Annotated in this window: 52 protein-coding genes and 3 tRNA genes (2 of these 55 running past the window's edge); 33 read left to right on the plus strand and 22 right to left on the minus strand. The window is 62.2% G+C overall.

What is annotated here, in order from left to right; genetic code table 11:
- Window positions 1–104: the 3' portion of a DMT family transporter gene (locus Cth01_RS01750; RefSeq protein WP_045838399.1), read on the plus strand. 796 nt of this gene lie to the left of the window's left edge; 104 of the gene's 900 nt are visible here — the last part of the coding sequence; its start codon lies beyond the left edge, outside the window; the stop codon is at window positions 102–104.
- A gap of 67 nt (window positions 105–171) precedes the next feature.
- On the opposite strand, the gene Cth01_RS01755 is transcribed toward Cth01_RS01750, so the two are convergent.
- The 9 genes from Cth01_RS01755 to Cth01_RS01795 all read right to left on the minus strand — a co-directional run bounded on the left by Cth01_RS01755 (window position 172) and on the right by Cth01_RS01795 (window position 9,393).
- Window positions 172–969, minus strand: coding sequence for an SDR family oxidoreductase (locus Cth01_RS01755; RefSeq protein WP_034378582.1), 798 nt, complete (start codon window positions 967–969; stop codon window positions 172–174).
- Window positions 970–1,075: 106 nt separating this feature from the next.
- Window positions 1,076–2,383 (minus strand): DUF3422 family protein, encoded by a 1,308-nt coding sequence (locus tag Cth01_RS01760; protein WP_034378581.1) that lies wholly within the window; start codon window positions 2,381–2,383, stop codon window positions 1,076–1,078.
- 126 nt (window positions 2,384–2,509) lie between these two features.
- Window positions 2,510–4,021 carry a tripartite tricarboxylate transporter permease gene (locus tag Cth01_RS01765; RefSeq protein WP_003066124.1) on the minus strand — a complete coding sequence of 504 codons (1,512 nt, stop codon included), beginning with the start codon at window positions 4,019–4,021 and terminating at the stop codon, window positions 2,510–2,512.
- A 15-nt stretch (window positions 4,022–4,036) separates the two neighbouring features.
- A complete protein-coding gene (locus Cth01_RS01770) occupies window positions 4,037–4,525 on the minus strand; it encodes a tripartite tricarboxylate transporter TctB family protein (RefSeq protein ID WP_003066123.1) in 489 nt (162 codons plus the stop codon).
- Between the two features lie 191 nt (window positions 4,526–4,716).
- A complete protein-coding gene (gene tfpB / locus Cth01_RS01775) occupies window positions 4,717–6,519 on the minus strand; it encodes a type IV pilus assembly ATPase TfpB (protein ID WP_034356460.1) in 1,803 nt (600 codons plus the stop codon).
- Between the two features lie 106 nt (window positions 6,520–6,625).
- The gene (locus tag Cth01_RS01780; RefSeq protein WP_045838400.1) at window positions 6,626–6,988 is read right to left on the minus strand and encodes a FlxA-like family protein; all 363 of its coding nucleotides are present in this window, start codon (window positions 6,986–6,988) and stop codon (window positions 6,626–6,628) included.
- A gap of 67 nt (window positions 6,989–7,055) precedes the next feature.
- Window positions 7,056–7,919 carry a spermine/spermidine synthase domain-containing protein gene (locus Cth01_RS01785; RefSeq protein ID WP_045838401.1) on the minus strand — a complete coding sequence of 288 codons (864 nt, stop codon included), beginning with the start codon at window positions 7,917–7,919 and terminating at the stop codon, window positions 7,056–7,058.
- A 15-nt stretch (window positions 7,920–7,934) separates the two neighbouring features.
- On the minus strand, window positions 7,935–8,471 hold the full coding sequence (locus tag Cth01_RS01790; protein ID WP_045838402.1) for a DNA-deoxyinosine glycosylase: 537 nt from the start codon (window positions 8,469–8,471) through the stop codon (window positions 7,935–7,937).
- A gap of 100 nt (window positions 8,472–8,571) precedes the next feature.
- Window positions 8,572–9,393 (minus strand): TatD family hydrolase, encoded by an 822-nt coding sequence (locus tag Cth01_RS01795; protein WP_034362191.1) that lies wholly within the window; start codon window positions 9,391–9,393, stop codon window positions 8,572–8,574.
- A 169-nt stretch (window positions 9,394–9,562) separates the two neighbouring features.
- Between Cth01_RS01795 and Cth01_RS01800 the strand changes: the two genes are divergently transcribed.
- Window positions 9,563–10,987 carry a methyl-accepting chemotaxis protein gene (locus tag Cth01_RS01800; protein WP_034378577.1) on the plus strand — a complete coding sequence of 475 codons (1,425 nt, stop codon included), beginning with the start codon at window positions 9,563–9,565 and terminating at the stop codon, window positions 10,985–10,987.
- Between the two features lie 88 nt (window positions 10,988–11,075).
- Here the strand turns inward: Cth01_RS01800 and lolD are convergent, their stop codons facing one another.
- The 3 genes from lolD to Cth01_RS01815 all read right to left on the minus strand — a co-directional run bounded on the left by lolD (window position 11,076) and on the right by Cth01_RS01815 (window position 13,560).
- Entirely contained in the window at window positions 11,076–11,765 is a 690-nt protein-coding gene (gene lolD / locus Cth01_RS01805) for a lipoprotein-releasing ABC transporter ATP-binding protein LolD (RefSeq protein WP_045838403.1), read from the minus strand.
- A complete protein-coding gene (locus tag Cth01_RS01810; protein WP_003066109.1) occupies window positions 11,758–13,011 on the minus strand; it encodes a lipoprotein-releasing ABC transporter permease subunit in 1,254 nt (417 codons plus the stop codon). Before Cth01_RS01810 ends, lolD begins: the two co-directional genes overlap by 8 nt.
- 78 nt (window positions 13,012–13,089) lie before the next feature.
- Window positions 13,090–13,560: a MarR family winged helix-turn-helix transcriptional regulator gene (locus tag Cth01_RS01815; RefSeq protein ID WP_045838404.1), complete on the minus strand. Its 471-nt coding sequence runs from the start codon at window positions 13,558–13,560 to the stop codon at window positions 13,090–13,092.
- A gap of 160 nt (window positions 13,561–13,720) precedes the next feature.
- On the opposite strand from Cth01_RS01815, the gene Cth01_RS01820 reads away from it, so the two are divergent.
- Genes Cth01_RS01820 through recJ form a run of 4 tightly spaced genes read left to right on the plus strand, consistent with a single transcriptional unit; the run spans window position 13,721 to window position 18,855 of the window.
- Window positions 13,721–14,722 carry a Bug family tripartite tricarboxylate transporter substrate binding protein gene (locus Cth01_RS01820; RefSeq protein WP_045838405.1) on the plus strand — a complete coding sequence of 334 codons (1,002 nt, stop codon included), beginning with the start codon at window positions 13,721–13,723 and terminating at the stop codon, window positions 14,720–14,722.
- A gap of 47 nt (window positions 14,723–14,769) precedes the next feature.
- The gene (locus Cth01_RS01825) at window positions 14,770–16,095 is read left to right on the plus strand and encodes a sulfatase family protein (protein ID WP_045838406.1); all 1,326 of its coding nucleotides are present in this window, start codon (window positions 14,770–14,772) and stop codon (window positions 16,093–16,095) included.
- 52 nt (window positions 16,096–16,147) lie between these two features.
- Entirely contained in the window at window positions 16,148–17,119 is a 972-nt protein-coding gene (locus Cth01_RS01830) for a phosphoglycerate mutase (RefSeq protein WP_045838407.1), read from the plus strand.
- Complete coding sequence (gene recJ / locus Cth01_RS01835; protein ID WP_034389293.1) at window positions 17,116–18,855, plus strand: single-stranded-DNA-specific exonuclease RecJ; 1,740 nt, start codon at window positions 17,116–17,118, stop codon at window positions 18,853–18,855. Before Cth01_RS01830 ends, recJ begins: the two co-directional genes overlap by 4 nt.
- Before the next feature lie 69 nt (window positions 18,856–18,924).
- On the opposite strand, the gene Cth01_RS01840 is transcribed toward recJ, so the two are convergent.
- Together Cth01_RS01840 and Cth01_RS01845 are read right to left on the minus strand one after the other, a co-directional pair.
- A complete protein-coding gene (locus Cth01_RS01840; RefSeq protein ID WP_045838408.1) occupies window positions 18,925–20,643 on the minus strand; it encodes a methyl-accepting chemotaxis protein in 1,719 nt (572 codons plus the stop codon).
- A 311-nt stretch (window positions 20,644–20,954) separates the two neighbouring features.
- Entirely contained in the window at window positions 20,955–22,700 is a 1,746-nt protein-coding gene (locus Cth01_RS01845; RefSeq protein WP_045838409.1) for a methyl-accepting chemotaxis protein, read from the minus strand.
- Window positions 22,701–22,889: 189 nt separating this feature from the next.
- Between Cth01_RS01845 and Cth01_RS01850 the strand changes: the two genes are divergently transcribed.
- From Cth01_RS01850 to Cth01_RS01860, 3 genes are read left to right on the plus strand one after another with little or no spacing between them, the layout of a single operon-like run.
- Window positions 22,890–23,753 carry a 3',5'-nucleoside bisphosphate phosphatase gene (locus Cth01_RS01850; protein ID WP_034357719.1) on the plus strand — a complete coding sequence of 288 codons (864 nt, stop codon included), beginning with the start codon at window positions 22,890–22,892 and terminating at the stop codon, window positions 23,751–23,753.
- Between the two features lie 18 nt (window positions 23,754–23,771).
- Window positions 23,772–24,416 (plus strand): L-threonylcarbamoyladenylate synthase, encoded by a 645-nt coding sequence (locus Cth01_RS01855; protein ID WP_003066094.1) that lies wholly within the window; start codon window positions 23,772–23,774, stop codon window positions 24,414–24,416.
- Window positions 24,417–24,426: 10 nt separating this feature from the next.
- A complete protein-coding gene (locus Cth01_RS01860; protein WP_034357656.1) occupies window positions 24,427–24,750 on the plus strand; it encodes a hypothetical protein in 324 nt (107 codons plus the stop codon).
- 1 nt (window position 24,751) lies between these two features.
- Here Cth01_RS01860 and Cth01_RS01865 read toward each other — a convergent pair whose 3' ends face one another.
- Window positions 24,752–26,008, minus strand: coding sequence for a methyl-accepting chemotaxis protein (locus tag Cth01_RS01865; RefSeq protein WP_045838410.1), 1,257 nt, complete (start codon window positions 26,006–26,008; stop codon window positions 24,752–24,754).
- Window positions 26,009–26,234: 226 nt separating this feature from the next.
- On the opposite strand from Cth01_RS01865, the gene Cth01_RS01870 reads away from it, so the two are divergent.
- From Cth01_RS01870 to Cth01_RS01890, 5 genes are all read left to right on the plus strand, one after another.
- Window positions 26,235–26,903 (plus strand): site-2 protease family protein, encoded by a 669-nt coding sequence (locus Cth01_RS01870; protein ID WP_003066089.1) that lies wholly within the window; start codon window positions 26,235–26,237, stop codon window positions 26,901–26,903.
- 42 nt (window positions 26,904–26,945) lie between these two features.
- Window positions 26,946–28,247 carry a tryptophan--tRNA ligase gene (locus Cth01_RS01875; protein ID WP_034357651.1) on the plus strand — a complete coding sequence of 434 codons (1,302 nt, stop codon included), beginning with the start codon at window positions 26,946–26,948 and terminating at the stop codon, window positions 28,245–28,247.
- 79 nt (window positions 28,248–28,326) lie between these two features.
- On the plus strand, window positions 28,327–29,037 hold the full coding sequence (locus Cth01_RS01880; RefSeq protein ID WP_034357649.1) for a response regulator transcription factor: 711 nt from the start codon (window positions 28,327–28,329) through the stop codon (window positions 29,035–29,037).
- Between the two features lie 74 nt (window positions 29,038–29,111).
- Window positions 29,112–30,818: a FecR family protein gene (locus Cth01_RS01885; RefSeq protein ID WP_045838411.1), complete on the plus strand. Its 1,707-nt coding sequence runs from the start codon at window positions 29,112–29,114 to the stop codon at window positions 30,816–30,818.
- Window positions 30,819–30,934: 116 nt separating this feature from the next.
- Window positions 30,935–33,280 carry a CHASE2 domain-containing protein gene (locus Cth01_RS01890; protein WP_045838412.1) on the plus strand — a complete coding sequence of 782 codons (2,346 nt, stop codon included), beginning with the start codon at window positions 30,935–30,937 and terminating at the stop codon, window positions 33,278–33,280.
- Window positions 33,281–33,333: 53 nt separating this feature from the next.
- Here the strand turns inward: Cth01_RS01890 and Cth01_RS01895 are convergent.
- From Cth01_RS01895 to hrcA, 3 genes are all read right to left on the minus strand, one after another.
- Window positions 33,334–33,410 (minus strand) — tRNA-Arg (locus tag Cth01_RS01895).
- Between the two features lie 116 nt (window positions 33,411–33,526).
- Window positions 33,527–33,603 (minus strand) — tRNA-Ile (locus Cth01_RS01900).
- A gap of 52 nt (window positions 33,604–33,655) precedes the next feature.
- Complete coding sequence (gene hrcA, locus Cth01_RS01905; RefSeq protein ID WP_003066063.1) at window positions 33,656–34,663, minus strand: heat-inducible transcriptional repressor HrcA; 1,008 nt, start codon at window positions 34,661–34,663, stop codon at window positions 33,656–33,658.
- 29 nt (window positions 34,664–34,692) lie between these two features.
- Here hrcA and Cth01_RS01910 point away from each other — a divergent pair, with 29 nt between their 5' ends.
- From Cth01_RS01910 to Cth01_RS01940, 7 genes are all read left to right on the plus strand, one after another.
- Entirely contained in the window at window positions 34,693–35,592 is a 900-nt protein-coding gene (locus Cth01_RS01910; RefSeq protein ID WP_034381721.1) for an NAD kinase, read from the plus strand.
- 2 nt (window positions 35,593–35,594) lie between these two features.
- Entirely contained in the window at window positions 35,595–37,352 is a 1,758-nt protein-coding gene (recN, locus tag Cth01_RS01915) for a DNA repair protein RecN (protein ID WP_034409230.1), read from the plus strand.
- A gap of 4 nt (window positions 37,353–37,356) precedes the next feature.
- Window positions 37,357–38,280, plus strand: a complete 924-nt coding sequence (rapZ, locus tag Cth01_RS01920; RefSeq protein WP_034357618.1) for an RNase adapter RapZ — start codon at window positions 37,357–37,359, stop codon at window positions 38,278–38,280.
- A gap of 29 nt (window positions 38,281–38,309) precedes the next feature.
- Entirely contained in the window at window positions 38,310–38,993 is a 684-nt protein-coding gene (gene creB / locus Cth01_RS01925; protein WP_045838413.1) for a two-component system response regulator CreB, read from the plus strand.
- Between the two features lie 5 nt (window positions 38,994–38,998).
- Entirely contained in the window at window positions 38,999–40,453 is a 1,455-nt protein-coding gene (creC, locus tag Cth01_RS01930) for a two-component system sensor histidine kinase CreC (protein ID WP_045838414.1), read from the plus strand.
- A gap of 107 nt (window positions 40,454–40,560) precedes the next feature.
- Complete coding sequence (creD, locus tag Cth01_RS01935; RefSeq protein ID WP_045838415.1) at window positions 40,561–41,985, plus strand: cell envelope integrity protein CreD; 1,425 nt, start codon at window positions 40,561–40,563, stop codon at window positions 41,983–41,985.
- On the plus strand, window positions 41,982–42,263 hold the full coding sequence (locus Cth01_RS01940) for a hypothetical protein (RefSeq protein ID WP_034381709.1): 282 nt from the start codon (window positions 41,982–41,984) through the stop codon (window positions 42,261–42,263). Before creD ends, Cth01_RS01940 begins: the two co-directional genes overlap by 4 nt.
- Before the next feature lie 63 nt (window positions 42,264–42,326).
- On the opposite strand, the gene mutY is transcribed toward Cth01_RS01940, so the two are convergent.
- The 3 genes from mutY to mutM all read right to left on the minus strand — a co-directional run bounded on the left by mutY (window position 42,327) and on the right by mutM (window position 46,503).
- Window positions 42,327–43,394, minus strand: coding sequence for an A/G-specific adenine glycosylase (gene mutY, locus Cth01_RS01945; protein ID WP_045838416.1), 1,068 nt, complete (start codon window positions 43,392–43,394; stop codon window positions 42,327–42,329).
- Between the two features lie 4 nt (window positions 43,395–43,398).
- Complete coding sequence (locus Cth01_RS01950) at window positions 43,399–45,396, minus strand: dynamin family protein (RefSeq protein ID WP_034381703.1); 1,998 nt, start codon at window positions 45,394–45,396, stop codon at window positions 43,399–43,401.
- 267 nt (window positions 45,397–45,663) lie between these two features.
- Complete coding sequence (mutM, locus tag Cth01_RS01955) at window positions 45,664–46,503, minus strand: bifunctional DNA-formamidopyrimidine glycosylase/DNA-(apurinic or apyrimidinic site) lyase (RefSeq protein ID WP_034357606.1); 840 nt, start codon at window positions 46,501–46,503, stop codon at window positions 45,664–45,666.
- Between the two features lie 50 nt (window positions 46,504–46,553).
- Between mutM and Cth01_RS01960 the strand changes: the two genes are divergently transcribed.
- From Cth01_RS01960 to pth, 7 genes are all read left to right on the plus strand, one after another.
- Window positions 46,554–48,341: a tetratricopeptide repeat protein gene (locus tag Cth01_RS01960; RefSeq protein ID WP_045838417.1), complete on the plus strand. Its 1,788-nt coding sequence runs from the start codon at window positions 46,554–46,556 to the stop codon at window positions 48,339–48,341.
- Window positions 48,338–48,859 carry a lipoprotein insertase outer membrane protein LolB gene (locus Cth01_RS01965; RefSeq protein WP_045838418.1) on the plus strand — a complete coding sequence of 174 codons (522 nt, stop codon included), beginning with the start codon at window positions 48,338–48,340 and terminating at the stop codon, window positions 48,857–48,859. The genes Cth01_RS01960 and Cth01_RS01965 overlap by 4 nt, the downstream gene beginning before the upstream one ends.
- 59 nt (window positions 48,860–48,918) lie before the next feature.
- Window positions 48,919–49,782: a 4-(cytidine 5'-diphospho)-2-C-methyl-D-erythritol kinase gene (gene ispE, locus Cth01_RS01970; protein ID WP_045838419.1), complete on the plus strand. Its 864-nt coding sequence runs from the start codon at window positions 48,919–48,921 to the stop codon at window positions 49,780–49,782.
- 30 nt (window positions 49,783–49,812) lie between these two features.
- Window positions 49,813–49,889: transfer RNA gene (locus Cth01_RS01975), tRNA-Gln, on the plus strand.
- Between the two features lie 44 nt (window positions 49,890–49,933).
- Window positions 49,934–50,893 (plus strand): ribose-phosphate pyrophosphokinase, encoded by a 960-nt coding sequence (locus Cth01_RS01980; RefSeq protein WP_003066035.1) that lies wholly within the window; start codon window positions 49,934–49,936, stop codon window positions 50,891–50,893.
- Window positions 50,894–51,049: 156 nt separating this feature from the next.
- Window positions 51,050–51,673, plus strand: a complete 624-nt coding sequence (locus Cth01_RS01985; protein ID WP_003066033.1) for a 50S ribosomal protein L25/general stress protein Ctc — start codon at window positions 51,050–51,052, stop codon at window positions 51,671–51,673.
- 128 nt (window positions 51,674–51,801) lie between these two features.
- Window positions 51,802–52,440, plus strand: coding sequence for an aminoacyl-tRNA hydrolase (gene pth / locus Cth01_RS01990; protein WP_045838420.1), 639 nt, complete (start codon window positions 51,802–51,804; stop codon window positions 52,438–52,440).
- An 80-nt stretch (window positions 52,441–52,520) separates the two neighbouring features.
- Here pth and Cth01_RS01995 read toward each other — a convergent pair whose 3' ends face one another.
- Window positions 52,521–52,781: a YfhL family 4Fe-4S dicluster ferredoxin gene (locus tag Cth01_RS01995; RefSeq protein ID WP_043003465.1), complete on the minus strand. Its 261-nt coding sequence runs from the start codon at window positions 52,779–52,781 to the stop codon at window positions 52,521–52,523.
- 175 nt (window positions 52,782–52,956) lie between these two features.
- On the opposite strand from Cth01_RS01995, the gene Cth01_RS02000 reads away from it, so the two are divergent.
- From Cth01_RS02000 to Cth01_RS02020, 5 genes are all read left to right on the plus strand, one after another.
- Complete coding sequence (locus tag Cth01_RS02000; RefSeq protein ID WP_045838421.1) at window positions 52,957–53,919, plus strand: ABC transporter permease; 963 nt, start codon at window positions 52,957–52,959, stop codon at window positions 53,917–53,919.
- A complete protein-coding gene (locus tag Cth01_RS02005) occupies window positions 53,916–54,821 on the plus strand; it encodes an ABC transporter permease (RefSeq protein WP_045838422.1) in 906 nt (301 codons plus the stop codon). Before Cth01_RS02000 ends, Cth01_RS02005 begins: the two co-directional genes overlap by 4 nt.
- 6 nt (window positions 54,822–54,827) lie before the next feature.
- On the plus strand, window positions 54,828–55,856 hold the full coding sequence (locus tag Cth01_RS02010) for an ABC transporter ATP-binding protein (RefSeq protein WP_045838423.1): 1,029 nt from the start codon (window positions 54,828–54,830) through the stop codon (window positions 55,854–55,856).
- Entirely contained in the window at window positions 55,853–56,683 is an 831-nt protein-coding gene (locus tag Cth01_RS02015; protein WP_045838424.1) for an ATP-binding cassette domain-containing protein, read from the plus strand. The genes Cth01_RS02010 and Cth01_RS02015 overlap by 4 nt, the downstream gene beginning before the upstream one ends.
- Before the next feature lie 171 nt (window positions 56,684–56,854).
- Window positions 56,855–57,302, plus strand: the 5' end (the start) of a protein-coding gene (locus Cth01_RS02020) for an ABC transporter substrate-binding protein (RefSeq protein ID WP_034389237.1). It continues 1,040 nt past the right edge of the window; 448 of the gene's 1,488 nt are visible here — the first part of the coding sequence; its start codon is at window positions 56,855–56,857; the stop codon falls past the right edge of the window.

Below are 57,302 nucleotides of genomic sequence, written 5' to 3' on the forward strand. Positions count from 1 at the left end.
CGGCCCTGCTGTCGATTCCCGTGCTCGGCGAAACCCCGCACCTCTACCACGCGCTTGCGTTTGCGCTGATCGTGACCGGCATCGTCGTGTCATCCCGCAAATAAACGGCTGCCCACCCAGACAAAAGCCCCGCATTGCGGGGCTTTTGTCGTTTCAGCACTCGATCACGGATCAGTAAGTGCCGGGATACAGGCCGCCGTCGGGCAGGATGTTCTGGCCCGTCATATAGCCGGCCTGGCGGCTGCACAGGAAGGCACAGATGGCGCCGAACTCTTCGGCCGTGCCAAAGCGCTTGGCGGGGATCTGGGCAGCCTGGGCCTGGCGCACGGCATCCAGGTCCTGACCGGTCTTGTTGGCCGCCGCCTGATGGGTTGCCACCAGACGGTCGGTGTCGAACTTGCCGGGCAGTATGCTGTTGATGGTCACGCCCTTGGCGGCAATGCCCGAACGCGCCAGACCAGCCACAAAGCCCGTCAGACCGCTGCGCGCGCCGTTGGACAGGCCCAGGATGTCGATGGGCGCCTTCACCGCGCTCGAGGTGATGTTGACGATGCGACCGAAGCCGCGCTCGGCCATGCCGTCCACCGTAGCCTTGATCAGCTCGATGGGGGTCAGCATATTGGCGTCCACCGCCTTGATCCAGGCCTCACGATCCCAGGTACGGAAATCGCCAGGAGGCGGGCCACCGGCGTTGGTCACGACGATGTCGTAGTCCTTGCCCGGGCCGCCGGCGGCTTCGAACACTGCCGCGCGGCCTTCTGGCGTGGTGATGTCTGCAGCGACACCGATGACCTTGATCTGAGGAGCAATGGCTTGCAGCTTCTGCACGGCCAGCTGCAATGCCTCGGCGTTTCTGGCGTTGATGACCAGATTCACTCCCTCTTCGGCCAGAGCCTTGGCGCAGCCAAAACCCAGCCCCTTGCTGGCGCCGCAGACCAGAGCCCAGCGCCCGGCGATACCAAAGTCCATGTCAGTGTCCTTTCACACAGTTTCCAAGCCGGACAAACTGCCCGACGCTATCAAAATCAATAACTGCTAGAGCTTTATCAGAAAGCGCTGGCATCCAATTTCATGCTCAATGACTGCGACCATGAAACAGCTTGTGGTGCAGCCTGCGCAGCGACCACCAGACGCCCAGTGCCACAACCGGAATGGCCACGGCCGCCGTCGACTCGGGCGACCAGGGCCAGCCCAGCTTCTGCCCGCCCTTGGCCAGATAGCTGATCAGGCCGGTGATGTAGTAGGTGATGGCCGCGACCGACAGGCCTTCCACCGTGGACTGCAACTTGAGTTGGGTGCCCTGGCGGTCGTTCATCGTGCCCAGCAGTTGCTGGCTGCTTTGCTGCTGCTCGATCTCGACGCGCGTGCGCAACAGACTGCTGACACGGGAGACTCGCTCGGACAGCGCATTCTGGCGGCGTGTCGCCCATTCGCAGGTGGCACGCGCAGGTGTAAGTCGCCGGTCCATGAATTCACGGATGGTCTGAATGCCATCCACCCGCGTCTCCTGAATTTCCTGAATACGCCTGTCCACCAGCTCGAAATAGGCGGAACTGGCCGAGAAGCGCGAATGCGTGGCCGCATATTCGCTCTCCACCTGCCCGGCCAAGCGGGTCAGTCGGTCCAGCAGCGCCGGTTCGGTGTCGCGGTCGGCAGCGCGGATGGCATTGGCCAGCTCGGCCAGTTCACGCTCGGCCGTGGCCAGCACGGCTGCTGCCTTGCGTGCGGCTGGCAAACCCAGCAACGCCGCCATGCGATAGGTTTCAATCTCCAGCACACGCTGCACCAGACGGCCCAGGCGGCGCGGAGACAGATCGGCGCCCGCAAGCAGCAACATTCGCGAGAAACCATCGGGGTGAATCGCAAAGTCGGTATAGATGGCCCCCGCACCGCCGGAGACGCGCGAGCCGACCAGAGTATCGGCCTGCAACATGTGACGCATCAGATACTGCGGGTCCACATCCTGCTCGTTCAGCGCCCACAAGTGCAGGCTGCTCAGGCACTGCCCTGGCAGGGTTGCCAGCCAGTCGCGCGGAACGGCGTCGATGGCTGTCTCGGGCTCGCGCACATCGGCCACGCCGGCTTGGGCCATGGGCGTGGTGAAGGTCCAGGCCACGAACTCGGTGTGCTGTTCCCAACGCAGGCGAAACGCGCCCAGGTCGATCAGCACATGGGTGGTTGCCGCATCGGGCAGAGGACGATGGTGGTTGCGCAGCAGGGCCGCCACATGCTCGCGGCTGGCTTCACGCTGTGCCGCATCGGTGAGCATCACGATATGCGTGATGGCCAGAGGGGCCTGCATGATTTCCGCAGGACGGGCATGAATTTCGTTGTGCAGCAAGACCCGCTGAGGGTGCTGCGCGGGCAATAAAGACAAGGCCATGCAATCTTTCGAATAACTGCAGCTATTTTGCCGCCCTAATCCATAGTCCCCGAAACAAAGGTCCTCATATAAAAAAAGCGGCCCCAGAAGGGCCGCTTTAACGATGATCAGCGATCAGGTTGACGATCAGTCTTCCACGAAAGCTTCTTCACGCTTGTTCTTCACTGCAGGCATCAGCACGATCACCAGCAGCACCACGGCGGCAGCCAGCAGGCAGGCGGAGATGGGACGCGTCACGAACACGGACCAGTCACCACGCGACAGCAGCAGGGCTCGACGCAGGTTTTCTTCCATCATCGGGCCCAGGATGAAGCCCAGCAGCAGAGGAGCAGGTTCGGTACCCAGCTTGTGGAACACATAGCCGATGAAGCCGAAGATACCGACCATCCACACGTCCCAGACGTTGTTGTTGGTACCGTACACGCCGATCGCGCAGAACAGCACGATGGACGGGAACAGCCAGCGATAAGGCACGGTCAGCAGCTTGATCCAGACGCCGATCAGCGGCAGGTTCAAGATGATCAGCATCAGGTTGCCAATCCACATGGAGGCGATCAGACCCCAGAACAGTTCGGGGTTGCTGGTCATCACCTGAGGACCGGGCTGGATGTTGTGGATAGTCATGGCACCCACCATCAGCGCCATCACGGCGTTGGGAGGAATACCCAGGGTCAGCAGAGGAATGAACGATGTCTGAGAGCCGGCGTTGTTGGCGGATTCAGGAGCGCACACACCACGGATATTGCCTTGACCGAAAGGAACTTCGCCGGGCTTCAGCTTGGTCTTCTTTTCGATGGTGTAGGCAGCGAAGGCCGACAGCATGGCACCGCCACCGGGCAAGATACCCAGGGCCGAACCCAGAGCCGTACCGCGCAGCATGGCTGGCAGCATGCGCTTGAAGTCTTCGCTTGTGGGCAGCAGACCCGTCACCTTGGCAGCGAACACTTCGCGCTCGTCGTCGGGCTTGGACAGGTTGGCAATGATTTCGCCGTAGCCGAACACACCCATGGCGATCACGACGAAGTCGATGCCGTCGGTCAGTTCAGGAATGTCGAAGCTGTAACGAGCCACACCGGAGTTCACGTCGGTACCGACCATGCCCAGCAGCAGACCCAGCACGATCATGGCGATCGCCTTGAGCAGCGAACCGGAGGCCAGCACCACGGCACCGATCAGACCCAGGGTCATCAGCGAGAAGTATTCGGCGGGGCCGAACTTGAAAGCCACTTCGGTCAGGGGTGGAGCGAAGGCAGCCAGGATGACGGTGCCCACGCAGCCTGCGAAGAAGGAGCCGATACCGGCCGCTGCCAGCGCAGGGCCTGCTCGACCTTTTCGCGCCATCTGGTAGCCGTCGATCACGGTCACCACCGACGAGGATTCACCTGGCAGGTTCACCAAAATGGCAGTGGTGGAGCCACCGTACTGGGCGCCGTAGTAGATACCGGCCAGCATGATCAGCGCCGCCACGGGAGGCAGAGCGTAAGTGGCGGGCAGCAGCATGGCGATGGTCGCCACGGGGCCAATGCCGGGCAGCACGCCGATCAGCGTACCGAGCAAACAGCCCACAAAGCAGTAGATCAGGTTCTGGAACGTGAAAGCCACGCCAAAACCCGTCGACAAGTTCTGAATCAGATCCATGGACGATGCTCCTGATTAGCCTGCAATGAAGCTAGGCCACACTGGGAACTGCAGATTCAGCGCCCACACGAAAGCGAAATAGCTACCCACTGCCAGCACGGTGGCCAGGATTGCTGTTTCCTTGAAGTTGAAACTATGACCGCCCAGGCTGGCGATGAAGACCAGCGCATAGATAGCGATGATCAGACCGAACTGAGGGATACCCACAGCAGGCACGCCCACCAACAGAATGCCGAAGGCAAAGTTGGCTGCCAGGATGAAGAACACCTGCCTCCAGGCCCACTTACCGATCTTGTCACCACCTTCGGGGCCCTTGGTCAGGCCGCCGACGCAGATGGCTGCACCCAGGATGGCCATGAGCACACCCAGGATCAGAGGGAAGTAACCTGGACCCATACGGGCGCCGGTGCCAATGGTGTAGTTGGACGCGCCGATCGCAAATGCGAGACCGACGGCCAAGAACATCAGACCGGAGAAAAAGTCTTTTTGGCTCTTGATTTTCACAAAACGTCTCCTTACGGAAATCACGACTTGGCGATTCTCGTTTCATAGAAATGCCAAATTGATGTGGATTCCACCTACAGAGGGCATACCCTAATGCCGACGCTTTGTACACATTTACCGCATTCAACCCAGGCCAATGCCGGCCTGCACTTGCTACACCAGCCAAGAAGCAAGCACTAGCACCCGGACTTTCAGATTTCGCTCATCAGCGGCGTGCAGGCCAACACCTCGGGCAAGGTGGTCACGCCCTCGGCAACGCGCAAAGCCCCGGCCAGGCGCAGAGGGCGCATGCCGTCCTGCACGGCCTGACGGCGCAGAACGTCCATGGACGGGGCATCGTGAATCTGCTTCTTGAGGGCCTCGGTCACCATCAGCAACTCGTACAGACCCATGCGGCCGCGGTAGCCTGTCATGCGGCAGTCCTCACAACCCACGGGCTTGTAGGGCTGGTAACTGCCGGTCAGTTTCCAGGGCTTGACCGATTCGGCCAGATCCTCGGGCTTTGCGTCTTCATCGCGCACCTTGCAGCTGGAGCACAGCGTACGCACCAGTCGCTGGGCCAGCACGCCCAGCAAGGTGGCGTTGATCAGATAGGAGGGCACGCCCAGCTCCATCAGGCGGCTGACGGCGCTGGGGGCATCATTGGTATGCAGCGTGGAGAAGACCAGGTGGCCGGTCAGTGCAGCCTGCACCGCCATCTCGGCAGTGGCCAGATCGCGAATCTCGCCCACCATGATGATGTCCGGGTCCTGACGCATCAGCGCACGCAGGCCTTCGGTGAAGCCGAAGTCGAGCTGGGGTTGAACCTGGGTCTGATTGAAGCTGGGCTCGATCATTTCGATGGGGTCTTCCACCGTGCTGACATTGACCTCCTCGGTCGCCACACGCTTGAGCGTGGAGTACAGCGTGGTGGTCTTGCCCGATCCCGTGGGGCCGGTGACCAGGATGATGCCGTGCGGGCGCTTGACCAGGTCTTCCCAGCGCTGCGCGTCATGGGCACTGAAGCCCAGCGCATCCAGGTTCTTGACCGTGTTCTCCGGGTCGAAGATGCGCATCACCATCTTCTCGCCAAAAGCCGTGGGCAAGGTGGACAAGCGCATTTCCACTTCCTCGCCGCGCGGGTTGCGCGTCTTGATACGGCCATCCAGCGGCCGGCGCTTTTCCACCACATCCATGCGCCCCAGCAACTTGACGCGCGCCACCATGGCATTCAGCACGCCCATGGGCATCTGGTAGACCGGATGCAGCACGCCGTCGATGCGAAAGCGGATCACGCCCTGCTCGCGCCTGGGCTCCAGATGAATGTCGCTGGCCCGCTGGTCGAAGGCATACTGCCACAGCCAGTCCACCACGCGCACCACGCCCTGGTCGTTGGCATCGAGCTGCTTGTTGCTTTTGCCCAGCTCCACCAGCTGTTCAAAACTGGCGCCGCCGGTCGCTCCACCGGCTTTCTCTGCCGCACGCACGGACTTGGCCAGGGCGAAGAACTCTGCCGTATAACGCTTGATATCCTGCGGATTGGCCACCACGCAGCGCACGCTGCGGCGTGCCTGCCGCTCCACCTCGCTCACCCAGTCGCTGATGAAGGGCTCGGCCGTGGCAATCACCACCTCCTTGGCGGTCACCTGCACGGGCAGTACCTTGTGGCGCTCGGCATAGCTGGCGCTCATGACCTCACCCACGCGGCCCACATCCACACGCAGCGGATCGATGCGCAGATAGGCCAGACCGCTGCGCTGTGCCAGATACTGGGTCAGGGTCTCCAGATCCAGCGGCTGACGCGTCTGGGCGCCGACAACACCTACATTGGCAAGCCGCACCAGCGGCAGTTGCGCGCTCTCTGCGGCCGAGCAGCGCGCAATCGTGCGCTCGGCCTCCTGCGCCGTGATCACAGCGTCTTCCTGCAACCATTGCACCAGCTTGCGCCAGTCCAGCGGTCCCTGGTATTGAGCAGGCTTGATGGACTGTGGCAGAAGGGATTCAGTCAATGACATGGGCGGCAGTGGCAACAAAACTGCCTTGACTGTACCGCCATCGGCCCGCGCTTCTGACTAGGACGATACAAAGCAGGCGAACGATGGCATTCATCTCTGATGCAGCTCAGGCATATTCGTCCAGCAGTCCGCCCAAGCTGCCCTGGCCCGGATTGCCGCGACTTCTGCTCTGCATCTGCTCATCCTGCTTTTGCTGGACTGCCTCGGTCCCGCGCTGGGCAGCCTGCTGGGCTTGCTGTGCCTGCTGGTTCTGCAATGCCTCTATCTGGGCCTGCAACATCTGGATCTTGGTCTGCAGCAGTTGCGCCTGCTGCTCCTTGGTTTTGGCATCAGCGTCGCTGTTGGCAACTTCCTTGAGTTCGTTGGTGGCATCCTTGATCTGCCTTTGCAGCTGCTGGATACGCGATGCAATGCCGCCCCCCGAAGTGGCTGAACCGGCAGAACTGGAGGAGATGGCACTGATCGTCATGTCCACATCATCGGCAGAAAACCGCCACCATCAAGGCCGACACAAGCACTTTACTCAGGCTTTGCAATTACACGGTAGCGCCCCGGCCGATGCGGCTGACTTTGGCTTTGGCCGTCTTGCTGCCTGCCTCTGCATCGCGTGCAGGCACAAACACCTTGGCCCAGCGGGTGGTGTTCAGGTCCCAACGGGCCTGCACCTGATCGCAGGCCAGATCCAGCTCGGCGCCCTGCAGCACACGCGGTGTGCGCTGTGCCAGCACCACGGTATTGCCTTCGCGTGTGGGGCGGAAGGCCCAGAGCGCGTCCTCGCCAAAAGCCTGGGCCATCTGATCCAGGCTTTTGTCAAAGCTGGAGGAGCGGCCAAAGAGGTTGACGGTCATGATGCCGTCCTCGGTCAGCAGATTGCGGCAATCGGCATAGAACTCGGCGCTGTCGAGCACGGGAGCCGCAGCCTCATGGTCGTACAGATCGACTGCCAGTGCATCGACCGTGCCCTGCCATTCGGGCTTTTTGATTTCCTGGGCTGCATCGGCCAGCACCACCTGCAGCGTGCTGCTGTCAGGCGGCAGCTTGAACCAGCTGCGGCACACGGCCAGGACCTGAGGGTTCAGCTCGACCGCCGTGGTCTTCATGCGCAGCTTCTTGTGGCAGAACTTGGTGATGGCGGCCGCTCCCAGACCCAGTTGCATGGCGTGCATCCGGGGCACTTCAGCAGGCTCGGCAAACAGCAGCCAACCCATCATGCGCTGCGCATACTCCAGGTCGATATCAAAAGGATCGCGAATACGCATGGAGCCCTGGACCCAGGGCGTGCCCAGATGCAGATAGCGGATATCGCCGTCGTCGGAGACGCTGACTTCTGGCAGCTCCTGCACGCTGGCCACATTCTTGTCTTGCGCGGATTTGGCACCGCCACGGGTTTTACGGATCACGTTTCACACCAATCTTCAAAGCAGGCCATGGGCCGCCAGCGCATGGCGCCAGGCCTGCAGTTTTCTATCGAACGACCAGCCGGCATTGGCCGGGCTGGTGGATGGCAGCTTGAGGGCGATCAGCCCCAGCGCCTCTGTCTGACGGGCATGCTTGTAGCTCTCGCCGCCGTTGTGCAACGCCAGTTGCAGATCAGGGCAGCGCTGACGCAGTCCGGCAAAGTCGTTGACCTGGGCAGCGCGAATGGAGCTATCCAGACTGCCTTCGCGCTCGCAGCTCGCATACACGTCCCACAGACCCAGCCCGCGTGCCAGCAGCCATTCGCAGCGGCCCGCGTAATCACTACGTGGCGGCTGCAGATGCTGGGGCCACAAGGCCTGCAGCAGCGGCCAGAACTGGTTTTGCGGATGGGCGTAGTACTGCGCCAGCTGCAGCGACTTCAGGCCCGGAAAGCTGCCCAGCACCAGGGCCCGCGTGCGGCCATCGGCCACCGCGGCCAGCCCCTGCCAGCGCGGGCCTGTCTCTGTCACGGTGGCAGAAGAATCCTCGGTCATGCCCTATTGTCGCCCAGCCATCATCATCCTGGATCTTGGGCTGACATTCAAAAAGATGAGCATGAGCCTCTTTGCCTGCAAAGGATAGCTACTGCCCCATCTACGGCAGTGCCGGCAGCCCTTTGAGCGCCTTACGTGCATTGGCCGTGCAGGCCTGCGCCAGCTGCTCAATGCCCATGCCGCGCAGCCGCGCGATCTCCGCCGCAATGCGCGGCAGCTCGGCGGAGCTGTTGCGCCCCTGGGGCTGACCGGCCGCACGCTGTTCGGCCGTGGTGTAGAGCCAGTGCGGCGGAATATCGGGAGCATCGGTTTCCAGAACCAGCGCCTCCAGCGGCAGGCTGGCCGCCAGCTCACGAAGCTTGAGCGCGCGCTCATAGGTGATGGCACCGCCAAAGCCCAGCTTGAAGCCCATATCAATGAAGGCCTGCGCCTGCTGGGCGCTGCCGTTGAACGCATGGGCAATGCCACCCACAACCCTGTGCTGACGCAAGGTCTTGAGCAGACGATCGCTGCTCTTGCGCACATGCAGGATCACGGGCAACTCGAACTCGCGTGCCAGCCGGATCTGCTGCTCGTAGAACCAGATCTGGCACTGCTCGTCCAGTCCGGGGACAAAAAAGTCGAGACCGATTTCACCCACCGCCACCAGTTGCGGGTCGCCGCGCTGCTGATTCAGCAACTCGCGCAGCGCCGCGATATCGGACTCCTGCGCGCCGGGCGTGTAGAGCGGATGAATGCCCAGCGCATAGCTGTCGCCATGGCGATGGGCAAGCGCAATCACGTCCTGCCAGTGGCTGCGCTGCACGGCAGGAATGACCAGATGCGTGACGCCTGCGGCCTGCGCAGCGGCGCGCACGGCATCTCTGTCAGGTGCGAACTCGGGCGCATCCAGATGGCAATGAGTATCTATCCAGGTTGGCATCCACACATCATGCATCGGCTGGGCTGCTTGCGCAGCCCGGCCTCGGCCGATGACACGTCAAGTGACTACAGACAGTTTCCTGTCTTGTCCTACGATTCACATATTGAAACAAATAAAACATTAAGCAACTTCACCCCCTACCCTGCGCGACCGGCCAAAGGAGCATGTTATGACGGGACTTCTGCAAAGCACGCTCTGGCAACGCCTGAGCCAAAGTCATCAGCGCGCCGACATGCAGGGCAAGCTGGCCGCGCTGGATCAGGTGCAGGCCGTGATCGAATTCGATCTGCAAGGTCATGTGCTGACGGCCAATGACAACTTTCTGCGCACCATGGGCTATAGCCCCGAACAGATCATCGGCCAGCATCACCGCATGTTCGTCGATGAGGAAACCCGCGGCTCTGTCGAGTACGCCCAGTTCTGGCAGCGCCTGGCAGCGGGTCTGCACGACAGCGGACGCTACCGCCGCATCAACAGCCAGGGCGAGGACGTGTGGCTGCAGGCCAGCTACAACCCGATCTTCGACAGCCAGGGCCAGCCGCGCAAAGTCATCAAGTACGCCACCGACATCACCGAGCAGCAGCAGCACGAAGACGATGCCCGCGGCCAGCTCCAGGCCATTGCCAAGGTACAGGCCATCATCGAGTTCGATCTGAACGGCAACATCCTCACGGCCAACGATCTGTTCCTGCAGACCATGGGCTACTCCCTCGCCGAAGTCGTGGGCAGGCACCACAGCATGTTCGTCCAGCCGCACGAGCGCCAGTCCCCGGCCTATCAGCATTTCTGGCACAAGCTGGCCCTGGGCCATCATGATGCCGGCCAGTACCTGCGCATAGGCAAGGCCGGTCGCCAGGTCTGGATCGAAGCCAGCTACAACCCCATACTCGACGCCGAAGGCCGCCCCTTCAAGGTTGTCAAGTTCGCTACCAACATCACGCGCCGCGTGACCGCAGCCCAAACCCTGCGTGCCACGGTGGAAGGTCTGACCGAAAGCGCCAACCATGCGCGCCAGGCCAACGAGCTGGCCCAGGACGCCTGCAGCGTGGCCGAGGCCGGCGGCCGCACCGTGCAGGATGTGGTGACCACCATGGAATCCATCAGCGCCAGCTCGCGCAAGATCAGCGACATCATCGGCATGATGGACTCCATCGCCTTCCAGACCAATCTGCTGGCGCTCAACGCCGCCGTGGAAGCGGCCCGCGCCGGTGACCAGGGGCGTGGCTTTGCCGTGGTGGCCAATGAGGTGCGCCAGCTGGCCCAGCACAGCGCCGAAGCCGCCAAGGAGATCAAGCAGCTGATCCAGACCTCGGTCACCCAGGTCACCCAGGGGGTGAACCAGGTGCGCGAGGCCGGCACCACCATGGCCGAGATCGTGAACTCCTCGCGCCAGGTTACGCAGATCATGGGCGAGGTGGTGCAGACCTCGCTGGCCCAGTCCGCCAGGCTGCGCGAGGTCACCGACGATCTGACGGCGCAGGATGTTTCGGCCAATCCAGGCTCGGTCAAGCCACGCCCTGCCGTGCCGCTGCAGGCTTCGGCCCGCGAGCAGGCCACGATCGCCATCCGGAACGCGGCGGTCGGCGCTTATTGAAACAGGAAAAGCGCCCCAGGCACTTCATGAAAAAGGCCCGGCGCTGCAAAGGCAGCGACCGGGCCTTTGCCCGTCGGCAGGCAGGAGGTCAGGCCAGCTGTCCCTGCCCCAGCCTGACCATGCGATCGCAACGCGCTGCCAGTCCTTCGTCATGAGTGACCATCACAAACGCCGTGCCATGGCTGCGCGCCAGCTCCAGCATCAGCGCAAACACCGTATCGGCCGTGCCGCGATCCAGATTGCCCGTGGGCTCGTCGGCCAGCACGCAGGCCGGACGCGTAACCAGGGCACGTGCAATGGCCACGCGCTGACGCTCGCCTCCCGACAGCTCGGCCGGGCGATGCGCCATGCGCTGGCCCAGGCCCACGGCGCGCAGCATCTCAGCCGCGCGATCCATGCAGTCCTCCTTGGCATCGCGGCGAATGCGCAGCGGCATGGCCACATTCTCCTGGGCCGAGAACTCGGCCAGCAGATGATGGAACTGGTAGATAAAGCCCAGATGCTGGTTGCGCAGCGCGCCCTGCTTTTGCGCACTGAGCTGGTGCAAGGGCTGGCCCATGAGGCTGACGCTGCCGGTGGAGGGAGCATCCAGCCCGCCCAGCAAGTGCAGCAAGGTGGACTTGCCCGAACCCGAGGCGCCGACAATCGCCAGTGTCTCGCCCGCCTGAACCTGCAGATCCACGCCCTGCAGCACGGTCACATCCAGCTTGCCTTCGGCAAAGCGCTTGGTCAGGCCGCGTGCCTCCAGCACGCTCTGGCCCATCACAACATCATTCATAACGCAGTGCCTCCGCAGGGTTCACGCGGCTGGCACGCCAGCTGGGGTAAATCGTGGCCACAAAAGAAAGAATCAGGGAAATCACGGCGATCGGCACGATGTCCGTGGACTGCGGCTCGCTGGGCATCTTGCTGATCAGGTAGATGTCCTTGGGCAGGAAATTGGCATGCAGCGCCTGCTCTATGGCCGGCACGATGACGTCGATATTGAAGGCAATCGCCAGCCCCAGCGCCAGACCGGCCAAGGTACCGATGACGCCGACCATGGCACCCTGCACCATGAAGATGCCCATGATGGACGAGGGCGAGGCCCCCAGGGTACGCAGGATGGCAATATCGGCACGCTTGTCCTGCACGCTCATCACCAGGGTGGACACCAGATTGAAAGCCGCCACGGCCACGATCAGGGTCAGGATGATGAACATCATGCGTTTTTCGAGCTGCACGGCGGCAAACCAGGTCTTGTTCTGCTGCGTCCAGTCACGGATGAACAAGCGGTCCGTCAAGGTGTCAGCGAGTTCATGCGCCACGCGCGGGGCCTCGTGCAAATCCTTGAGCTTGAGGCGAATGCCGGTCGGCCCTTCCAGGCGGAAGATGCGCTGCGCATCCTCGTAATGCATCATCACCAGCGCCGAGTCATATTCATAGTGACCGGAATCGAAGGTGCCGGCCACCGTCATCTGCTTCATGCGCGGCAGCACGCCAGCCGGAGTGACCTGTCCGCTGGGAGCGATCAGCGTGATCACATCGCCTTCGCTCACACCGAGATTGCGCGCCAGCTCGATGCCAAGAACCACCTTGAACTCGCCAGGCACCAGACGCTTGAGCACCTCGCCGCTGGTGGCCGCCAGATCGGTCACCTCGCCCTCACGCGCTGGATCGATACCGCGCACCAAGGCGCCTTTCATATCCTCGCCGCGCGCCAGCAAGGCCTGAGCTGCCACAAAAGGCGCGGCCCCCACCACATCGGGGTTGGCCCTGGCCTCGCGCATGGTGCGCTCCACATCAGGCAGAGGCGCGCCCTGCGGGGCGTAGATTTCTACATGGGAGACGACGCTGAGCATGCGATCCCGCACTTCCTTCTGGAAGCCGTTCATCACGCTCAGCACAATGATCAGCGCCGCCACGCCCAGCGCAATGCCAAGCATGGAGACACCCGAGATAAAGGAGATGAAGCCATTGCGGCGTGTGGCGCGTCCTGCACGGGTATAGCGCCAGCCCACGGCCAGTTCGTAGGGAAATTGCATGTTGTCAGCATTGTGGCATTGCCGGCAATGCCCTGCCGGCGGCGCCAGCCTTATGCGATCTGACTGCCCGCCGCCCCTCTATCGGTGCGGCCTGCTGCGCCCAATGCGCGGCAGGTCCGCGTATTGCTCCTGCTGCTCCAGCGTCACCGCATGGGCCTGAAGCTTGGCCAGCAGGCCGTCAAACAAGGCCAGCTCTGCATCGCTGAGGACGGACACGATGTCGGCATGAATCTTGACCATCTCGGGCAGGATCAGGCCGTACATGCGCCGCCCCTCCTCGGTCAGGTAAATGGCCACGCGTCGACGGTCTCCATCCAGAGGCTTGCGCAGCACCCAGCCTTTTTCCTCCAGGCCACTGAGCGCCCGCGAAGTGCGCGCCCTGTCCAGCTGCACCTTCTGCGCCAGCTCGGAGGACAGCAAACCCTCCTCCGTCGCCAGCGTCGCCATCACGCCCCATTCACGGCGCGTCAGGCCGAAGCGGGCCTCGCACATGCGCATGGCCATGCCGCCCGCCACGCCAAAAAAGCGGCTGATGCGAAACAGCAGCATCTGCTGAATGGAGGTGGGTTGTCGGGTATTCACGGGGATGAGTTGATTAGATCAATTGTGGATGTCACTTCTACAGTGTGCATTCCCAATACAGAGACAAAGGGAAGTGCTGGGGATTTTCGCAAATGCCGGCTCTTCCCTCAGACAAGAGAGTGATTCCATGGCTCGCCTGACTGCACCCCGCCGCCTTCTTCAAACCAGCCTGGCTCTGCTGCTGGGCTGCTCCGCCTTCGCCTCCCAGGCCCAGCCTGCCGATGGCGCAGCCGTCGCCGCCTGGCCCGGCAAGCCAGTACGCATCGTGGTGGCCTTCCCACCGGCTGGCGCAGCCGACATTCTGGCGCGCAGTGTGGGCGAGGTGCTGCAACGCGAAACCAAACAACCCTTTGTCATAGACAACCGCCCCGGTGCGGGCGGCAACATCGGCACGGACAACGTCGCCAAATCTGCTGCTGACGGCTACACCATGCTGATCGGCATAGACACCACCTTCACGGTCAACCCCTTCATCTATAAGAGCATGCCGTTCAAGAACAGCGATCTGCGCCCGGTGCTGGTACTGGCATCGCAGGGCATGGCGGTTGCGGTCAGCCCAAAGACAGGGCTCAAAACCCTGGAGCAGTTCATAGATCGCGGCAAAAAGGACGGTTTGACCCTGAGTTCGGCCGGTTACGGCGCCCCCGGTCATCTGGCGGCGACCATACTTACCCATGCCACAGGCGCCAAGATCACCCATGTGCCTTACAAAGGCAACGCCCCAGCCAGTACAGCCATCCTGGCCGGCGAGGTGGATGGCGGGGTACTCAGCGCCTCTGCGCTCATAGGCCACATTCAGGCCGGTAAGGTCAATGCCCTGGCCGTGACCACCCCAAAGCGCAATCCTTTGCTGCCCAATGTGCCCACCATGGCAGAGCTGGGCCACAAGAATCTGGAGCAGGAAATCCTGTTCGCCCTATGGGTGCCTGCAGCCTTGCCAGATCCCTTGGTAAAAAAGATCGAGCTGGCAGTCAGCAAGGCGCTACAAGACAAGCCCTTGCAGGAGCGCATGCGCAGCAACGACCTGGTCGTTGAAGGCCTGACTGGCGAGGCAGCGGCCAAGCGGCTGCAAAACCTCAGCGATCGCTACAAGACCGTCATCCAGGCCACTGGCATGAAGATGGAATAAGGCCTCTTGCCGACCTACCGACCCATAACAACAACGACCCGTATTTAATGACTCGCCCCAATATCATCTTTATCGTCGCCGACGATCTCGGTTATGCCGATCTTGGCTGCTACGGCGGCCGCGATGCCGACTTCGGCCCGGTATCCCCGGTGCTCGACCGCCTGGCGGCCAACGGCCTCAGGCTCACCCAGGGCTATGCCAATTCACCCGTGTGCTCGCCCACGCGTTTTGCCCTGGCCACGGCCCGCTATCAATACCGCTTGCGCGGCGCGGCCGAGGAGCCCATCAACAGCAAGACGCGCGGCACGCCGCTGGGCGCCAAGCTAGGCCTGCCGCCCGAAATCCCCACCGTTGCCTCGCTGCTCAAGGGCGCGGGCTATCGCACGGCACTGATAGGCAAATGGCATCTGGGCTACCCTCCCCACTTCGGCCCGCTGCGCTCGGGCTACGAGGAATACTTCGGTCCCATGTCGGGCGGCGTGGATTACTTCACCCATCTGAGCAGCTCGGGCCAGCACGATCTGTGGGTGGGCGAAGAGGAGCATCACGACGAAGGCTATCTGACCGACCTGCTGTCCCAGCGCAGCGTGGACTTCGTCAACCGCATGAGCGAGGGCAGCGCCCCCTTCTTCCTGAGCCTTCACTACACGGCCCCGCACTGGCCCTGGGAAACCCGTGATGACCGTGAGACTGCCGAGCAGCTGGGGGCGGGCATCACGCATCTGGCGGGCGGCAATATTCACCAGTACCGCCGCATGATCCATCACATGGATGAGGGCATAGGCTGGATCGTCGAAGCACTGCGCAAGAACGGCCAACTGGACAACACGCTGATCGTCTTCACCAGCGATAACGGCGGCGAGCGCTTCTCGGACAGCTGGCCTCTCGTGGGCGGCAAGATGGACCTGACCGAAGGCGGCATCCGCGTGCCCTGGATCGCCCACTGGCCTGCCGTGATCGCGGCCCGTCGCAGCAGCGCCCAACAATGCATGAGCATGGATTGGTCGGCCACGGTGCTGGATGCAGCTGGTGTGAGCGCCGATCCGGACTACCCGCTGGACGGCGTCTCCATCCTGCCCGTGCTGCGCACCGACGGTGCGGAGTTTGCCCGGCCTCTGTACTGGCGCATGCTCTACCGCAACCAGCGTGCGCTGCGCGAAGGCGAATGGAAATACCTGCGCGTGGAAGACAACGAATACCTGTTCAATCTGGCGCAGGACGAACGCGAGCGTGCCAATCTGGCCGGCCAGCACCCCGAGCGCCTGCAGGCCATGCGACAGCGCTGGGACGACTGGAATACCAGCATGCCCGCCATTGCCGATGATGCGAGTTACAGCCTGGTCTACACCCTGAAAAATATGCCGGCGAGGTGACAAAGCACCCCGCACCATGCCCGGGCGGCGGCCATGCCCGACAATAGCGCCCATGTCTTTGACCGCGCCTTTGCTGCCTGCCGCCCAAGCCCTGGGCACAGGCGCCTCTGAAATCATTGTTGCCTATGCCAGCGGCCCTGCCGACATTCCCCAGGCATGGGACGGTTTGCAACTCCCTCACCTGCAGGCCTTGCTGGCAACGCTGGCCCCGACCACGCTGGTGCAGGGCGACGAGATGGATTTCTCCCCCCCGCATGAACGCGCCCTGGCCCGCAGCATGCAGCTGCCCGATACACCCGGGCTGATTCCCTGGGCTGCGCTGGCGGCCGGAGACAGCAGCCAGGCCTGTGCCTTCATCACGCCCTGCCACTGGCATATCACGCCGGACCAGGTCCACCAGACCGACCCGGCCAGCGCGCCACTGGACGAAGACGAATCCCGCCAGTTGCTGGCGCTGATCGCACCCTGGTTCAGCGACGACGGCATCACGCTGGAATACCTGCGTGCCGACCTCTGGCTGGCACGTGGAGCGGCCTTCAAGGACCTGGCTACCGCCTCGATGGACCGGGCACTGGGCCGCGACGTGCGCCCCTGGATGCCCGAGCCTATCCAGGGTGCCATCATCCAGCGTCTGCAGACCGAGCTGCAGATGCTGCTCTACACCCATGTCTTCAACGACCAGCGTGCCGCACGCGGTCTACCGCCCATCAACTCCTTCTGGGTACATGGCACGGGAAGCCTGAGCAGCCTGCCCGCAGCGAACCCTGCCGCAGTCTGTGTCGATGATCTGCGCCACACCGCGCTGCAGGGCGATGTGCAAGGCTGGCAAAAAGCCTGGCAGGCGCTGGACAACGGCCTGATCGCCGAGCTGCAGCAGCGGGCCGCCCGGGGCGAGCCCGTCAAGCTCACGCTCTGCGGCGAGCGCAATGCCGTGCAATGGCAAAGCCAGCCACGTGGCCTGATGGACAAGATCAAGAGTGTTTTTGGCACGAAACGCTTACCTGACCTGCGAGAGATGCTATGAAAATAATCCCCAGGTCCATTCCCGACAGCAGTGTCTCTGCACTGCTGCAGGCCAAGATTCATCCCTTGCTGGCCCAGCTCTATGCAGCGCGAGGCGTCTGCTCAGCCGACGAATTGGACGATGCCCCGGCCCGCCTGCTGCCGCCCTCGGGCCTGCGCGGCATCGATACTGCCGTACAGCTCCTGGCCGATGCCATCACCGCGCAAAAGCGCCTGTGCATCGTCGCCGACTATGACTGCGATGGCGCCACGGCCTGCGCCGTGGGCCTGCGCGGCCTGCGCATGCTGGGCGCGGCCCATGCCGACTATCTGGTGCCCGACCGCGTGGTCGACGGCTATGGCCTGACGGCCCCCATCTCGCGCCGAGTCAAGGAGACCGGTGCCGACATGCTGATCACCGTGGACAACGGCATTGCCAGCGTCGAAGGCGTGGCCGTGGCCAAGGAGCTGGGCATGTCGGTCGTGGTGACCGACCACCATCTGCCCGGCGACCACCTGCCGCTGGCCGATGCCATCGTCAACCCCAACCAGCCCGGCTGCGAGTTCGCGAGCAAATCCATGGCCGGCGTGGGAGTCATGTTCTATGTGCTGCTGGCCCTGCGCACCGAGCTGCGCAATCGCGGCCGCTTTGACCGCCACAACCAGCCCCGTCTCGAGCAATTGCTGCCTCTGGTAGCACTGGGCACAGTGGCCGACGTGGTCAAGCTCGATGCCAACAACCGCCGCCTGGTGGCACTGGGTCTCAAGCAGATTCGCAAAGGCGTCATGCAGCCCGGCATACGCGCGCTGTTCGAGGCATCGGGCCGCCGCTTCGACATGGCCACCACCATCGACTTCGGCTTTGCCCTGGGCCCGCGCATCAATGCCGCCGGTCGTCTGGCAGACATGACCATAGGCATCGAGTGCCTGACCACGGAAGATGTCAGCCGCGCCGACAATCTGGCACGCATGCTGGACAGCATCAACCGCGAGCGCCGCGAGATCGAAGTCAGCATGCGCGAGCATGCCCTGCTCATGGCCGAAGGCCTTTGCGAGGACGGCATGACGCCGCCGCCTGCCATCAGCGTGTTCGACCCCGACTTTCACGAGGGCGTGGTCGGTGTGGTGGCCTCGCGCATCAAGGACAAGCTGCACCGGCCCACGTTTGTGTTTGCAGCCAGCGGCGCCCCGGGCAAGGAGCATGAGCTCAAGGGCTCGGGCCGCTCCATTCCAGGCTTTCACCTGCGCGATGCGCTGGATCTGGTCAGCAAGCGCCACCCCGGTCTGATACTGCGTTTTGGCGGCCACGCCATGGCAGCAGGCTGCACCATCGCGGAAGCGCACTTTGACGAGTTCGAAAAGGCTTTTGCCCAGGTCGCCAGGGAATGGCTGGATGCCGCAACGCTGACGCGCAGGCTGGAGACCGATGGCCCGCTGTCGCCCCAATGGCTGGACACCGGCCTGATCGAACAAATGCAGCTGGCCGTCTGGGGCCAGGGCTTTGCCGCGCCGACTTTCAGCGAAGAGCTGGAAATCACCTCGCAGCGCCTGGTCGGCGAAAAGCACCTGAAGCTGGAGCTGCTGCACCATGGCTCCAAGATCGACGGCATCTGGTTCAACCACACCGACCCACTGCCCGCGCGCACCACCCTGGCCTATCGCCTGGACATCAACGAATGGCGCGGCGAACGCAAGGTGCAGTTTCTCGTGGAAGCCGCGCAGGACTTCGAGGGTGGTGCCGGCAACATGGGCTTCTGATCCTCGCCCCAGCCTGGACCGCCGCCACAGCGAACGTGGCGGCTGCCCATTTCACGCTGTGCCCGACACTTAGAACTGCTCCCAGCTATCGTCCTCCGCAGTGCTTGCAAGGGACTGCTCCTTGGACCTGGACGCTACCGGCCTGGGAGCTGCAACGGCAGGATGAGCGGCCGGGTTGAGCGCCTTGATCGTCGCTAGCGGCTTTGGGAGCACTGCGGACACGGTCGTGAAAGCCTCTGCATTGCGTTCCAGCTTGAAGACAGAGACCACTTCGGCCAGGCGACGCGCCTGCTCCTGCATGGACAGCGCTGCCGAACTGGACTCCTCCACCAGCGCTGCGTTCTGCTGCGTCATCTGGTCCAGATTGCTCACCGCCTGATTGACCTGATTGATGCCGTCGCGCTGTTCGGTGGACGAGGCCGTGATCTCGCCGATCAGATCGCTGACGCGGCGCACGCTGGCCACGATCTCGCTCATGCTCTGGCCCGCCAGTTCCACCTGCTGCGAGCCCGACTGCACATTGTCCACGCTGGTGGTGATGAGCTGCTTGATCTCCTTGGCCGCCTCGGCACTGCGCTGCGCCAGACTGCGCACCTCGCCCGCCACCACGGCAAAACCACGGCCCTGCTCACCGGCGCGTGCCGCCTCGACGGCTGCATTCAGGGCCAGGATATTGGTCTGAAAGGCAATGGAGTCGATCACGCCGATGATGTCGGCAATCTTGCGGCTGCTATCGGTGATCTGGCCCATGCTCTGCACCACTTGCTGCACCACGCGACCGCCTTGCTCGGCCGCCTGGGCGGCTGTCGATGCCAGCTGATTGGCCTGACGCGCAGTGTCGGCAGACTGAGTAACGGTGGCCGTCAGCTCTTCCATGCTGGCTGCGGTTTCCTCGAGATTGGCCGCAGTCTGCTCGGTGCGGGCCGACAGGTCCTGGTTGCCCGTGGCAATCTGGCCCGAGGCCGAAGAGACGGATTCCACGCCCGAGCGCACCTGGCCGACGACGGAGCGCAGGCGCTCGGCCATGGCGTTCAGGGACTGGTGCAGATGCCCCAGTTCGTCTTCGCTGCCATGCCCGCTTCTGAAACTCAGATCGCCCTCGGCGATCGCATCTGCCAGCTCCACGGCCTTGACAAGAGGCCGGGTGATGGAGCGCATGATGAGCAGGCCAGTCACCAATCCCAAAAACATGATGACGCCACAAGCGACGGCTATCACCACATAGGCTTTGGAGCGGCTGGACTCACCCTGCTCCAGCGCCTGGACCCGGTAGCGGTCCTGCAGTTGCACATAGGTATCCAGGGCCGCGTAGTACTTTTGCGCCATGGGGTTGAGCCGCTCTTCGATCAGCTTTTGCGAACGCTCGAAATCCTTGGATTGACGAGCCTGATCCACCTCCTTGTTCACCGCAAACAAGGCATCTCTATGCGTGTTCACATCGGCCATCAGGCTCCTGGCCTCTTGGGTATGAACCTGTGCCAGCACCTTGTCACGCAACTCGTTGATGCTGGCGATCAGGCCGGCCATGGCCTTGTACTGGTGCTCGACCAGATTCTCTTCCGTGGACATGGCAGCCGCCGTGAAGCGATCCATGCTCATCTGGGTCAGGATGCGCCACTCCTTGGCCTGCGCAGCAGCAGTCTGCGCCTCCACCACCGCCGTAAGAACGCCCTCGTTGACACGTTTGGAATAAGCCAGGCTGCCTGCCACCAGCAACAACATCCCCGCCAAAAGACCGATCACCAATGCCCACAGCTTCCGAGCCACGGTGAATTGAAACAACTTCATGAACCAACCAATCCAGACAAAAGAACCCACACACACAGGCACGTCCGCATCGTGAACTACGGGCTGGCTTGTGCATGACTCTGGCGGTCAATTCCTGGCCCCTGACGTCCTCCCTCCACCTCTTCGGGATGCTCTCCCGAGGTTGCATCAATATATTAATAATTGTTACAACTGCTTTGCGCATTGCGCACAACTGATGTTCTCAGTACTTTCCCGCTTTTCGACACGGCTGGAGTTGGCAAGTCAGAATGAAAAAGCCCGCCGCCTCCTGTCAGAAGCGGCGGGCCTGCAAGCGGGTGTCAGCCTGCGGTTTAGAAAGTTTCCCAGTCCCCATCGTCGGAGTCCGCAGCAGGCTTGGCCTTGCTGGCACTCAGTGCCGTGGGAGCCGGGCCAGCAGGCGCTTTCTTGATCGCGGGTCTGGCTGCAGCAGCAGTCTGCTTCACTGGCGCCATGGCCGGCATGGCGCGGCTGGCCGAGCGCTGAGGTGCGGCAACCTTGACATAGCCGGATTCATGGCCGAGCTTGAAGACTGAGACCACTTCCGCCAGGCGGCGCGCCTGCTCCTGCATGGACAGCGCTGCCGAACTGGACTCCTCCACCAGCGCCGCGTTCTGCTGCGTCATCTGGTCCAGATTGCTCACCGCCTGATTGACCTGATTGATGCCGTCGCGCTGCTCGGTGGACGAGGCCGTGATCTCGCCGATCAGATCGCTGACACGGCGCACGCTGGCCACGATCTCGCTCATGCTCTGGCCCGCCAGCTCCACCTGCTGCGAGCCCGACTGCACATTGTCCACGCTGGTGGTGATGAGCTGCTTGATCTCCTTGGCCGCCTCGGCACTGCGCTGCGCCAGACTGCGCACCTCGCCCGCCACCACGGCAAAACCACGGCCCTGCTCACCGGCGCGTGCCGCCTCGACGGCTGCATTCAGGGCCAGGATATTGGTCTGAAAGGCAATGGAGTCGATCACGCCGATGATGTCGGCAATCTTGCGGCTGCTGTCGGTGATCTGGCCCATGCTCTGCACCACCTGCTGCACCACGCGACCGCCTTGCTCGGCCGCCTGGGCGGCTGTCGATGCCAACTGATTGGCCTGACGTGCAGTATCGGCAGACTGGGTGACGGTGGCCGTCAGCTCTTCCATGCTGGCTGCGGTTTCCTCGAGGTTGGCCGCCGTCTGCTCGGTGCGGGCCGACAGATCCTGGTTGCCCGTGGCAATCTGGCCCGAGGCCGAAGAGACGGATTCCACGCCCGAGCGCACCTGGCCGACGACGGAGCGCAGGCGCTCGGCCATGGCGTTCAGGGACTTGAGCAGACGGCCCAGTTCGTCATGACGGTCATTGCGCACCGTTGCCGTCAAATCGCCGGCAGAGATGGAGTCGGCCAGAGTTACCGCCTCATTCAACGGAGCGATGATCGAGCGCAGGATCAGAGCCGCCATCGCCAGCCCCAGCAGAACGATCAGGCCGCAGACCAGACCGATAGCCACATAGGCCTGAGATTGGCTTGCTTCGCCATCGGCAACCGCACGTTGGCTGCGTTGCTCCTGCAACTGCACAAACTTGCGCTGCGCATCCACGTAGACCTTGGCGTTGGGACGCAGCTGTTTTTCAACCAGATCGAAGGCCGCCGCAAAATCATTGTCCTTGCGCGCGGCCTGCACGGCTGCATTGCTCTCCAGCGTCACGCGCCTGCGCTCGGCGACCTCGTCCAGCACCTTGCGCGATTCATCGTCAGTGACCAGTTCGTTGAGCTTTTTCTGCAGCTCGGTGATATGCGCAATCCCGTCACTCATCAGCTTGCGCTGCTGCTCCACCAGGTTTTCCTCGGAGGAAATGGCCGCGACGATGGAGCGATCCACACTTTGCTCGGTCAGATGACGCCACTCACTGGCAATGTTGGCTGCCATTCGGGTACGCGTGGCCTCCTTGGAGATGCTCACGTACACGCGGTCCAGATAGATCAGGCTGCCTGCAGACACCAGCAGCAAGCCCGCCAGCAAGCCAATCACCAAAGCCCACAGCTTTTGTGACACAGAGAACTGATTCAATTTCATTTTTTATCCATCTCAATAGATCAAGCAACACCGTGGCAGCCTTAACGAATTCAGAAACTCACAAGCGCTGTAGCCAATCCTTAATCGGCATACTGGCGGGAGATTTGAGCTTTGTTACAAGCTACGACCGCAATAGCGCTCGTGTTATGACACAAATCATGATTGCGTACAGCCGCCTACAATCAAGCCGTGCCCAAAACCTATCTGAACGCCGATCTGCACTGCCACTCCGTCGTCTCCGACGGCACTCTGACGCCCGAGCAACTGGCTCTGCGTGCTGCCGAGCGAGGGGTTGAGCTCTGGGCGCTGACCGATCACGACGAGGTCGGCGGCCAGCACCGGGCAGCAGCCGCAGCCAGGTCAGCAGGGCTGGACTATCTGACAGGCACTGAAATTTCCGTCAGCTTCTCGGGCAGCGGCGTACATATCGTGGGCCTGGGCTTTGACGCCGATAACGCAGCTCTGACCCAAGGCCTGTACGACACTCGCAACGGCCGCGGCCCACGCGCCCGCGAAATGGCCAGGCAACTGGAACTGGCCGGCATTCCCGGCGCCTATGAAGGAGCACTGCGCCATGCAGGCAACCCCGAGCTGATCTCGCGCACCCACTTTGCGCGCTTTCTCGTGGAGAGCGGAGTCTGCAGCGACACCTATGAGGTCTTCAAACGCTATCTGACAGAAGGCAAGCCCGGTTATGTCGCCCATGTCTGGGCGAATCTGGAGGACGCCGTGCGCTGGATCGTGGATGCCGGCGGCGTGGCCGTGATTGCCCACCCGGCACGTTACGACTTGAGCCATAACGAGGAATATGCGCTGTTTTCCAAGTTCAAGGAACTCGGCGGCCAGGGCGTGGAGGTCGTGACCGGCAGCCACCGTCCGCACGAATATGCGATCTATGCCGATCTGGCCCTGGAATTCGGCCTGGCCGCATCGCGCGGCAGCGACTTTCACAGCCCCGATGAATCGCAGATAGACCTGGGGCAGCTGCCCTATCTGCCCAGTCAGCTCACTCCCGTCTGGGAGCTGCTGCAGGACCGCATACAGCGTGCATAAATCACAGAGAGAGATTGCATGACCACCGTTTTTGAAGTCTATCCAGAGAACCCGCAACCCCGCATCATCAAGCAGGCGGCGGACATGCTGCGCAAGGGTGCCATTCTTGCCGTACCCACCGATTCCAGCTATGCCCTGGTCTGCCACCTGGACGACAAGAACGCCGTGGACCGCATGCGCCGCATCCGGCAGATCAACGACAAGCACCACCTCACGCTGCTGTGCCGCGACCTGTCCGAGCTGGCCAACTATGCCCGCGTGGACAACCGCCAGTACCGCTTGCTCAAGCTGGCCACGCCAGGCCCCTACACCTTTATTCTTGAAGCCAGCAAGGAAGTGCCCAAGCGCCTGAGCCACCCTTCGCGCAAGACCATCGGCCTGCGCGTGCCGGATCGCAAAGGTCTGCAACTGCTGCTGGAAGAACTGGGCGAGCCCTTGCTGGCCACCACCTTGATTGCGCCCGGCGAGACCGAGCCGCTCAATGATGCCGAGTCGATTCTGGAGCGCTTCCCCCATGAGCTGGACGCCGTGGTCGACTCCGGTGCCTGCCCGCAGCAACCCACCACGGTGCTGGACCTCACGCCCATGGCCTTGAACAATCCCCCCGTCGTGGTGCGCCAGGGCATGGGCGGCCTGAAAGACATAGGCCTTCAGCCCGAATAGGCACGGCCTCATGCAGGAAAAGCAGCTGCCGCAAGACTTTGTTCAGCGCCACTGGCCCTGGCTCATCGTCTCTTTGTGCGCTTACTCCTTGGTCGTGGCGCTGGTGTTTCGGCAGACATCCCAGCTATGGACGGTCTATGCCCTCGCGACTCTCTGGACGGCATGGACGATTCGGGCTTATGCCGGAGGCAAGTCATTCCATGTCTCGCCAGGGCTGTCGGCACAGGCCGATGACTCCATACTGCGCCGCAGAGTCCTGCTGGGAACGGCTATCTGCCTCCATTTCGGCTTTACCGTCGTGGCCATTTACGGCTATCTGCACGAAATTCGCTGAATCAAAGCTCTTCATAGGCCAGCTCGCGGGCACGAGCTGGACGCGCCTGCGCGGCCCCGGCTCGGCGCGGAGCCGGCATGGCAGAAGGAGTCAGACCAGGTGACTCATCGTCATCGAGTTTGAAGGCCCCCACCGCCTGCTGCAGATCCTGCGTACGCGCATTGAGCGCAGCAGCGGCTTGCGTGGCCTGCATGACCAGGGCGGCATTTTCCTGATTGGTGCTGTCCATGTGAGCCACGGCCGTATTCACATGGGCGATGCCCTCGCTTTGCTGCTGCAGCGCACCGGAGATTTCGCTCAGCAGACCTGTGACCTGACCCACGGACTGCATGATTTCCTTCATGGTGCTGCCGGCCTGGCCCACCAGGCCAGAGCCGCTTTCCACCTGAGTCACGCTGGCCGTGATCAGCTCCTTGATCTGTTTGGCCGCTTCGGCACTGCGCTGCGCCAGCGAGCGCACCTCGCTGGCCACCACGGCAAAGCCACGCCCCTGCTCTCCGGCACGGGCCGCTTCCACGGCCGCATTGAGGGCCAGGATATTGGTCTGGAAGGCGATGCCTTCAATGACCTGAATGATGTCCACAATCTTGCGCGAGCTGCCGCTGATGGCATCCATGGTGTGAACGACCTGGTCCACCACATCACCGCCACGTCCGGCCGTGGCCGATGCAGTGACTGCCAGAGAGCTGGCCGAATGAGCGCGCTCTGCGTTCTGGCGCACGGTGACGGTGAGCTGCTCCATGCTGGCTGCGGTTTCGGTCAGCGCGCTGACCTGCTGCTCGGTGCGGCTGGAGAGGTTGATGTTGCCCGCATCGATTTCATAGGCCGAAACGGCCAGCGAATCGGTGGACTGCTTGATGCGACCCACCAACTCGGTCAGCGTGTCTTCCATGGTGCTCAGCGCAGTCAGAAGACGACCGAACTCGCCTTCGGCATTCGAAGAGAACTCCTTGCTCAAATCACCTGCTGCCACGGTCTCGGCAATCAGGATGGCTTCCTGCAATGGCGCCACGATGCGGCGGCGCAGGCTGATCCAGGACCAAGTACAGGAAATGCAGACCCAGGCGCCCAGTGCCAGCAGCCACCAGCGCGAACGCTCGACTTCCGCCATCAAGTTCTGCGACTGCTGCGCCGTGAGCGATCCCGCCTTCAACACCTCCAGCACATCAGACATCGCTGACCAGGCAATTCCCATCAAAGCCAGGACAAAAACACTGATGCTGACAAATGCAATCACCAGTCGCTTGCTTACCGTCATATTGATCCCCTTGCCCTGTCCTGCCGAACGCCGTGTTATGTATTGATTTCGTCAACCCGCACAAAACCTGTTCCGCTGTGCAGGCAGCAACCACGGATTTGCGCGAGTTGCATTTTGCAACATCTGGTTTACCACACAACTATGTGCAACCCGTATTTCTGCAACAGCAAACGGCTTGTCCCGGTACAAGACAGCAGCTTGGCGCGGCGTCTGAGACAATCAGTGCGTGGAACTCACCGAACTCATACAAACCGTACTGATTTACGCACTGCCCGTGCTGTTCGCCATCACCATTCATGAGGCGGCGCACGGCTATGCTGCGCGTCACTTTGGCGACAACACCGCAGCCATGATGGGTCGCATCACGCTCAACCCCATCAAGCATATCGACCCCATCGGCACCATCTTGATGCCGCTGCTGCTGTATTTCGCTACCTCGGGCGCATTTCTTTTCGGCTATGCCAAGCCCGTGCCCGTGCGCTTTGACCATCTGCGCCACCCCAAGCGCGACATGATCTGGGTAGCGCTGGCCGGCCCTGCCTCCAATTTCGTGCAGGCCGTGTTCTGGGGCCTGCTGCTGATCGTCTTGGTAGGCACAGGTCTGCACGAGCGCTTTTTCCTAGAGATGTGCCGCGCCGGCATTCTGGTCAACCTGGTGATGTGGGCTTTCAATCTCTTTCCGCTGCCGCCTCTGGACGGCGGCCGCATTCTGGTCGGTCTGCTGCCCTGGAAACAGGCGCAACTGGTGGCGCGTGTCGAGCCCTATGGCTTTTTCATCGTCATGGCACTGGTGATTGCCGGCGTGGTCGGCAGCTACTGGCTGCGCCCGTTGATGAGCCTGGGCTACTCGGCCATCGATCTGATCCTCTACCCCTTCATGGCCTTGCTGCGCTGAACCCAGCACCTGGTCTGCTACTGATATCTGTTGTTGATCCCTATGAGCACCACCCGTTTTCTGACCGGCATCACCCCCAGCGGTACCCCACACCTTGGCAACTACGCAGGCATGATGCGCCCCGCCATCGAAGCCAGTCGCGACAAGAATGTGGAGAACTTCTACTTTCTGGCCGACTACCACGCGCTCATCAAGTGCCAGGACCCCGAGCGCGTGCAACGCTCGACCATCGAAATCGCCGCCAGTTGGCTGGCCGCTGGTCTCGACCCCGAGCATGTGACCTTCTACCGCCAGTCGGACATCCCCGAGATTCCGGAGCTGACCTGGTTCCTGACCTGCGTGACCGGCAAGGGCCTGCTCAACCGCGCCCACGCCTACAAGGCAGCGGTGGACAAGAACAATGCATCCGGCAGCGAACCAGACGACGGCGTGACCGCCGGTCTCTTCATGTATCCCGTGCTCATGGGCGCCGACATTCTGATCTTCAACGCCAACAAGGTTCCTGTGGGCCGCGATCAGGTGCAACACCTGGAGATGGCGCGCGACATGGCGTCGAGCTTCAACCACATCTACGGCGGCGAGTACTTCACGCTGCCTGAGGCCGTGGTGGAGGAGTCCGTCGCCACCCTGCCCGGCCTTGACGGCCGCAAGATGAGCAAGAGCTACAACAACACGATTCCGCTGTTTGCGCCACGTGAACAACTCAGGAAGCTCATCAACAGCATCACCACCGACTCGCGCGCCCCCGGCGAGGCCAAGGAAGTCGAAGGCTCCGCCCTGTTCCAGATCTATCAAGGCTTTGCCAGCGAAGAGGAAAGTGCCGCCCTGCGCCAGCAATATGCCGAAGGCATTGCCTGGGGCGATGCCAAGCAGATCCTGTTCGAGCGCATCGACCGTGAAATCGCCCCCATGCGCGAGCGTTATGAATACCTGATTGCCCACCCAGCAGAGCTGGAAGAGATTCTTCAGGCCGGTGCCATCAAGGCACGCAAGCTGGCGACTCCTTTGCTGCAGCAACTGCGCGGCGCCGTCGGCATCCGCAACCTGGCGCAAGCCAGCAAGGCCAAGACCAAGGCTGCCAAGACTGCACTGCCCCAGTTCAAGCAGTATCGCGAATCCGATGGCCAGTTCTACTTCAAGCTGGTGGCCGCTGACGGTCAGCTGCTGCTGCAAAGCCTGGGCTTTACCGCCCCCAAGGAAGCGGGCCAGAACATCGCCCGGTTGCAGCGCGAAGGCGCGACGGCTCTGGCCGCCATCAAGCCGTGCCTGCAGACACTGGATGGTGTCAGCGATGACCTGGTGATCCAGGCTCTGGAACAACTGCGTGAGGCGGCCGAGCAATAGCTCCTCGCTGCCCGATGGACGCTGCCTCCGAATTCAAAGGACAGCGTGGATGTAATCCTTCGCACTAAAGGAACTACCGATGCGTATTGCTGCTCTGGATGACGATCCGCTACAACTGGAACTGTTGCAACAAGTCGCGACGGAAGCCGGACATAGCTGTCACTCTTACCTCAAGGGGGCCGCCCTGCAGCAAGCCCTGCGCCGCGAAAGCTTCGATTTGCTGCTGATTGACTGGGAGCTGCCCGATAGCAGCGGTCCGGATATCGTGCGCTGGGTGCGCGAGCAGATCAGCAAGGAAGTGCCGGTCATCTTCGTGACCCACCGCAGCGAAGAGGCCGACATTGTCGAAGGCCTGGCCAGCGGCGCCGATGACTTCATGATCAAGCCCATACGTGCGGGCGAGCTGCGTGCTCGCATCTCCGCCCTGCTGCGCCGCGCCTATCCGCTGACCGCACAAAGCGTGCTGGACTTCGGCCCCTACCGCTTTCTCACCACCACCAATGGGATAGAGATGGACGGCCAGCCCGTGGAGGTTACGCACCGTGAATACACTCTGGCACTGACGCTGTTCCAGAACCAGGGCCGTTTGCTCTCGCGCGATCATCTGCGCGAAGTCGTCTGGGGCCACAACGCCGAGGTGCAGTCGCGCTCGCTGGACACCCATGTCTCGCGCCTGCGCAATCTGCTGAACCTGCGCGCCGGTCAGCCCTATGCCATTTCAGCCGTTTATGGCTATGGTTACCGCCTGGATGTCCCCGAAGCTGCGCAGCCCGCAGCCCCAGCTGCCTGAGTTCGGCAGCCCCCCATAACCTAGCTTTAAAAATGCCTGATTTACGTCAAAACCTCTTTTCCGTCCACTCCCCGATGCCCATTCTGAGTGCAGGCATGTTGTGGGTGGCGTTTGGAGGGATGACGGCAACAGGTCTGGCCCATGCCCAGATCACTCCCCGCGGCAACGATGTCATTGCCCACCGCGTGGTGACTGGAGATACGCTGGAGATGCTGGCAGCACGCTATCTGGGCGACCACAAGCGCTGGACAGCGCTGCAAAGTCACAACAAGGTGGAAAACCCCCTGCGCCTGCGCCCCGGTTCGGTGCTGGAAATTCCCACACGCCTGTTGCGCGCAGCGATGGCTTCGGTGGTGTTTGTGCAAGGCGATGTGCAAAGCACACGCTCTGCGAGCCATCTCGCAGACTCCGTCAACGCGCCGCCTCAGCCCGTGCAAAAAGGCCAGCTGCTGCAGGAAGGCGATTCGCTCCAGGTTCCGGCCAACGCCTTTGTCTCCGTGCGCCTGGCAGATGGCTCACTGGTGCGCGTGCAGTCCGAATCCGATGTCGAGCTGCGCCAGATGCGCCGCAAAGGCCGAGCCGGCAGTCTGCAGTCCATCATCGATCTGCGCGAGGGCGCAATTGAAGCAAAAGTGTCCAGGCAAGCCAATGGCGAGCGCCGCTTCGAGGTGCGCACCCCGGCGGCCTCGACCAGCGTGCGCGGCACCCAGTTTCTGGTGATGAGTGATGACGAGGGCCGCACGGCTGCTGCCGTCGACGAAGGCTCGGTCGCCGTGCAGACGGGCCAGCCCTCAGCCTTGCTCAGGCCAGGTCAAGGTCTGTCCGTCTCCGCAAACGGCCAGATCGGCAAGCCCACAACCATGCTGGGTGCTCCCGATATTGCGGCCTGGCCCGCTCTTGTCGAAGACGCCAACTGGGTCAGCCTGCCCCTGCCAGCCATGGCTGGTGCCGTGCGCTACCAAGTGCTGCTCGCTCAGGACAAGGAGCTGACCCAGATCGTGCGCGGCGGCATGTTCACAAGGTCACCAGCACGCCTGACGGGTGTCGAAGACGGCAGCTACATTGCGGCCATTCGCGCCATTGACGCCAACGGCATTCCTGGCAAACGCAGCCTGCAAGTGTTGCGTGTCAAAGCTCATCCGGTGCCGCCGCTCTATGAGTCTCCAGCACCTGAAGCCACCATCGGACAGGGCCAGCACGGCCTGCAATGCACCCAGGTAGCGGAAGCCTCGGCCTACCGTATCCAGGTAGCCACCGCCGACGGTAGCTTTGCCCAGCCGCTGATCGACGCCAACGACCTCAAGGACTGCGCCCTGCCTGCCAGTACGCTGGCCAAGCTGCCTGTCGGCGAATATAAGTGGCGCGTAGGCAGCATCCGTAAGCTCGGCAACGGCCAGCCGGATGCGGGTCCTTTCGCCGCCCCGCAAAAGATGAAACTGGCCCTGGCACCCAAATCGCCCGAGCTGCAGATCGGCGGCGCGCCCGGCGAAGGCAGCAGCCATATTCACTGGGCAGGTGAAGAGGGTCAACGCTACCGTATCGTGGTGGCCAGCGACGCCGGCTTCACTGCGCCCCTGATCGACACCTGGATAACCCAGCCTCAGTGGAGCACGCAGGATCTGCCTCCTGGCACCTACTATCTGCAGATGCAGGTCGAGGATGCCAACGGCCTGCGCAGCAATCTCTCTGTCGCGCGCCAATTCCAGACCGGCAACTGGGTGACCTCGTCCGAGGGGCAGGCGCTGACTTCCGGCGACGGTTCACGCCTGATGCGCCAGTAAAAACCATAGCTGCCAGCGCTTGAATTCCATGAAGCTTCATAGGATTCATATCTTGATCGCTTATATGACAAGCGCTGGAAGCTATTGTTTTATGAGCTTCTCACCGAATCACCCACATGGTTGAAGCGCCCAACCTGCGTAAAAACCGCTTGCAGGACCTGCGCCTGAGCTGGCTGCTGCTCAGCGCTTTCCTGCTCAGTATGACCTGGTGGCTCAGCGGCCCGGGGCAGCTGGCACGTTTCAACGGCATTATTCAGGACACCTCGGCCTGGCTTCACCAGCGTCCAGCCTCGCCCGATGTTGTCATCGTGGCCATCGACGATGACAGCATCGACAGCATAGGCCGCTGGCCCTGGCGGCGTGCACTGCACGCCGCCGTGCTGGAGCGCATCACTCAAGGACAGCCCCGCGCCATCGGCATGGATGTGGTCTTCAGCGAGGAAGACTGGGACTACCCCGGCGACGATCTGCTGCTGCAACGAGCACTGCAAAAAAGCGGCAACGTAGTGCTGCCCGTCACGCGCGCCGCGCAAAGCGCTGCCACAGCCCCTTTACAGAGCCTTGCCAGCGAGGCTGCTGCTCTGGGGCACACCCAGATGCCTGTGGATGCCGACGGCGTGGTGCGACGCTTTTATGCGCAGGAAGGCAAGGCCGGCCAGCTCTGGTGGCATATGGCGCTGAGCCTGCACTGCGTGGGCCAGACCACCCGACCCTGCCAACCATCTGCCCCACCTCCAGCAGACTCGGTTGCAGCCAACTCCTGGCAAAAGCTGCAGCCCCAGTTCATCGCTTTTGCCCGGGCTTCGCGGGACCGCCAGAACAGCCCGGGCTCGCCGTTCACCACCTACTCCTATATCGACATCCTGCGCGGCAATATCCCAGCGGTCGCTTTTCGCGGCAAATACGTGCTGATTGGAGCCACTGCCGCAGGTCTTGGCGAAAAATTCACGGCCCCCATCGGCTTTGATGCGCGCCTGATCTCGAATGTGGAGATGCTGGGCCATGTGCTCAATGGCATCCTTGAGGACACACATCTGGAGCCAGCCACTGCCACGCTCAACCGCAGCCTCAATGTGCTGCCCGTACTGCTGGGCCTGCTGGCTCTGGCCTGGCTCGGCCCTTCTGGCGGGCTGATTTCCAGCATCCTGCTGGCCTTGCTCAGTCTGTCGATAGCCGGTTTGGCGCCGCGTTGGGGTCATGTGCAGACCGCCCCCGCGGCGGCACTGCTGGGCCTGTCGCTTGCCTACCCGCTCTGGAGCTGGCTGCGCCTGCGCGCCGCCACACGCTTTCTGGCGCTGGAGCTGCGCGATCTGCAAGGCCAGGGCCTGCCCGCCCCCTCGCTCAAGAGCGACGCACTCGATCAGCGGATCGACGCTGTGGAGCAAGCCTCGCGCCAGCTGCGCGCATTGCATCACTTCGTCAGCGAAAGCCTGCGCCAGCTGCCCTCGGCCACTTTTGTCTGCGACCGCGAGGGGCTGCTGCTGCTTGCCAACACGGCCGCGCACCGCTATATCGAAAGCCTGGAGCACAAACTCCAGCAAGGTGACGATCTGGTCGCCCTGCTCCACGGCCTGAACAGCGCCAGCAGCGACGGCGGCCGCGCTGCCAGCAGCACGCCACTGCTCACGCACAGCGCATTGCAGCAAGCCACTCTGTCACGCCAGAGCGAAGGGCGCGACACCCAGGGCCGCCATCTGATGCTGCTGAGCCAGAGCTTCGAGGCACCGCCCACCTCGGGCTGGCTCATCACCCTGGTCGATATCAGCGACCTGCGCAGCGCACAGGCCCAGCGCGACCAGGCCATGCAGTTCATCTCCCACGATATCCGTGCACCGATAGGCTCCATCATCACCTTGCTGGAGATGCAGCGCACAGGCAAGCGCATCGATTCGCAAGATGCACTGTTTGACCGCATTGAGGGCTATGCCCAGTCGTCTCTTCAGCTGGCAGACGATTTTGTGCATCTGGCCAGAGCCCAGCAGCAGCAATACCGCAGCGAAGTCCTGGACCTGGGCCTGCTGGCGGACCAGGCCGTCTCGGATTGCTGGACCCTTGCCCAGCAGCAGAACATGCAACTGGTGTTCGAGCTGCCGGATGCCGAAGCCTGCGTGCATGGCGACCCCGGCCTGCTGCACCGCGCCGTCATCAACCTGTTGAGCAATGCCATCAAATACGGCAAGCCACAGACTGGGGATGGCGGTGCCCAAGTGGAAATCGCCGTTGTCGAGCAAGACAGCCAATGGGGCATCGCCGTGCGCGATCACGGCTCAGGCATGGACGAGGCATCGCTGGCCAGACTCAGCCAGCCCTTCGAGCGCCTGCAGCAACACCAGCGCATGGATGGCGTGGGCCTGGGCCTGGCCTTCACGCGCACCGTGGCACAGCGTCATGGCGGCAGCCTGCAGATAAGCAGCCAGCTGGGCCAAGGCAGCAGCTTCACCTTGCTGATACCCAAAGCCTGAGCCCAGAAACGAAAAAGCCTCAGAACTTTTCAGTTCTGAGGCTTGACGTTTTGTGGTGCGGCTGGCAGGAATCGAACCCACGACCCCTTGGTTCGTAGCCAAGTACTCTATCCAGCTGAGCTACAGCCGCAACAGGGTTGTATTCTAGCAGTGCAAAAACGGCTCTCGGACCAAATCGACAACTTTTTCACGTTCATGCAAAGAAAAAGCCTGCCATCAATGAAGACGGCAGGCTTTCATGCAGCTTGGTAGGGCGTGGCGGACTTGAACCGACGACCAAAGGATTATGAGTCCTCTGCTCTAACCAACTGAGCTAACGCCCCAACACTGACAACAGCCGTGGCTGCCACCAGAAAAACTTCGCCATTGTAGGGCCTAACGCTTGTGACTCAGAGCATTGCTCACCAGTTTGGATGTGATATCGACAATCTGGATCATCTTGTCGTAGTGCATGCGCGTGGGGCCGATCACCCCCAAGGTGCCGACCACCTTGCCATCGAGCTCATAGGGAGCACTCACTACAGACAAATCTTCAAACGGCACGGTCTGGCTCTCGCCGCCGATATAAATGCGTACGCCATCAGCCTGATTGGAGAAGTCCAGCAACCTAAGGATTTGCGTTTTCTGCTCGAACAGGTCGAAAGCGCGGCGCAGATTGCCCATATCGCTGGAAAAATCGCTCACGGACAGCAGATTGCGCTCGCCGGCGATCACCACATCCTCGCGATCATGGTTGCTCATGACCTCAGTGCCTACATTCACCGCTGCCTGCATGAGGCTGGCAACCTGGCCCCGCAATTGCTCCACCTCGGTCTGCAGCCGCGTGCGCACCTCCTCCATTGTCAAACCGGCGTAATGGTGATTGAGGAAATTCGAGGCTTCTATCAGTTGCGAGGACTCGTAATCCACATCCGTGAAGATCACGCGGTTTTGCACATCGCCTTCGGGTGAGACGATGATGACCAGAAAGCGCCGCTCCGACAGGCGCACGAACTCGATATGCTTGAAGACGGAGCTTCGACGCGGCACCATGACCACACCCACGAACTGGGAGAGGTTGGACAGCAGATTGGCCGCATTGGCAATCACCTTCTGCGGCTGTTCAGGCATCAGGCCGGGCGTTACAAGATCGCAGCGGTCCACAGTCAGCATGGTGTCGACAAACAGGCGATATCCCCTGGCTGTCGGCACGCGGCCTGCCGATGTGTGAGGACTGATGATCAGACCCATCTCTTCCAGGTCGGCCATCACATTGCGTATGGTGGCAGGCGACAATTCAAGCCCGGATGCACGTGAAAGAGTGCGCGAGCCGACTGGTTGACCGTCAGCGATGTAACGCTCGATCAGCGCTTTGAGCAATAACTTGGCACGTTCGTCGAGCATGATTTCATTTTAATGATGTAATTTCCCAGATGACATCCACGTTCCACCATATTGCCCTGATCGGCAAGTACCACACACCCGCAGCAGGCGTTCCGTCCGATGCAGCCAGCGAAGCGCTGCAACGGATTGCCGGTTACGTGCGCAGCCTGGGTTGTGAGGTGATTCTGGATACCCAGTCCGCCCTCTACGCGGGCCTGCCCGATTACCCGAGCATGGACGTGGACGGTCTGGGCAGGCATTGCGACCTCGGCCTGGTGGTGGGCGGCGACGGCACCATGCTGGGCGTGTGCCGCCATCTGGCGCGCTATGGCACGCCGCTGGTCGGCATCAACCAGGGCCGCCTGGGGTTTGTCACCGATATCGCCCTGGATGAATTCGAAGCCTCCATCACGCCCATATTGCAGGGCGAGTACGAGGAAGACGAACGCACCCTGATGAATGCTCGCGTCATGCGCGACGGCCAGTGCGTGTTTGAAGCCCAGGCCATGAATGATGTAGTGGTCAACCGTGGCTCGACCTCGGGCATGGTGGAGCTGCGCATCGAGGTCGGCGGCAGCTTTGTCTCCAACCAGCGCGCGGACGGCTTGATCGTGGCCACCCCCACGGGCTCCACCGCCTATGCGCTCTCGGCCGGCGGCCCCATGCTGCACCCTTCGATTCCGGCCTGGGTGATGGTGCCCATCGCGCCGCACAACCTCTCCAACCGCCCCATCGTGCTCTCCGACGCTCAGGAGGTGACTATCGAGGTGGTGGGCGGCCGAGGCGACGCCAGCGCGAACTTTGACATGCAGTCACTGAAATCGCTGCAGCATGGTGACCGCATCCTGGTGACGCGCGCCGATCACAGCGTGCACTTTCTGCACCCCAAGGGCTGGAATTACTTCGACACCCTGCGCAAAAAACTGGGCTGGAACGAGGGAGGCGTCTGACCATGGCCTTGAAGCGCATCGTCCTGCGGGACTTTGTGATTGTCCAGTCACTCGATCTGGACTGGCAGACCGGCTTCACGGTGCTTACCGGCGAAACCGGGGCCGGCAAATCCATCATGCTCGACGCTCTGCAACTGGTGCTGGGCGCACGAGCCGATGCACAGGTGGTGCGCGAAGGCTGCCCTCAGGCCGATATTTGCGCAGAGTTCGATTGCCCGCCCCATCTTCATGAATGGCTGGAAGAGTCGGGTTTTGCGCAGGAGCAGGATTTGCTGCTGCGCCGCGTCATCGACAGTCTGGGCCGCAGCCGCGCCTGGATCAACGGCTCTCCCGCCACGGCCACGCAGCTGCGCCATCTGGGCGATCAGCTGATCGACATTCACGGCCAGCATGCCTGGCAAAGCCTGACCCGCCCGGATGCAGCACGCGCCATGCTGGATACCTACGGCGGCATTGAAACGGCCCAGCTCAAATCGCTTTGGCTGGACTGGCGCCAGAACCATCAGGCACTGGAGCAGGCGCTCTCGGCCCAGGACAATCTGCAACGCGAACGGGAACGCCTGCAATGGCAGATTTCGGAGCTGGACAAGCTGTCGCCGCGCGCCGAAGAGTGGGATGAGCTCAATGCCCAGCACACACGTCTGTCACACGCGCAGACCTTGATGGACTCGGCCCAGTCCTGTCTGCAACTGCTGGAGGATGACGATGCGGGAGCGGCCACCCCATTGGGCAGGGCCCACCACCTGCTGCAGGACCAGGAGCATCTTGAGCCTGAGTTTCAGAGCATTGCCGACGTACTGGGCTCCTGTGTGGCCCAGTTGCACGATGCCCGTCACTCGCTGCAGGCCTATCTGCGCCGCGCCGATCTGGATCCCGAGTTGCTGGCCGATCTCGATGAACGCCTGTCGCTGTGGATGCAACTGGCGCGCCGCTACAAGCGCACACCCGAGGACTTGCCCGCCCTGCTCGAAGGCTGGAAACAGGAGCTGCACCAACTGGATGCTGCCGTCGATGTGGAGGGGCTGCGCGCCAAAGAGCAAGCCGCCCACCTCAGGTATCAGGCCGAGGCGCGCAAAATCTCGCAGCAGCGCACCCTGGCAGCACCACGCCTGTCACGCGCCATCACCCAGTCCATGCAAAGTCTGGGCATGAAGGGCGGCCGTTTCGAAGTGCAGCTGGAACATGCCGATGCCGCCAGTCCTGCGGGCACGGACAGCATCACTTTTCTGGTTGCAGGCCATACCGGCGCCACGCCCAAACCCGTTGCCAAGGTGGCATCGGGCGGCGAGTTGTCGCGCATCTCGCTGGCCATTGCCGTGACCACCAGCGAACTGGGCCAGGCCGGGACCCTGATCTTTGACGAGGTGGACTCCGGCGTGGGTGGAGCCGTGGCCGAAACCGTGGGCCGCCTCATGCACTCGCTCGGCGATTCACGCCAGGTGCTGGCCGTCACTCACCTGCCCCAGGTCGCTGCCTATGCAGACCAGCACTACCGGGTGACCAAGCGCCCCAAGTCCAACACCACCATCAGCAGCGTGGATCCGCTGACTGGCGAGGAGCGCGAGATGGAAATGGCCCGCATGCTGGGCGGCGAGCACCTGTCCGAAGCAACCATGGCTCATGCCAGAGAAATGCTGGCCATGGCAAGATTGCCTGCAAAGCAGGCCGCAAACAGCGCCCAGCGTTCATCGGGCACCCAGGCCCGAAGTGCCAAGGCCAGCACTACAGCACGCAAAAGCAGCAAAGTCAGAGGAGTTTGAAATCATGTCCATGGAGATTGTTCTGATCAGCGGCATGTCCGGATCGGGCAAATCCGTTGCGCTGCATGCGCTGGAGGATGCTGGCTACTACTGCGTCGACAACCTGCCCCCGGAACTGCTGCAGTCCTTTGTGGAGCTCAAGCTCAATCATCAGGACGAGAAAGTGGCCATTGCCATGGATGCACGCAGCGCCAAGGGCCTGCCTCAGCTGCCTGATCAGCTGCATCGCCTCAAAAAGCAGGGGCTGATGCCGCGCATGATTTTTCTCGATGCCGACAGCAGCACCCTGATCAGGCGCTTTTCGGAAACCCGCCGGCGCCATCCTCTGTCCCCCGGCTCCCTGACGAACGAGCGCCAGGCACTGGAGCTCGATATCGAAAAGGAGCGCGAGCTGCTGGGCCTGCTACGCGACCGCTCCATCGTCATCGACACCGGCGACCTCAAGTCGGCGCAGCTGCAAAGCTATATCAAGCAAATCATCGAAGCACCCACAGGGCAGATGACGCTGATGTTCCAGTCCTTTGGGTTCAAGCACAGCATGCCTACAGACTCTGACTATGTGTTTGATGTGCGCATGCTGCCCAATCCCTTCTACGACAAGGAACTGCGTGCCTTGACGGGCCTGGACAAGCCGGTTGCCGACTATCTGGGCGCCTTGCCCGAGGTGCAGCAGATGCAGCTGGATATACAGCAGTTCCTCGAACGCTGGCTGCCGCTGCTGGCCAGAGACCACCGCAGCTATGTCACCGTGGGCATAGGCTGCACGGGCGGGCAGCACCGCTCGGTCTTTCTCGTCGAAGCTCTCGCCAGGCACTTCGAGAAGCAGTGGCCCACCGTACGCCGCCACCGCTCACTGGATTTTCGCGACAAGTTCATCCAGGTCTCTCAGCAGTTTCTGGCCCCGGACGCCATCCACCCGATCAGCTGACCCGCATGCTCAGCCCTCAGACGTCAGCCATGCAGGTGCTGCTGCTCGAAGACGACCCAGCCATTGCAAGAACGATTTGCTACGCTCTGGAGCGCGAGGGCATTGCCGTCACCCACAGTCTGCTGATCGCCGATGCGCGTCAGCAATGGAGCAGGACAGCGTTTGATGTGCTGCTCATGGACGTAGGCCTGCCCGACGGCAACGGCCTGGACTGGTGCCGCGAGCTGCGCTCTGCCGGCTCCATTGTTCCGGTGCTGGTGCTCAGTGCCAGAGGCGAGGAGATGGACAAGGTTCTGGGCCTGGAGCTGGGCGCGGACGACTACCTGACCAAGCCCTTCAGCCCGCGCGAGCTGCTGGCGCGCACCCGCGCCCTGCTGCGCCGCTCCAGGCAATTCCAGCCTGTAGCGCCCGCCCAGCTTGCAAGAGCACTTCAAATAGATGAGCAAGGGCAGCGTGTCCTGATCCACAGCAAGGCACTGGATCTGACCAGGCGCGAATATCAGCTGCTGCAGAGCCTGGTCAACGCGGCAGGCCGCATCCTGAGCCGCGACGCCTTGCTGGAGCAAATCTGGGGGCTGGACAGCGAGAGCACCGACCGCACGGTGGATACCCACATCAAGACCCTGCGCGCCAAACTGCGCGAGCGTTTGCCCGATCAGGAGCTCATTGTCACCCACCGCGGTCTGGGCTATAGCCTGAACCAGCCCGGATAGCCGGTATGCGTCTGGGCCTGCGTCTCTTCTTCGCCTTCTTCCTGATCAACGGTCTGGCCGCCTTTTTCGTACTGCGCGTCTTCATGGTGGAGATCAAGCCCAGCGTGCGCAAGGTGACCGAGGACACGCTGGTGGAGACCGCCTATGCGCTTGCCACGCTGGCCAGTGCCGACATGGAAAAAGGCCTGCTGCAAGCCGGTGCGGACAGCACGTTTGCCACCCAGCTGCACGGCTACACACAAAAGCCAATACAGGCCTGGATCTGGGACACGCGCAAGACCACGCTGGATCTGCGCATCACCGTCACCGACGCACGGGGCATAGTGCTGTTCGACTCCCAGGGCAGGGACCAGGGCGCCGACTACTCGCGCTGGCGCGATGTCTATCTGACGCTGCGCGGTGAATATGGCGCACGCACCACGCGAGCCGTCAAGGAGGACGAATCCAGCAGCGTCATGTATGTCTCCGCGCCCATCATGGTGGACGGCCAGATTGCCGGGGTGCTGACCACCTCCAAGCCTTCCAGCTCGGTACAGAAAATCGTCGACAGCGCGGAGCAGAAGATTCTGCGCGGCGGCCTGCTGTTTGTGCTGCTGTCCGCCGCCGTGGGCTGTGCGGTCACCTGGTGGTTTGTGCTTCACGTACGCCGGCTGCGCAACTACGCACAGCAGGTGCAGGCCCCCACGCTCAACGAGTCTGCCCACCCCGCTCAGACCTCTGCCCCTGCTTCCATACCCGACATGCCCGGCGAGCTGGGCGAGCTGGCACAGGCCATGGACAATATGCGCAAGCGCCTGGAGGGGCGCGACTATATCGAGGGCTATGTGCGCGCCCTGACCCACGAACTCAAAAGCCCGGTTGCCGCCATACGCGGCGCGGGCGAGTTGCTGCAGGAAGAGCTGCCGCCCCAGGACCGGGCCATGTTTGCCGGACAGGTGGTGGACCAGAGCCTGCGTCTGCAGAATCTGATCGACCAGCTGCTCCAGCTCAGCCGCCTCGAGCAGCGCCAGCAACTGGACACCAGCCATGGCTGCAGCCTGATGGAATGTGCCCGGCAAGCCATGGCTGCGCTGCAAAGCCATGCCGAGCAACGCGGCATGGCCCTGCACCTGAGCGGTGTGGACAGCAACGGCCCCTGGGAGGCCGGCCTGGTCACCCTGGCCATCAGCAATCTGCTGCAGAACGCCCTGGATTTCTCTGCAGAGAACAGCGTGATCGAGCTTGAGCTGGCCCCTCACCGCATCACCGTCAGCGATCAGGGTCCGGGCGTGGCCGAGCCCTTGCTGGCCCGCCTGGGCGAGCGCTTCTTCACGACCCCCAGACCTAACGGAGAGCGCAGCGGCACCGGGCTGGGCCTGTCCATCGTCACCCGCATCATGCATCTTCATGGCGGCAGCATGCAGGTCCGAAATCGCCACCCCGGCCTCGCCGTGACACTGGATTTCGCTCCCCAAAGCTGAGCAGCCAAGGCTTTCGAGCAGGACTTCACACCCGCTTCACAGACTTCATTGCGCCCACACAGTCGCTGCCGACACTGCGTCCTGAAACCCTTCATTCAGGAGCACGCATGAAAAACCGACTGCTGTTCAAGACAGTCTCACTGCTGATCGTTCTGGCCTTGCTCATGGCCGGCCTGTCCATGATTCAGGATGTGGTGAAAGATCGCATACGCAATCGCGACTACGCCGTGCAAAGCGTGGTCTCCAGCCTGGCCGGCACGCAGACGCTGATCGGCCCGGCCCTGGTGCAGAACTGCACCGAAACCACCAGCACGACCAATGGCAAGAAAATCGAGTACAGCACCCGCGAATTCCAGCGCATGCTGCTGCCCGACACGCTCAACCACGATGCCAACGCCAAAATGGAAGAGCGCTCACGCGGCCTGCACCACATCAACACCTATGTGCTGCACGACCAGATCTCGGCCGGTTTTGCCAATGCCGCGCAGTATGCGGAGCTGCCCAAACCCAGCGAGCCCAACGCCGTGGTGCGCTGCAAGAAAGTCTTTGCGGCATTCGCGCTCAGCGACCCCCGCGGCATCCGCAGTGCGACGCTGCAGGCCAACGGCCAGGATCTGGCAGTGGAATCCGGCACTCCGCTGGAGCGCTACGGCAAGGGCATCCAGGCGGAAATTGACTCCAGCCTGCTGAAAAAAGGCGAAGCCCTGAATCTGGAACTCAAGCTGCAGTTGCTGGGCACGGAGCAGCTCGCCTTCAGCCCCATCGCCACGGAAAGCAAGGTCACGCTGACGGCCGACTGGCCTCATCCCTCGTTTGGCGGCAGCTTTCTACCCAGCCGACGCGAAGTGACGGACAGCGGCTTCACCGCCAGCTGGGAGCTGTCCTCGCTGGCCACCTCTGCCAGCACGGCCTTTACCCGCCAGCAACGTCTTTGCAGCCCTGGCTACTGGGGCAGCTCGGAAACCTATGCCGCCTCTGCAGCCCGCGGCCATGACGACAGCGGCCCCTGCCTCGAAACCATGGACACGGAGTTCGTCAACCCCGTCAATGTCTACTCGCTGAGCGAGCGTGCCACCAAGTACGGCATTCTTTTTGTGATCCTGACCTTTGTCGCGGTCGGCCTGTTCGAAGTCATGAAAAAGCTGCGCGTTCACCCCGTGCAGTACCTGCTGGTCGGCTCGGCCCTGTGCAGCTTCTTCCTGTTGCTGATCAGCCTGTCCGAACACCTGGGCTTTGCCACGGCCTATGCGATTGCGGCCAGCTCCTGCGTGGCTCTGCTGGCCTTTTATGCCAGCCACATTCTGGGCAGCATCAGACGCGGCCTGCCGTTCGCGATTGCCATCTCGGCCCTGTACGGCCTGCTGTATGTGCTGCTGCAGCTGGAGCAGACCGCTCTGGTCGTCGGCTCCATCGCCCTGTTCGGCGTGCTGGCCCTGGTCATGATCTGCACGCGTCATGTGGACTGGTACGCCTTTGGACGCAGCGAGAGCGAAGCGCCAAACAAGTCTTCGAAACAAGAGGAGGCCGCATGAACCAGTCACGACACACCCCGCAGGCTCAGGCCTTGCTGAACACTTCATCGCGCCATCTGCTTGGCGAGCCTTGCCAGCTCAGCGTGCAGCAGTACCAGCAACTCTGGCTGAGCGCACAAAGCCAAGGCGACCGCACGGCGCAGCAAGTCCTGCGCCAGCAGGTGGTGGCCGCCGGCCGGCAATTGCAGACACAGCGCGGCAACCCGCAGGCCAGGGCCCTGTGGCTGGCCTTGATGGGGCTGCGCTGCTCCATGCTGATGCCCAGATTACGCTTCTGAAATCTGCAGCCATGAAAAAAGGTGACGCCTGCCGTCACCTTTTTTCATTCATGCGGCAGGCGTTCAGGCCAGCTCGGCATCGAGCAGCTTGCGGATCGGGGCCGGCAGACCCAGCTCCGCCCAGGCCGCGGCATCCGCCCAGCAGGATTCATCGGCCTCTGAGACCAGGGCGGCGTGCGCCTGATCGACGGGCACCAGAACCGGATGCAGGTGCAGATCCTTGTGGGTCAGCACATGCAGAAAGCCGGGAAGGTCCTGCCAGCTCCGGGTCCCGTCCTGAGGCCATGCGGCCTGCGCATGGCTTTGCAGTGCCGCATAGTCTTCAAAGACCGGCGGGCTGTAAAGCCCGGCCCAGATACCGGCTTGCGGGCGCTTTTGCAGCCATACGCGACGCTGTGCATCCACCGCCAGCAGCAGCCACCAGGACTCGGCGCTGCGCTTGATCTTGCGCGTGCGCACGGGATAGTTCTCCGGGTTGCCGGCACGGGCCGCCCGGCATTCGGAGTGCAGAGGGCACACCAGGCAGGTGGGCTTGCGCGATGTGCAGACGCTGGCGCCCAGATCCATCATGCCCTGGGTGTAGCGCGGCATGGCTTCGTGCAGATTCTCGGTGGGGCACAGTTGCTGGGCGTGTTCCCACAGCTGCTTTTCATTTCTGGACTGAGCCAGATCCGCATCGAACGCCAGCACCCTTGTGAGAACACGTCGCACATTGGCATCCAGAATCGGCACCCGCTCGGAAAAGCAGAACGATGAAATGGCGCCGGCCGTGGAACGGCCAATACCTGGCAAGGTCGCCAATTCTTCGGCCGTTTGCGGAAAAGCCCCGCCCCATTGCTCCATCACGGTCTGCGCGCATTTATGCAGATTGCGCGCGCGGCTGTAGTAGCCCAGGCCGCTCCACAGCGCCAGCACGGCATCCTGCGGTGCAGCCGCCAGGCTGGCCACATCCGGGAAAGCGTCCAGGAAGCGCTGGTAGTAGCCCAGCACGGTGCTGACCTGGGTCTGCTGCAGCATGATTTCAGACAGCCAGACGCGGTAAGGGTCACGAGTTTGCTGCCAGGGCAGATGATTGCGGCCATGGCTGGCCTGCCACTGCACTACGGCTGCGGCAATCGAAGGGAGAGTCAAGATTTCAAGCTACCAGGTTGATGTCCAACGGCATGGACGCGGCCTGCGGCCGCTCGGCCGCAATCGGATCCAGCAATTGCGCCGATGCGCTGATCAGCTGCGTCTGCAGCATGCCCAGGCGGGCTTGCGCATTTTCCATGTCTGCAATGCGCTCCTCCAGTTCAGTGGCTGCACCGCTGATCCGGTCCACAGCCTCCAGGCGGCGCGTGTAACTGCGTTTACGTTCGCGCAATTGTGCATCGACTGGTGCAGTCAGTGATTTGCTCCACATATCCACGTCGTTCGATGCCGCTTCAAACACCGTGCGCAGACGCAGCGCCAGAGCTTTGATCAGGCGCTGCGAAAAGTCGGCACTGCCGAGCCTGATGACACTGCTTAGCCCCAGATACTGGGTGTAACTGCCTTCGATGCTGCGCAAGTCGTCCTTGAGCTCGGACAGCACCAGCTGCGGCGGTGTCTGCAGGGAGAAGCCAAACTCCGCATTGAGCTCCTTGAACGAGGAACTCATCATTGCCTGGATCTCATCGGCCTGGTCCTGCGCCTTTGCAGCCACGGCATGCAGGCGCTCGAAAGTCTGCTCATAGACCTTGCGCAGGCCAAGTTTGAGCCCACGCTGATCCAGCGCTTCTTTCAGCTCGGCCAGTTCGGCCTTCAAAGTGCTCGAGCTCAGAAGCAGGAAAAGCTCCTTGAGCATGCGCATATGGATATTGCGCATGGCCTGGATGCGGCTGGCACTCTGGTCGAATTCCTTGTGCTCGGCCTCGATACGGGCACGCATGCTGGCAATCACCGTCGCATTCTTGCCGCGCAGGCCGCAGAGCTCGGCCAGCTGGTCGTCGAGATCGCCGCGGCGCATATTGATGACGCGCTCCACCTGCGACTGCAGTTGTTGCACATTGGTGCGCACAGCGGCCTGCAGCACTTTCTGGCGCTGCCCCATGATGCCATTGGCCAGAAGATCTTCAAAAGCGGGCAGGCCGCTGGCCTGAAGCAGGCTGTCGTTACGCCCCACCTTGGCGACCAGCCCCTTCTGGGCGGAGATGGGCAGCACGCGCTCCAGCGCCACCCCCAGCAACTGGGCCGAGTCCTGCTGCTGACGGCGCAACTGGGCCTGCACCTGCGCGCCGGAACTCAGACTGTCCCACAGCGTATCCACCTTGTTGAGCACCACCAGACGCGATGCAGCCAGAGCGTCATCGCCCCCCGCCTTGCCGGCTCCTGCCGGCAGCACATGGTCGCGCCAGATGGCAAGGTCGGACTTGGTCACGCCGGTATCGGCGCCCAGCACAAAGACCACGGCATGTGCCTGGGGTATCAGATTGACGGTCAGCTCCGGCTCGGCCCCCACGGCATTCAGACCAGGCGTGTCGAGAATCACCAGTCCCTGCTTGAGCAGAGGATGGGGCATATTGATCAAGGCATGGCGCCACATCGGCACTTCGACCCAGCCGTCGGCATCGACCATGGGGTTGTCGGCAGCCTCGTCGTCATGCCAAAAGCCCCAGGCCCTGGCCTGATCGATGGAGACCTTGCGCACCTCCGCCACCTTGGCCAGCGTGTCGGATATCTGCTGCGCATCGGCGATATCCAGCGGCTGCTGCACCCAGGCGTCGGGACGCATGCGCCACTGGCCGAGGCTCTCCGGCGACTCTCTGGTATCAATGGGCAGCAGACGCAGACAAGGCGGCAGCTCCGGCTCCCAGCCCAGCTCCGCCGGACACATGGTGGTGCGGCCTGCACTGGCCGGCATCAGCCGGCGGCCGTAATGGGCAAAGAAGACAGCGTTGATCAGCTCGGATTTGCCGCGCGAGAACTCGGCCACGAAGGCAACCATGACCTTGTCGGTGCGCATCTGCTCTTCCAGTCTCTGCAAGCGCTCCTGCACCGAGGCGTCCAGCAGATCCTGGGCAATCAACCATTCACGCAGCTCCTGCAGTTGGGTGGCAAAGCCCCGTCGCCATGCGCCATACTGACCAAACTGCTCGTTGAATGAAGCTGACACATCTACCCCTCTTGTTTGTCTGAGTCGCCGGGTCAGCCCAGGCTGACCGCCTGATCAATATATAGCATTGCCCCTTGACAGCATCTACGGCTCTTCCAGAGGCTGGCCTGATATCTCCAGCCGCCAAGTATCTGCGCACAACGGCGCAGAACAGCGCCAATGCCTGGGCACTGGCGACGCCTCTGAGGCATATCAAGCATCAAAATGAAATTGTGACGTCAAAACATGCCTGAACGCATACTCAAACTGCGGTATTAGCTATCAAATTCAGAGAGTTTTTGCGGCCTTCTGGCAGCGGGCGCAGTAATAGGTGCTGCGCTGCCCCTGGCGCATGAGCTGGATGGCGGCGCCGCAATGCGAGCAAGGCAGGCCATCGCGGCCATAGACCTGGGCCTCCAACTGAAAGTGCCCTTCCATGCCGTTGGCCGCGGAAAAATCGCGCAAGGTCGTGCCGCCTTTCTCCACCGCCAAGGCCAGCACGGTGCGAATGGCCTCATACAAAACCTTGACCTTGCGCCTGCCCACATCGCGCGCCGGTGTTGTCGGGTGAATCCGCGAGAGAAACAACACCTCGGAAGCATAGATATTGCCGACACCGACGACCACGCTGCCGCTGAGCAGCAGTTGCTTGATGGGCGAGCGACTGGCAGCCAGCCCGGCTTGAAAGGCGTCCAGCGTGAATCCGTCGCTCAGCGGCTCCATACCCAGATGGTCAAGCAGCTTGCGCGCCAGGGCATCGCCTTCATCCGGAACATAGATCACGGCTCCGAAGCGGCGCGGATCATGCAGACGCAGCAAGCCGCGCGATGTCTGCAGGTCGAAGTGATCATGCACTCCGCCAGTTCCCAGCGACTCCTCGTCGCGGCCCACAAAGCGCAGACTGCCAGACATGCCCAGGTGCATGAGCAGCAGACCCTCGCTCAGGTCCAGCAGCAGATACTTGCCGCGTCTGCGCACGCCCAGCACGACTCTGCCGACCAATGCCTGCGGCAACAGCCCCAGAGGCCAGCGCAGGGGCTTTCCCAAGGTGGCTTTCTCAATCTGCGCACCCGCAATGCGGTCAGCAAAAGAGCGGCGCGTAACCTCGACTTCGGGCAACTCAGGCATGCAATCTCATCTTCGCCAAGTGTTCAACAAGCTTGGATTATTATGAGCCGATGGTTCATCCTCTACGTTTTCAGGGACTCGCCGTGGCCGCCGTTCTGGCCATGGGATCGGCAATCGCATCCGCCCAGACCGCTGACCCGCCATCCCAGCAGGACAAGATCGAGCAAAGCACCGATCTAGAGCAGGCCGCGGAGCGTGAGAATGAGCAAGCGGCCCTCTCTGCCGAGCTGTTCTACGAAATCCTGGTGGGAGAGATGGCCGCTCAGGAAGGCGCCCTGACGGACGCCCAAGCCCTGATGATGGAGGCCGCGCGCAGCAGCAACAACGAAAAGCTCTATCGCCGCGCCACCGAACTTGCCATTCAGTCCCGCTCGGGCGACCGCGCACTGCGCAATGCCCGCGCCTGGCTGGAGGCCTACCCCGAATCACGCGATGCCAACCGCGCAGTGCTGCGCATTCTGGTGGTGATGAACCGCATTGCAGACTCGGCCAGCTATCTGCGTCGAGAGGTCGAGCTGACCCCTCAAGCCAATCGCAGCGCCACTTTTCTGGCCATCACCCAGCTCTACAACAATGCCTCGGACAAGCCTCTGGCCGCCGATGTGGTCGAGCAAGCGCTGGAAATCGATTTAAAGGACCCGAAGAACGGCCCCATGGCCTGGGCCGCCATAGGCCATATGCGCCTGATCGCCGGTCAGAAGCCTGCCGCCCTGCAGGCGCTGCAGAACGGCGCCAAGCTGGGTCCTGAATCGGGTGCCGTCGCCTTGCTGGCCATGGAACTGCTGGAATCGGGTTCCGCCGAAGTGGAGCCGCTGGTCAAGCGCTATCTTGAAAAGAATCATTCGCCACAACTGCGCCTGACCTATGCCCGCGTGCTGCTGGGACAAAAACGCAACGCCGATGCCAAGACCCAGTTGCAGCTTATAACGCGCGAGGCGCCCGAATTTCCGGAGGCCTGGGTCATGCTCGCCAATTTGCAATTGCAGGATGGTGAGCTGGATGCTGCCGACGTTTCCCTGACACAGTTCAGCGCTCTGCTGCCCAAGCTGCCTGAGGGTGTGGGTCGCGCTGCTGGCGAATCCCAGCTCTATCTGCTCAGGGCCGAGCTGGCCGAGAAGCGCCAGCGCTACGACGAAGCCGACATCTATCTGCAGCGCATTCCCGATGCCGCCAACCTGCTCAGCGTGCAGGCCCGGCGCGCCGATCTGCTGGCTCGCCAGGGCAAGATGAAGGAAGCTCGCGCCCTGATCCAGGCCATTCCTGCAAACGGCCCCAACCAGAAGCGCCTCAAGCAGATTGCCGAGGTGCAGCTGCTGCGCGATGCAGGCCTGAACAAGGAAGCCTATGGGCTGCAAGCTCATCTGCTGAACCAGGCACCCGATGATGTGGAGCTGGCCTACGACACCGCCTTGCTCGCGGAAAGAGCCGGAAACTTCAGCGAGATGGAGCGCCTGCTGCGCGACATCATCAAGCGCAAACCCGATTTCAAGCATGCGTACAACGCACTGGGGTACTCCTACGCTGATCGCGGCATCAAGCTGGAAGAAGCGCAGACCTTGATCCAGACCGCTCTGGACATGCAGCCCGGCGATCCATTCATCACCGACAGTCTGGCCTGGGTGCATTTCCGCCGCGGCAATCTGGACGAAGCCGAAAAACTGCTGGAGCAGGCCTATGCCACGCGTCAGGATGCGGAAATTGCCGCCCACCTGGGGGAAGTTCTCTGGGCCCAAGGCAAGCAAGACCGCGCCCAACTCATCTGGCGCCAGGGTATGAAGGCAGACAGCAGCAATGACACTCTGCTGGAAACCCTCAAACGCCACAAAGTGACGCCATGAAGCGCAGGCCGACTTTCTTGAAAATTCTTCCAGCCCTCGGGCTGGCCCTGGGAGCGGCCATGCTCGGCGGCTGCGCCCAACCGGCACGGCAGCTGCAGCTCGATGTAGCGGCCAGCCACCACTGGTCCGGCCGCATGGCGCTACAGGTCCAGGATGCCCAGCAGCAATCCTTCAGCGCCGGTTTTGAGCTGCAGGGTCAGCCCGAGAGCGGCACCTTGCTGGTCTTCAACCCACTGGGATCCATCATGGCCCGCCTGCAATGGACGCGTGCCGGAGCCACCTTGCAGCAGGGCGATCAGATCACCCAGTCAGACTCCCTGCCTGAACTCATCACCCGCATGACCGGCAGCGAGATTCCCGTCGCCGCACTGTTCGACTGGCTGCAAGGCAAGAACACGGCTGTGACCGGCTGGCAGACAGATCTTTCGCGCATCAGCGATGGCCGCCTGCGTGCCGACCGCATCAGCCCCCCACCCGAGGCTTCCTTGCGCATCGTTCTCGATCAGGACGCTCGCTGACTGGCCGGCAACCCGGTGCTATCGTTGCACCGTTTTTCTCTTACTGACACATACACGCCATGCACTCGCTTTATGACGTGCCGGCCCCGGCCAAGCTCAACCTTTTTTTGCACATTACCGGCCGCAGGCCTGACGGCTATCACCTGCTGGAATCCGTCTTCATGCTCATCGACTGGCATGATGTGCTGCATCTCGAGCGCACGGTCAGCAGCCAGATCAGCCGTGAAGACCTCAATGGCGTTGACCTGCCTGCCGATGATCTGATCACACGCGCGGCCCGCGCCCTGCAGCAAGCCACAGGCTGCACGCAAGGCGTGCGCATAGGGCTTGAAAAGCACCTGCCCGCCCAGGCCGGCATGGGGGGCGGCTCATCCGATGCGGCCAGCACGCTGATGGCGCTGAACCGCCTCTGGAATCTGAAGCTCTCGCGCCAGGAACTGCAAAGCATAGGCTTGAAGCTCGGCGCCGATGTTCCCTTTTTCCTCTGCGGTCACTCGGCCTGGGTCAGCGGCATCGGCGAAATCATCACCCCGCTGACAGGCCGCAATGCCTTGCCGGAGCAGCAGTTCCTGGTGGTCAAACCCGAACAGGGCCTGGAAACTGGCAAGATTTTTTCCAGTGATCTCCTGAAACGCGACACAAAGCCTGCTATAGTTGCGGACTTCGCTGCAAATCACTTCGGCTTTGGCCGAAACGACCTGCAGCCGGTCGCTGAAGGCTTGCAGCCCGAGGTGATGAAAGTCAGAAGCTGGCTCGAATCACTCAAATTGCATGCTAGAATGACGGGCTCTGGAAGTGCGGTATTTGCACCGATAACGCAAAGCATTGATCTGAGCTGTGCTCCTGGCACATGGCAGATCAAGGTTTGCAGAAATCTGGAAAAACACCCACTTAATAGCTGGATTCCAGAGAACAAGTTATAAGGCTGTTTGTCTTCGACAAAAGGCCTGTGTAGGGGAGTCGCCAAGTTGGTTAAGGCACCGGATTTTGATTCCGGCATGCGAAGGTTCGAATCCTTCTTCCCCTGCCAAACATCTTCTTGCGTCATAGCAACCCACAGCACTGGGACGCACAATGCATTCACATCACTCTGATTTCATGGTCTTCACAGGCAATGCCAATGCTGGCATGGCCGAAGAGATTGTTAAGCACCTCGGCACCTCTCTTGGTGCTGCTGACGTTGGCCGTTTCTCAGATGGAGAAGTCGCGGTCGAGATCAAGCAGAACGTTCGCGCCCGCGACGTTTTCGTGGTTCAGTCCACCTGCGCTCCGACCAACGACAACCTGATGGAGTTGCTGGTCATGGTCGATGCCCTCAAGCGCGCATCGGCCGAGCGCATCTGCGCCGTGATCCCCTACTTCGGCTATGCCCGCCAGGATCGCCGCCCCCGCTCCAGCCGCGTGCCCATCACCGCCAAGGTGGTGGCCAACATGCTGCAGGCAGTTGGCGTCGAGCGCGTCCTGACCATGGATCTGCACGCCGACCAGATCCAGGGCTTCTTCGACATTCCCGTGGACAACATCTACGCCACCCCTGTGCTGCTGGGTGACCTGCGTCAGAAGAACTACGAAGACCTGATCGTGGTCTCCCCCGACGTTGGCGGTGTGGTGCGTGCTCGCGCCCTGGCCAAGGAACTGGGTTGCGATCTGGCCATCATCGACAAGCGTCGCCCCAAAGCGAACGTGTCCGAAGTCATGCACGTGATCGGCGATATCGACGGCCGCAACTGCGTGATCATGGACGACATGATCGACACCGCCGGAACGCTGGTGAAGGCTGCCGAAGTGCTCAAGCAGCGCGGCGCCAAGAACGTGTATGCCTACTGCTCGCACCCCATCTTCTCGGGCCCGGCCCTGGAACGCATCGGCAACGGCAGCGCTCTGGACGAAGTGGTTGTGACCAATACCATTCCTCTGAGCCCCGCAGCCCAGCAGTGCGGCAAGATTCGCCAGCTGTCCGTGGCCGGCCTGTTTGCCGAGACAATTCACCGCATTTCCACAGGTGATTCGGTGAGCAGTCTGTTTACCGCTTAAAATATCTGGTTTTTCGGCTTCGAGCCCAAGCAAACCTCCTTCGGGAGGTTTGACCGTTTCGAGGCCACCGCAAGAATCCACGGCCTTGCTGCAAGGTGCAGATTCTTTTATCAATCGGGCGAGACTGGTCGCGGTCCGTCCATCTAGGAGTTAGTTATGCAATTCGTCGCTACTGAGCGCGCCAAGCAAGGTACGGGTGCGAGCCGCCGTCTGCGTCTGTCGGGCAAGACCCCCGGTATCGTCTACGGTGCTGGTGAAGCCCAACTGATCGAAATCGATCACAACGCCCTGTGGCACGCTGTGCACAAGGAAGCTTTCCACTCCAGCATCCTGGACATGGAAATCAACGGTCAAGTGACCAAGGTCGTGCTGCGCGACGTGCAGTTCCACCCCTACAAGAAGCTGGTGCAACACATCGACTTCCAGCGCGTGGACGGCAACACCAAGCTGCACATGAACGTGCCCCTGCACTTCGAAGGCGCTGCTGAATCCCCCGCCGTGAAGGTCGAGAACTGCACCGTGACTCCTCTGATGCACGAACTGCAAGTGATCTGCGAACCCGCAAACCTGCCCGAGTTCATCAAGGTGGACCTGAGCGCCCTGACTTCCAAGTCCGTACTGGGCCTGCAAGCTCTGAAGCTGCCCAACGGCGTGAAGGCTGTGGTGCGTGGCGCCAACAAGAACCCTTCGCTGATCTCCATCAAGCTGCCCGAAGTGGCTCCTGCCGAAGGCGCCGCACCTGCTCCCGCAGCTGCTCCCGCCAAGAAGGGCAAGAAGTAATTCTTGTTTCTTCGGTACAGCGCCTGCCGCTGTACTCCAAGAAAAGGCCCACCTCGGTGGGCTTTTTCTTTGGGCCACGCAGAACCAGCGTGCCAGCCCAGCTTTGCTAGCAAGAAGATAATCCAGCAATGATCAAACTGTTTGTCGGCCTCGGCAATCCCGGCCCTGAATATGAAGACACCCGGCACAATGCCGGCTTCTGGTGGATTGATGCGCTGGCGCGCGAACTCAAGGTCAGTCTGGTTCCAGAACGCAGCTACTGGGGACTGATGGCCCGCACCAGCATCCACGGCCAGACCGTCTGGCTGCTGGAGCCGCAGACCTTCATGAATCTTTCGGGCAAGTCGGTAGGCACGCTGGCGCGCTTCTTCAAGATCCAGCCCGAGGAAGTCCTGGTCGTGCATGACGAGCTGGACTTCGAACCCGGCGTGGTCAAGCTCAAGCTCGGCGGCAGCCATGGCGGCCACAACGGCTTGCGCGATATCCATGCCCAGCTGGGCTCGCCCAATTACTGGCGTCTGCGCGTGGGCATAGGCCACCCCGGCCACAAGGGCGAGGTCGCCAGCTGGGTGCTCAAAAAACCGGCCCCCGACCAGCTCAAGCTGATCGAAGACGCCATCGCGCATTCGCTCAAGGCCTGGCCCGAGATGGTGGCAGGCCAGATGGACAAGGCCACTCTCGCCATCCACACCACCAAGGCACCCCGCCCCAAGCCTGCCCGCAAGCCGGCGCCCGATGCCGCCCAGCCTGCAGGTGGCGAAGCCTGAACCTGGGGCAGAATGAGAAATAGCTCCTGAATCAGGAGCTATTTGTGCTTGATATACAAAGAATTCAGACCCTAAAAGCCTTAACTTTCTTTCTTAGCTTGCGTAAGCTGCTCATATTTTTTGAACAGCACTTCATGGCTTTCGATGTATTCGGGGTTCACCGGTATGCAGGCCACAGGACAGATCTGCACGCACTGGGGCTCGTCAAAGTGGCCCACGCACTCGGTGCACTTGTGCGGATCGATTTCGTAGAACTCCTCACCCATATAGATGGCATCGTTGGGGCACTCGGGCTCGCACACATCGCAGTTGATGCATTCATCGGTAATCATCAATGCCATGTGCCAGCTCCTGTGCAGTTCTCGGTATCGGCCCACATTATCCCAAGCTCCCCAAGACATGGCAGCGCCCGGGACAAAGCCGCCCCCTCTCGGACACGGCACAATTGCCGCTATGCTGCGCAGCACGCAAACACCGCGTCTGAGCCCACTTCACGATGAAACAACGCCCCACGCCATGAGCATCTTCTTGCTCAAACGCCTGCTTACGCTGGTCGCCACATTGATCGGTGCCTCCATCGTGGTTTTTGCCGTGCTGGAAGTCCTGCCCGGCGATGCAGCCCAGATGCTCATGGGCCCCGATGCCGAGCCCGAGGCCGTGGCAGCCATGGTTCAGCAGCTGGGCCTGGACCAGCCCGCGCTGACACGCTACTGGCAGTGGATGGCCGGCTTGCTGCACGGCGACATGGGCGAGAGCTATGTCTATGGCTCGCCCGTGACCGAGCTGGTCTGGGAACGCCTTGCGGTCACCGTGCCGCTGGCCATCATGGCCATGTGCATCACCGCCGTGCTGGCCATTGCTGCGGGAGTGTTTGCGGCCGCCAACCACAAACGCTGGGGCGATGTGGGCCTCATGGGCCTGGCCCAGATCGGCATTGCCATCCCCAACTTCTGGTTTGCGATTCTTTTGATCCTGCTGTTCTCGGTGAAGCTGCAATGGTTCTCGGCCGGCGGCTTTCCGGGCTGGAGCGAGGAGGCCGGCGGCGGCTTCTGGCCCGCGCTGCAGGCACTACTGCTGCCGGCCATTGCGCTGGCCGTGGTGCAGGCAGCCATCCTGGCACGCATCACCCGCTCTGCGGTGCTGGAGGTGCTGCGCGAGGACTTTGTGCGCACGGCCCGCGCCAAGGGGCTGTCACGCGGCGCGGCGCTCTGGCGTCATGTGCTGCGCAACGCCATGATTCCCGTCGTCACCGTCATGGGCCTGCAGTTCGCCAATCTGCTGGCAGGCACCATCGTGGTGGAGAACGTGTTCTATCTGCCCGGTCTGGGCCGGCTGATCTTTCAATCCATTTCCAACCGCGATGTGATCGTGGTGCGCAACTGCGTGCTGCTGCTGGCCGCCATGGTGGTGGTGGTGAATTTTGTCGTCGACGTGCTTTATGCCGCCATCGACCCCCGCATCAAGGCCGGCGATATATGAGCAGGCAGACCGATACCCGCGCCAGCGTGCCCAACTACCCGACACGCGCCTTCACGCGTGCACAGCCTCAAGGCTTTGGCCGACGCGCCCTGCAGCACCGCAGCTTTGTGCTCGGCGCGCTGCTCACAACCTTGCTGATTGCCGCCGCGCTGCTGTCTTTTGCCTGGACCCCCGGCTCAGCCTATGAAGTGGATATGGACGCAGCCCTGCAGGCCAGCAGCAGCCGGCACTGGCTGGGCACCGATGCCTTCGGGCGCGATATTGCCTCGCAGATTCTGGTCGGCGCACGTGCATCGATTGCCGTGGGCCTGATCGCCGTGGGCATAGGTCTGACGCTGGGCGTGGTGCTGGGCCTGGTCGCCGCTGCACGCCGTGGCTGGGTGGAGGAAATCATCATGCGGCTGGCGGACTTCACCTTTGCCTTTCCAGCCCTGCTCTCGGCCATCATGCTCACAGCCGTGTTTGGAGCCGGCATGGTCAATGCCATCATTGCCATCGGCATCTTCAACATCCCCACCTTTGCGCGTATCACCCGCGCATCGGCCAATGCCGTCTGGTCGCGCGACTATGTGATGGCGGCACGCGCCTGCGGGCAAAGCCGCACGGCCATCACCTTGCGCCATGTGCTGCCCAATATTGCGGCCGTACTCGTCGTGCAGGCTACCATTCAGTTTGCACTGGCCATTCTGGCCGAGGCCGCCCTATCCTATCTGGGGCTGGGCACGCAGCCGCCCCAGCCATCCTGGGGACGCATGCTCAGCGAAGCCCAGACCTTGATGTTCCAGGCGCCGCTGCTGGCCATCTGGCCCGGCCTGGCAATCGCCTTGTCGGTGCTGGGTCTGAACCTGCTGGGCGACGGTCTGCGCGACCTGCTGGACCCCCGACTGACACGCGAGCGTTGAATCACCATGGCTTTGCTTGAAGTCTCCAACCTCACCATCAATCTGCAGACCCATCGCGGCCGGGCCCAGGCCGTGCGCGATGTGAGCTTTACGCTGGAGCGCGGTGCCACGCTGGGCCTGATCGGCGAATCGGGCTGCGGCAAATCGCTGACGGCATTGGCGCTGATGGGCCTGCTACCCGAACACGCACAGGTGGACGGCAGCATCCAGTTGGACGGCCAGGAACTGCTGTGCCTGAGCGAGCGCCAGCTCTGCGCCCTGCGCGGCAACCGCATGGCCATGGTGTTTCAGGAACCCATGAGTGCCCTCAACCCCGTGCACAGCATCGGCCGCCAGGTGGCAGAACCCCTGCGGCTTCATCTGGGAATGAGCCGCGCCCAGGCCCGCGCCCGCGCCACCGAGCTGCTGGACAGGGTGGGCATTGCACAGGCTGCGCAGCGGCTCGATGAATATCCGCACCAGTTCTCCGGCGGCCAGCGCCAGCGCATCATGATTGCCATGGCTCTGGCCTGCGGTCCCGATCTGCTGGTGGCCGACGAGCCCACCACAGCCCTGGATGTGACGGTTCAGCAGCGCATTCTGGATCTGCTGCAGGAGCTGGTGGCCGAGCATTCCATGGCGCTGGTACTCATCAGCCATGACCTGGGCGTGATTGCCCAGAATGCGGAGCAGCTGCTGGTCATGTATGGCGGCACCGTGGTCGAATCCGGCATGACGGAAGCGGTGTTCGCCAGGCGCGCCCACCCCTATACGCGCGGCCTGTTTGCTGCACGCCCGCAACTCTACGCCGCAGAAGGTACAGTCCGTCTGCCCACCATTGCCGGAGCCGTGCCAGAGCTCGTGGACCTGCCCGCAGGCTGCCCGTTTGCGGGCCGCTGCGCCCATACTCAGGACGAGTGCTATGTGGAGCGCCCCCAGCCTCGCACGCTGCACCAGCCCAGCATGGCGGCACCGGCCTCTCTCGCTTCCTGGCGCCAGCCCCATGTGGCACGCTGCCTGTATGAACAGGTACTGACGGCAGGAGCAAGGACATGAACGAGCCAGCCAAAACCTCTGAAGCTGGAACCAGCAGCGCAATCTTGCTGAGGGTTAGCGGCCTGAAACGCGCATATTCGCGCCCCCGCACATCGCTGTGGCGCAAGCCCGAGCCGCTGCAGGCGCTGCGCGGCGTGAGCTTCGAGCTGCAGGGCGGACAAAGCCTGGGCGTGGTCGGCGAATCGGGCTCCGGCAAGTCCACGCTGGCGCGTCTGGTCATGGCTCTGGACCGCCCCAGCGAAGGCAGGGTGGAACTGCTGGGCCGCAATCTGCACCTGCTGTCCGAACAGGAACTGCGCGCCGCGCGACGCGACTTCCAGATGGTGTTTCAGGACCCCTATGGGTCGCTGGACCCGCGCATGACAGTGGAAGCCATCGTCAGCGAGCCTTTGGGAACGACTCATGAGAAGCTCAGTCGCCCTGCCAGGCGCCAGCAGGTGCTGAGCGTGCTCGACCAGGTCGGTCTGCGCGCGCAGGACGTCGACAAATATCCGCACGAGTTCTCCGGCGGCCAACGCCAGCGCATTGCCATTGCCCGCGCTCTGATAACCCGCCCCCGCCTGATCGTGGCCGACGAGCCGGTCAGTGCGCTCGATGTCTCGGTGCAGGCCCAGGTGCTCAATCTCATGCAGGACCTGCAGCGCGAGCTGGACCTGTCCTATCTGTTCATCAGCCATGACCTGGCCGTGGTCCAGCATGTCTGCGATCAGGTCATCGTGCTCCATCAGGGTGAAGTGGTGGAGCGCGGCACACCGCGCAAGCTGTTCTCCGCCCCCGAGCACCCCTATACCCAGGCCTTGGTCAAGGCCGCACCGCGAGTCATCTGAACCGGGCCGGCAAACAGTTGTTCACACTCGCAGCAGCGATATGCCTGCGACCACTGCAAAGACTGCTCCGACTGGTGTAAAAACGCATATGAAACAAGTCCGCTCCCCGCGATGACTTGCAGCGCTTTTGATGGCCCCATGCGGCCAGCCCCCCCATCGGAGACTTTGTTGATGCTCAATCGCCGCTCCTTGCTGGCCAGCTCGGCTGCCAGCTTGCCCTTGTTCGCTGCCTGGCCTGCCATGGCCCAGGCCAAGAAAGACAGTGTCACGCTGGCCATGACGCTGGAGCCGCCAGGACTGGACCCCACGGCCGGGGCTGCTTCCTCGATTGCAGAAGTCGTGCTCTACAACGTGTTTGAGACGCTGACCAAGATCAACTCCGACGGCAGCGTCTCGCCTCTGCTGGCCGAAAGCTGGGAAGTCTCGTCCGATCTCAAGACCTATACCTTTCGCCTGCGCAAGGATGTGAAGTTCCAGAACGGAGAGCCCTTCAACGCTGCTGCCGTCAAGTTCTCGTTCGACCGCGCGGCCGCCGACAAAAGCACCAACAAGGACAAGCGCACCTTTGCCAATCTGAGCACCAAGGTCACCGACGAGCATACGGTGGTGCTGACCAACC

Source organism: Comamonas thiooxydans (assembly GCF_000964545.1).
In the GTDB taxonomy this organism is placed as follows: Bacteria; Pseudomonadota; Gammaproteobacteria; order Burkholderiales; family Burkholderiaceae_C; genus Comamonas; species Comamonas thiooxydans.

Coding starts and splice junctions, on each gene's coding strand:
- Cth01_RS01755 (WP_034378582.1), bottom strand. CDS start 969: ATGGACTTTGGTATCGCCGGGCGCTGGGCTCTGGTCTGCGGCGCCAGC.
- creC (WP_045838414.1), top strand. CDS start 38,999: ATGCGTCTGGGCCTGCGTCTCTTCTTCGCCTTCTTCCTGATCAACGGT.
- creD (WP_045838415.1), top strand. CDS start 40,561: ATGAAAAACCGACTGCTGTTCAAGACAGTCTCACTGCTGATCGTTCTG.
- Cth01_RS01910 (WP_034381721.1), top strand. CDS start 34,693: ATGACATCCACGTTCCACCATATTGCCCTGATCGGCAAGTACCACACA.
- ispE (WP_045838419.1), top strand. CDS start 48,919: ATGCACTCGCTTTATGACGTGCCGGCCCCGGCCAAGCTCAACCTTTTT.
- Cth01_RS01800 (WP_034378577.1), top strand. CDS start 9,563: ATGACGGGACTTCTGCAAAGCACGCTCTGGCAACGCCTGAGCCAAAGT.
- Cth01_RS01790 (WP_045838402.1), bottom strand. CDS start 8,471: ATGACCGAGGATTCTTCTGCCACCGTGACAGAGACAGGCCCGCGCTGG.
- hrcA (WP_003066063.1), bottom strand. CDS start 34,663: ATGCTCGACGAACGTGCCAAGTTATTGCTCAAAGCGCTGATCGAGCGT.
- Cth01_RS01765 (WP_003066124.1), bottom strand. CDS start 4,021: ATGGATCTGATTCAGAACTTGTCGACGGGTTTTGGCGTGGCTTTCACG.
- Cth01_RS01980 (WP_003066035.1), top strand. CDS start 49,934: ATGCATTCACATCACTCTGATTTCATGGTCTTCACAGGCAATGCCAAT.
- creB (WP_045838413.1), top strand. CDS start 38,310: ATGCAGGTGCTGCTGCTCGAAGACGACCCAGCCATTGCAAGAACGATT.
- tfpB (WP_034356460.1), bottom strand. CDS start 6,519: ATGTCATTGACTGAATCCCTTCTGCCACAGTCCATCAAGCCTGCTCAA.
- Cth01_RS01830 (WP_045838407.1), top strand. CDS start 16,148: ATGTCTTTGACCGCGCCTTTGCTGCCTGCCGCCCAAGCCCTGGGCACA.
- Cth01_RS01890 (WP_045838412.1), top strand. CDS start 30,935: ATGGTTGAAGCGCCCAACCTGCGTAAAAACCGCTTGCAGGACCTGCGC.
- Cth01_RS01860 (WP_034357656.1), top strand. CDS start 24,427: ATGCAGGAAAAGCAGCTGCCGCAAGACTTTGTTCAGCGCCACTGGCCC.
- Cth01_RS01760 (WP_034378581.1), bottom strand. CDS start 2,383: ATGGCCTTGTCTTTATTGCCCGCGCAGCACCCTCAGCGGGTCTTGCTG.
- rapZ (WP_034357618.1), top strand. CDS start 37,357: ATGTCCATGGAGATTGTTCTGATCAGCGGCATGTCCGGATCGGGCAAA.
- Cth01_RS01985 (WP_003066033.1), top strand. CDS start 51,050: ATGCAATTCGTCGCTACTGAGCGCGCCAAGCAAGGTACGGGTGCGAGC.
- Cth01_RS01825 (WP_045838406.1), top strand. CDS start 14,770: ATGACTCGCCCCAATATCATCTTTATCGTCGCCGACGATCTCGGTTAT.
- Cth01_RS02015 (WP_045838424.1), top strand. CDS start 55,853: ATGAACGAGCCAGCCAAAACCTCTGAAGCTGGAACCAGCAGCGCAATC.
- Cth01_RS01995 (WP_043003465.1), bottom strand. CDS start 52,781: ATGGCATTGATGATTACCGATGAATGCATCAACTGCGATGTGTGCGAG.
- Cth01_RS01810 (WP_003066109.1), bottom strand. CDS start 13,011: ATGCAATTTCCCTACGAACTGGCCGTGGGCTGGCGCTATACCCGTGCA.
- Cth01_RS02010 (WP_045838423.1), top strand. CDS start 54,828: ATGGCTTTGCTTGAAGTCTCCAACCTCACCATCAATCTGCAGACCCAT.
- Cth01_RS02000 (WP_045838421.1), top strand. CDS start 52,957: ATGAGCATCTTCTTGCTCAAACGCCTGCTTACGCTGGTCGCCACATTG.
- Cth01_RS01815 (WP_045838404.1), bottom strand. CDS start 13,560: ATGCTGCTGTTTCGCATCAGCCGCTTTTTTGGCGTGGCGGGCGGCATG.
- Cth01_RS01885 (WP_045838411.1), top strand. CDS start 29,112: ATGCCCATTCTGAGTGCAGGCATGTTGTGGGTGGCGTTTGGAGGGATG.
- Cth01_RS01875 (WP_034357651.1), top strand. CDS start 26,946: ATGAGCACCACCCGTTTTCTGACCGGCATCACCCCCAGCGGTACCCCA.
- lolD (WP_045838403.1), bottom strand. CDS start 11,765: ATGAATGATGTTGTGATGGGCCAGAGCGTGCTGGAGGCACGCGGCCTG.
- mutM (WP_034357606.1), bottom strand. CDS start 46,503: ATGCCTGAGTTGCCCGAAGTCGAGGTTACGCGCCGCTCTTTTGCTGAC.
- Cth01_RS01880 (WP_034357649.1), top strand. CDS start 28,327: ATGCGTATTGCTGCTCTGGATGACGATCCGCTACAACTGGAACTGTTG.
- Cth01_RS01965 (WP_045838418.1), top strand. CDS start 48,338: ATGAAGCGCAGGCCGACTTTCTTGAAAATTCTTCCAGCCCTCGGGCTG.
- Cth01_RS01855 (WP_003066094.1), top strand. CDS start 23,772: ATGACCACCGTTTTTGAAGTCTATCCAGAGAACCCGCAACCCCGCATC.
- Cth01_RS01820 (WP_045838405.1), top strand. CDS start 13,721: ATGGCTCGCCTGACTGCACCCCGCCGCCTTCTTCAAACCAGCCTGGCT.
- Cth01_RS01845 (WP_045838409.1), bottom strand. CDS start 22,700: ATGAAATTGAATCAGTTCTCTGTGTCACAAAAGCTGTGGGCTTTGGTG.
- Cth01_RS01960 (WP_045838417.1), top strand. CDS start 46,554: ATGGTTCATCCTCTACGTTTTCAGGGACTCGCCGTGGCCGCCGTTCTG.
- Cth01_RS01795 (WP_034362191.1), bottom strand. CDS start 9,393: ATGCCAACCTGGATAGATACTCATTGCCATCTGGATGCGCCCGAGTTC.
- Cth01_RS01865 (WP_045838410.1), bottom strand. CDS start 26,008: ATGACGGTAAGCAAGCGACTGGTGATTGCATTTGTCAGCATCAGTGTT.
- recJ (WP_034389293.1), top strand. CDS start 17,116: ATGAAAATAATCCCCAGGTCCATTCCCGACAGCAGTGTCTCTGCACTG.
- Cth01_RS01780 (WP_045838400.1), bottom strand. CDS start 6,988: ATGACGATCAGTGCCATCTCCTCCAGTTCTGCCGGTTCAGCCACTTCG.
- Cth01_RS01840 (WP_045838408.1), bottom strand. CDS start 20,643: ATGAAGTTGTTTCAATTCACCGTGGCTCGGAAGCTGTGGGCATTGGTG.
- Cth01_RS02005 (WP_045838422.1), top strand. CDS start 53,916: ATGAGCAGGCAGACCGATACCCGCGCCAGCGTGCCCAACTACCCGACA.
- pth (WP_045838420.1), top strand. CDS start 51,802: ATGATCAAACTGTTTGTCGGCCTCGGCAATCCCGGCCCTGAATATGAA.
- recN (WP_034409230.1), top strand. CDS start 35,595: ATGGCCTTGAAGCGCATCGTCCTGCGGGACTTTGTGATTGTCCAGTCA.
- Cth01_RS01940 (WP_034381709.1), top strand. CDS start 41,982: ATGAACCAGTCACGACACACCCCGCAGGCTCAGGCCTTGCTGAACACT.